Source organism: Ramlibacter sp. Leaf400 (assembly GCF_001424545.1).
GTDB lineage: Bacteria > Pseudomonadota > Gammaproteobacteria > Burkholderiales > Burkholderiaceae_C > Ramlibacter.
In genome coordinates, this window is record NZ_LMQL01000003.1 from 1 (window position 1) to 55130 (window position 55130).

A 55130-nucleotide genomic window follows, 5' to 3' on the forward strand; every position below is an offset into this window, starting at 1 on the left:
TCCAGCGGCAGGGGGTCCCCGGCGGGGGGCGATTTCTGTGCCGAGCGTCGCGCAGTGGTGCGGGCCCTGCGAGCCCGCGGCAAGCGGGCGCAGCTCGTTGATGAACAACTGACTCGCGGAAACTGTCTGAACGGAGCGCTGCATCGCAGCGCGCAGTGAGTTTTTTCCGCGAGGGCCCGCACCACTCAAGCGATGCGCGCAGCAATGCGAAGCGTCAGCGAGCTCGGAGAGGCACAGCATGAGCCCCCCGCCGGGGACCCCCTGCCGCAGGCCACGAACAGTCGATCAGTCCTGATTAACTCAAAGCCTCAACAATCGTCACATTCGCCATCCCCCCGCCCTCACACATCGTCTGCAACCCCCACCGCCCCTTGCGCTGCTGCAGCACATTCAAAAGCGTCGTCATCAGCTTCGCCCCCGACGCCCCCAGCGGATGACCGAGCGCGATCGCCCCCCCATTCACGTTCAACCGCGCCGGATCCGCCCCCAGCACCTGCAACCACGCCAGCGGCACCGGCGCGAAAGCCTCGTTGACCTCGTACGCATCGATGTCCTCGATCTTCATCCCCGCCTTGCGCAGCGCCGCCTGCGTCGCCGGGATCGGCGCCTCCAGCATCACGACGGGGTCGTGCCCCATCACCGACAGGTGGTGGATGCGCGCCAGCGGCTTGAGGTTGAAGGTCTTCAGCGCCTTCTCGCTGACCACCATCACGCCCGCCGCCCCGTCGCACAGCTGGCTGGCGCTGGCCGCCGTGATCACGCCATCGGGCTGCAGCAGCTTCACGCCGGCGATGCCTTCCAGCGAGGCATCGAACCGGATGCCCTCGTCGACGGTGTGCAGCTGGTCGGACACGGCCTCGCCCTGCTTCCACGCCCGCACCGGCAGGATCTCGGCATCGAAGCGACCGCCCTCCGCCGCGGCCTTGGCGCGCCGATGGCTCTCCAGCGCGTAGGCATCGAGCTGCTCCTTCTTCTGCCCGTACTTGCGCGCGATCATCTCCGCGCCCATGAACTGGCTGAACTCCACGCCCGGGTAGCGCTGCTGGATCTTCGGGCTCATGTAGAAGCCCAGGCCGTTCTTGCGCGGCAGTTCGCTGGAGGTGAACATGGGCACGCGCGTCATGCTCTCCACGCCGGCGGCGATCACCACGTCCTGCGTGCCCGACATCACCGCCTGCGCCGCGAACTGCAGCGCCTGCTGCGACGAGCCGCACTGGCGGTCCATCGACGTGCCCGGCACCGACTCGGGCAGCTTCGAGGCCAGCACCGCGTTGCGCGCCACGTTGGTGGACTGCTCGCCCACCTGGCTCACGCAGCCCATCAGCACGTCTTCCACCGCCGCGGGATCGATGCCGGTGCGGTCCACCAGCGCATCGAGCACCTCGGCGGCAAGGTCCACGGGATGCCACCCGGACAGGCGGCCGTTGCGGCGGCCGCCGGCCGTGCGGGTGGCGGCGACGATGAAGGCTTCGGGCATGGCAGTCTCCTGGTTTCGAATCGCTGATTCTGCCGCGCCAGGACGGCGGCTATGCTCGCGCTGGAGACACCGCCACGATGACCACCCTGCACCACTGCGTCAGCGCCCGCTCGTTCCGCCCCCTGTGGACCCTGGAGGAGCTCGGCGTCCCATACGACCTTCGCATGCTGCCCTTCCCCCCGCGCGTGCACGCCAAGACCTACCTGCAAGACAACCCGCTGGGCACCATCCCGCTGCTGGTGGACGGCGACACGCGCATGACGGAATCGGCCGCCATCTGCCAGTACCTGTGCGCGCGCCATGCGCCCACGCCGCTGCAGGTCGAACCGACCGAGCCGGACTTCGGCGCCTGGCTGAACTACCTGCATTTCGGCGAGGCCACGCTGACCTTCCCCCAGACGCTGGTGCTGCGCTATTCGCGCTTCGAGCCCGAGGACCGGCGCCAGCCCCAGGTGGCACAGGACTACGCCCGGTGGTTCCTGGCGCGCCTGCGCGGCGTGGAGGCGCGGCTGGCCGGGCGCGAGCACCTGGCCGCGGGGCGCTTCACCATCGCCGACGTGTCGGTGGGCTATGCCCTGCTGCTGGCCAGCCTGCTCGACCTGTCGCCGCAGTTCCCGGACAACGTGCGCGCGTACTGGGCGCGGCTGCAGGAGCGCGAAGGCTTCCAGCGGGCGATGCGCGCGCAGGACGAAGCGGCGCGCGCACAAGGCGTCTCGACGTTGCCGCCGACCGCCGCCTCGGCCTAGGCGAATGTCGTTGTGGCGATTCCGCACGGCCGGGCCGGGGACGCGGCGGCGCCCGGCGACAATGGCCCCGGATGGAGCTGAACGAGTCGTTGCGTGAGTCGGTGCGCGAGAGCCTGAGGGCTTTCGACGTCCGTCGCTCGCCGCCTTCCGCCCACCACGCCGCCGCCGTGGTCGTCGCACTGGTCGAGGAAGGATTGGGCGCCGTCGTCGACGGACTCTCCGCGCCCGCCACCTGGAGCCGCGAGGCCGCCCTGCTGCTCACCCGCCGCGCCGCCCACATGAACCGCCACTCGGGCCAGTGGGCCCTGCCCGGCGGGCGCATCGACGAGGGCGAAACCCCGGAAGCCGCCGCGCTTCGCGAGTTGCACGAAGAAGTCGGCCTTCGGCTCGAACCGGCCGAGGTGCTGGGCCGGCTGGACGACTACGTCACGCATTCCGGCTTCGTCATCACGCCCGTGGTGGTGTGGGCCGGCACGGCCGCGGAACTGGCGCCCAACCCGGCCGAGGTCGCCAGCATCCACCGCATCCGCGTGCGCGAGTTCATGCGCGAAGACGCGCCGCTGCTCGAACCGTCCGAGGACCCCGGCCGCCAGATCCTGCGCATGCCGGTGGGCCGCCACTGGATCGCCGCGCCGACGGCGGCGGTGATCTACCAGTTCCGCGAGCTGTGCATCGCCGGCCGCGCCACGCGGGTGGCGCATTTCGACCAGCCGGTGTTCGCCAGGCGCTGAGTCCTCAGATCACCATGCCGGGCAGGCGCTTGGTGATCAGCGCGCGGGCCTCGGCCATGATGCGTTCGATCAGTTCCGCGCAGGTCGGCACGTCGCGGATCAGGCCGGCCACCATGCCGCAGGACCAGACGCCGGCATCCATCTCGCCCTGCTGCATGATCCTCGGGTAGACGCCCGCGACCTCGCCGAGGATGTCGTTGAAGGTGACGGCCGCGCCCAGGGCCTTCTCCTTTTCCAGCAGCCGCTCGGTGGCCGCGTTGTTCAGCACCCGCTCGGTGTTGCGCAGCGGGCGCATCACCAGGCGCGTGTCCAGTTCGCTCGCGGCGACCAGGGCGTCCTTGACGTTCTGGTGGATCGGCGCTTCCTTCGTGGCCATGAAGCGGGTGCCCATGTTCATGCCTTCGGCGCCCAGCGCGAGCGCCGCCACCAGCGAGCGGCCGTCGGCCATGCCGCCCGAGGCGACGAAAGGGATCTTCAGTTCCTCGGCCGCGCGCGGCAGCAGGATGAAGTTGGGGATGTCGTCCTCGCCGGGATGGCCGCCGCATTCGAAGCCGTCCACGCTCACCGCGTCGCAGCCGATCGATTCGGCCTTGAGCGCATGGCGCACCGAGGTGCACTTGTGGATCACCTTGATGCCGGCTTCCTGGAGCGCGGGCAGCCATTTCTGCGGGTTGTTGCCGGCGGTCTCGACGATCTTCACGCCGCCTTCGACGATGGCCTTCACGTACCCCGGGTAGTCCGGCGGCTTGACCGCGGGCAGGAAGGTGAGGTTCACGCCGAAGGGCTTGTCCGTCATCGCCCGGCAGCGGGCGATCTCGCGCGCCAGGTCCTCGGGCGTGCGCTGCGTGAGGCCGGTGATGATGCCCAGGCCGCCCGCGTTGGACACGGCCGCCGCCAGCTCGGCGAAGCCGACGAAATGCATGCCGCCCTGGATGATCGGGTAACGGATGCCGAACAGCTCGGTGATCCTCGTCTTCATCTGCGCTCCTTGGGTAGGGCACCGCCCGCGCGTGCCGCGGCCCAATGTAGCAAAGCGCCGCCGCGCAGGCTTGTCACCTGCGCGGCGGCGCTTTTTCGTTTTCAGGCGCGTTTCAGGCGCCTGTCACGGCCTCAGGGCGCGAACTCGAGGTCGACGACCTGGTTCGCGGTCGAGACGTCCGCATCCCGGGAGACGTCGACCCTGTCCGGCGCACTCGCCTTCAGGCGGTACTTGCCGGCCACGGCGCTGTCGGGCGCGAAGCTCAGCGTGCCGGTGGCCGCATACGGCGCCTTCACAGGCGCGTCGGCGGGCAGCTTCAGGGTGTAGGTGGCATTGGTCGCGTCCACCGGGGTGCTGGCCACCTCGATGGTCGGGCCGCCGGTCAGCGCCTGGCTCGCACGAACCTGCGCGTCCAGCACCAGCGTGGCCGTTCCGCTGCCCACCGACGCCGTGCCCGTCACGTCACGCACGGTGGAGACCGGCGGCAGGATGGCGGTCGAGGTGCCGTTGACCACCGTCGTCGTGGCCGTGACCGGCACGCTGGTGACCACCGCCGTGCTGCGGCCTTCGGAGGCGATCACCACGTCGTAGCTGCCGGCCGGCAGGAACGGGAGCACGAACTTGCCGGTGGCGTCGGGCACCGTGGAGCGCAGCACCACGCCGCCCTGCTGGGCCGACACGCGGGTGCCGTTGAGCGTCAGCGTGGTCGACACGTAGCCCTGGATGCCGGTGTTCACGCGCTCGGCCACGCGGATGACCGGCTTGAGGTTGTAGGCGCCCGTGCCGCCCGCCGTCACCACGGAGCTGCAGGCGTCGAAGTCGAGCACCAGGTCGGCCAGGCCGCCGGCCGCGACTTCGAACTTGGTCTTGAGCTTGAGCCCGCTCTGCTGCGCGCTGGGCGTGCGCAGCGGCACGAGTGCGGAGCCGGTGGGCTGTACCGCATTGGCCAGGGGCGTGGCGCCACCGTTCTCGGAGAGCACCAGGCGGACCTGGTTGTAGCTGCCGGCCGGAAGCGTGGTCTGGCCCAGTTCCTCCAGCACGCCGTTGGTGAGCTCCAGCAGGTCCAGGCGCTTGGGCTGCGCCAGGACGATCTCCTCCCAGCCGGCTTCGCCGTCGCCCGCGCTGTCGCTCTTGTGCACCCGCACCTTCTCGACGGTGACATACACGTGGTCGTAGCCGCAGCTGGGCGCATCGGTCAGGGCCATGCGCAGGCTGCCCTGCGCGACGGTGCTGTCACCACCCCCGCCGCCGCCACAGGCGGCCAGCAGGCCCGCCGTGATCGCCGCCATCGCGCCGGTCAGGCGCAGTCCCTTCTTCGTTTGCATGCCATCTCCTCTCGTTAAGGAGCGGCGATGCTCTACGGTAGACACGGATGGGCTTGCGTCCATCCGTAACAAAAGCATCCCGAAGCAGCGGCGGGACGGGTTGGGTAACGTTCGGTTTCGACTGCCTGTGATCTTTTCCCAACCCCAACCACCGGTCTCACGGCTGCACCCGCGCCTGCGGGGCGCCGGTTCCGTAGCCGGCGGGCAGGCGTGGCGAGCCACCGGGGACCACCTTCACCGCGCAGTACTTGAACTCCGGGATCTTGCCGAAGGGATCGAGCGCCGGATTGGTCATCAGGTTGGCCGCAGCCTCGTAGTACGCGAACGGGATGAACACCGCGCCACCCGGCGTGCCGTCGTCGCGGCGCACGTGCAGCGCGACTTCGCCGCGCCGCGATCGCACTGTGGCCACGTCGCCCGGCTGCAGGCCCAGGCGGCGCAGGTCCTCCCCGTTCATGGAGACGGTGGCCATGGGCTCCAGCGCATCGAGCACCGCCGCCCGCCGCGTCATGCTGCCGGTGTGCCAGTGCTCCAGCTGGCGGCCGGTGATCAGCACGAAGGGGAAGTCGGCATCGGGCCGCTCGTCGGCCGGGATGATGTCGGCCGGCACCAGCTTCACGCGGCCGTCGGGCGTGGGGAAGCGGTCGGCGAAGACGATGGGCTGGCCGGGGTCGTCCTCCGCCAGGCAAGGGTAGGTGACGCTGGATTCGCGCTCCAGCCGCTCCCAGGAGATCCCGGCAATGACCGCGTGCATGGCCTGCCGCATCTCCTCGTACACCGCGGCCACGCCGCACTCCTCGCCTTCATAGCGCCAGTCCAGGCCCATGCGCCGGGCGATCTCCTGGATGATCCACAGGTCCGGCCGGGCGTCGCCGGGCGGGTCGATGGCGCGACGGCCCAGTTGCACCATGCGGTCGGTGTTGCTCACCGTGCCGGTCTTTTCCGGCCAGGCCGAGGCGGGCAGCACCACGTCGGCCAGCCAGGCCGTCTCGGTCATGAAGATGTCCTGCACCACCAGGTGCGAGAGGCTGGCGAGCGCCTCGCGGGCGTGGTTCAGGTCCGGGTCGCTCATCGCGGGGTTCTCGCCCATGACGTACATGCCGCGTATCTTGTGCGGGTCGGCGTCGTCGGCCAGGACCTTGTCCATGATCTCCACCACCGTGTAGCCGGGGCGGGCGTCCAGCGGCGTGTCCCAGAACTTCTCGAACCAGGCGCGGGCCTGCGGGTCGTCCACGCGCTGGTAGTTGGGCAGCATCATCGGGATCAGCCCGGCGTCGCTGGCGCCCTGCACGTTGTTCTGGCCGCGCAGCGGATGCAGGCCGCTGCCGGGCTTGCCGATCTGGCCGGCGACGCCGGCCAGCGCGATCAGGCAGCGCGCGTTGTCGGTGCCGTGCACGTGCTGGCTCACGCCCATGCCCCACAGGATCATCGCGGCCTTGGCCCTGGCGTAGGCGCGCGCCACCTCGCGCAGCGTCTGCGCCGGAACGCCGCAGACCGGCGCCATCGCCTCCGGGCTGTAGCCGCGCACGTTCTCGCGCAGCGCCTCGAAGTTGCTGGCGCGCTCGCGCACGAAGGCCTCGTCGGCCAGCCCTTCCTCGAGGATGGTGTGGATCAGCGCGTTGAGCACGGCCACGTCGGTGTCGGGCTTGAACTGCAGCACGCGCCAGGCATGGCGGCCCAGGTCGGTGACGCGCGGGTCGGCCAGCACGATCTTCGTGCCGCGCTGGGCCGCGTTCTTCATCCAGGTGGCGGCGACCGGGTGGTTGCCGGTGGGGTTGGAGCCGATCACCAGGATCAGCTCGGCCTGCGCCACGTCGTTGACCTGGTTGCTGACCGCGCCGGAGCCCACGCCTTCCAGCAGCGCCGCCACGCTGGAGGCATGGCACAGGCGCGTGCAGTGGTCGACGTTGTTGCTTCGGAAGCCCGTGCGAACCAGCTTCTGGAACAGGTAGGCCTCCTCGTTGCTGCCCTTGGCCGAGCCGAAGCCGGCCAGCGCCTTGGGGCCGTGGGCGTCACGCAGGCGGGCCAGGCCGCCGGCGGCGAGGTCCAGCGCTTCTTCCCAGCTGGCCTCGCGGAACACCGCCTGCCAGTTCGCCGGGTCGGGCGCCTGCGACGGGTCCTTGGGGACGCCGGGCTTGCGCACCAGCGGTTTGGTCAGGCGCTGCTCGTGGTGCACGTAGTCGTGGCCGAAGCGGCCCTTGACGCACAGGCGGCCGTGGTTGGCCGGGCCGTCGCGGCCGTCGACGCTGACAATCTTCTCGTCGCGAACGTTGTAGGTGACCAGGCACCCCACGCCGCAGAACGGGCAGACCGAATCCACCTTGCGGTCCACCGCCTGGGAGCCGATCATGGTCTTGGGCATCAGCGCGCCGGTGGGACAGGCCTGCACGCATTCGCCGCAGGCCACGCAGGTGCTCTCGCCCATGGGATCGTCGAGGTCGAACACGATCTTGCTGTCCAGGCCCCGGCGGGCGTAGCCGATGACGTCGTTGACCTGTTCCTCGCGGCAGGCGCGCACGCAGCGCGTGCACTGGATGCAGGCGTCAAGGTTGACCGCCATCGCGGGATGGGAGAGGTCCGGCAGCGGGAGATCGCGACGCAGGGCGGTGAGTTCGGGGCGGGGGGTGATGCCCAGGCGCGCCGCCCACAGGGAGAGTTCGCCGTGCTGGCCGGCGTCGGGAGCACCCCCGTCCCCGTCGTTCCACTTGTACCCCCGCTCCGGCAGGTCCGCCAGCAGCATCTCGACCACCATGCGCTGGCTCTTTCGCGCGCGTTCGCTCACGGCCTTCACGTCCATCCCCGGCGTGACCGCGCGGCAGCAACTGGGCGCCAGCACGCGCTCGCCCGCCACCTCGACCACGCACGCACGGCAGTTGCCGTCCGGCCGCAGTCCTTCCTTGAAGCACAGGTGCGGGATGTCCACGCCGACGCGGCGCGCCGCCTGCAGGATGGTCTCGCCCTTCAGGGCCTGCACCTTCACGCCGTCGAGCGTGAAGTCCACCAGGGGCATGTCAGGAGATTTCATGCGGGAAGTACTGCTGCACGCAGCGGATCGGGTTGGGGGCGGCCTGGCCCAGGCCGCAGATGGAAGCGTCGGCCATCACCTGCGCCAGGTCTTCCAGCGTCGAGGCGTCCCAGGCGGGCGCCTGCATCAGCGTGGCCGCCTTGGCGGTGCCGACGCGGCAGGGCGTGCACTGGCCGCAGCTCTCGTGTTCGAAGAAGCGCATCACGTTGAGCGCCGCGTCGCGGGCGCGGTCGCGGTGGCCCAGCACGATCACGGCGGCCGAGCCGATGAAGCAGCCGTGCGGCTGCAGCGTGTCGAAGTCCAGCGGCAGGTCGGCCAGCGACGCCGGCAGGATGCCGCCCGACGCACCGCCCGGCAGGTAGGCATGAAGCTCGTGGCCCTCCTGCATGCCGCCGCAGTATTCGTCGACCAGCTCGCGCAGCGTGATCCCGGCCGGCGCCAGCTTGACGCCCGGCTCCTTCACCCGCCCGCTGACGCTGAACGATCGCAGTCCGCTGCGTCCGTTGCGGCCGAAGGAAGCGAACCACCGGGGCCCGCGCTCGACGATGTCGCGCACCCAGTACAGGGTCTCGAAGTTGTGTTCCAGCGTGGGCCGGCCGAACAGGCCGACCTGGGCGATGTAGGGCGGCCGCATGCGCGGTTCGCCGCGCTTTCCCTCGATGCTCTCGATCATCGCGGACTCCTCGCCGCAGATGTAGGCGCCGGCCCCGCGCCGCAGTTCGATGCGCGGCAGCGGGCACGGCGGGTCGGCCGCCAGCCGCACGAGTTCTTGCTCCAGCAGCGCGCGGGCGTCGTGGTACTCGTCGCGAAGGTAGATGTAGACCGCCTCGGTGCCCACCACCTGGGCGGCCACCAGCAGGCCTTCCAGGAAGCGGTGCGGATCGCGCTCGAGGTAGGTGCGGTCCTTGAACGTGCCGGGTTCGCCCTCGTCGATGTTGACCGCGAAGAGCCGCGGCGCCGGCTGCTCGCGCACGATGCGCCACTTGCGTCCGGCCGGAAAGCCCGCGCCGCCCAGGCCGCGCAGGCCCGAATCCTCCATCGCCCGCAGCACCGCCTCGGCGTCGAGCCGGCCGGCGGCCAGGGCCGCGGGCAGCGCGTAGCCGCCGGCCGCGCGGTAGGCCGCGTAGTCGGTGCAGGCGGGGATCGCCTCGGCCTGATCGCGCGGCGGCGACACGCTGCGCCCGGCGAGATCGGCGGGCTCGAACGGAACCACCGCCGTCGGCGCCGGAGCCGACGCGCCACCCCCGCCGCGCACGCGCTGCACCACCTTCTCCACGGTGGCCAGCGGCACGGCGGCCTGGTGCACGGCCACGGCCGGCGCCTGCTCGCAGCGCCCGATGCAAGGCGCGGCGATCACGCGCACCTCGGTCCCCAACAGCGCCGGCAGGCGCTCCAGCAGGTCGCGCGCACCGGCCAGCTCGCAAGGCAGCCCGTCGCACACGCGCACGGTCAGCGCCGGCACGGCCGCGTCCCGCGCCACCACTTCGAAGTGGTGATAGAAGGTCGCGACCTCGAACACCTCGGCCATCGGCACGTTCAGTTCGCGCGACAGCGCCACCAGGTGGTGTTCGCGCAGGGCGCCGAAGCGGTCGTTCAGGCGGTGCAGGTGCTCGATCAGCAGGTCGCGGCGGTGGCCCTCGGCCGGCTTGGGGCCGATGCACTCACGCACTTCGCGCAGCGCCTCGTCCTCGGGCTGGCGGCCCTTGAGCTTGCCGTGGCGGCGCAGGCGCTGCCGCAACTGATCCGCGGTGGCCAGCGGCACCGCCGCGAGGTCCGGTCGGGTCGGTGTGGGATTCATCGCCGACGATTGTCGCCGCAGACGTGCTCACCGCTGCCCGTCCGGGCGATACTCGCCCGCGCATGAAGTCCAAAGCGCGTCCGCTCCGCTCCGACTGGGCGTCCCTCGCGTTCGACGCCGGTCGCCGCTCCCAGGTCGACGACACCAACCTGCTGGTGCGCCGCGCCGCCGACCTGGGCCGGCTAGGCGCGTGGTCGTGGGACGTGGGCGCGGGCCGCGGGCACTGCACGCGCGAAGCCTGCGCCATCCTCGGCCTGCGACCGGGGTACGAGCCGCGGCCGCTGCGCGCCCTGGCCTGCTTCGTGCCCGAGCAGCGCCGGCTGCTGCAGGACGCCGTCCTCGCCTGCCTCCGCCACGGCACGCCTTTCGACCTGGAAGCGCAGGTGCTGCACGCGTCGGGCGAGCGCACCTGGGTGCGCCTCATCGGCGAGCCGCAGTGGAACGCTGGCGGCACGGTCGTGCGCATGGAAGGAGCGCTGCAGGACATCACGCCGGCAAAGCGCGTGCAGGAGGAGCTGGCCGAGAGCCGGCGCGAACTCGCCTCGCTCATGGACAACCTGCCGGGCATGGCCTACCGCTGCCTCAACGCGCCGCGCTGGCCCCTGCAGTTCGCGAGCGACCGGGCCCTGGAACTGACCGGGTACAGCGCCGCCGACCTGGTGGCCGGCCGCCCCGAGTTCGGCGACCTGCTCCACCCCGATGACGCGCAGCGCGTCTGGTCCAAGGTGCAGGAGGCGGTGCGGCAGCACACGCGCTTCAACATCACCTACCGCATCCGCTGCCGCGACGGCGGCGAGAAGTGGGTGTGGGAGCAGGGCGCCGGCGTGTTCGACGAGAACGGCACGCTGCGCTTCGTCGAGGGCCTGGTGCTGGACGTGAGCTTCGCCAAGCGCGTCGAGGCGCAGCTCAATGCCCTCAACCAGACGCTGGAGGACCGGGTGCGCGAGCGCACCGCCCAGCTGGAGGCGGCCAACGCGGAGCTGGAGGCCTTCGCGTATTCGATCGCGCACGACCTGCGCGCGCCGATGACGGCGATGGCCGGCTTCGCGCGCGTGCTGCAGGAATCGATGCCGGACCTGGAGGGGCGCAGCGCGCACTACCTGCAGCGCATCCTTGGCAACGTCGCGCGCATGAGCGAGATGACCGACGCGCTGCTCTCGCTGGCGCGGCTGTCGGGCGTCGGCATCCACACCGAGGCGGTCGACATCGGCGCACTGGCCGCGCGGGCGGTGGCCCAGCTGCAGGAGCAGGAGCCGCACCGCTCGGTCGTCCTCACCCTCCAGCCGGACCTGCTCGCGCTGGGCGACGAGCGCCTGCTGGCGCAGGTGCTGGCCAACCTGGTCGGCAATGCCTGGAAGTTCTCGCGCACGCGCGAGGTGGTCACCCTCGAGGTCGGCAGCACGGGCGTGCAGGACGGCCGGCGCGCCTTCTTCGTGCGCGACCAGGGCGTGGGCTTCGACATGGCGCATGCAGGCAACCTGTTCGGCGCGTTCCGGCGCCTGCACGGCGCCGGCGAGTTCGAAGGCACGGGCATCGGCCTGGCGCTGGTGCGCAAGATCGTCGACCGGCACGGCGGCCGGGTATGGGCGCAATCGCGGCCGGAGGGTGGCGCGACCTTCCACTTCACCCTGCCGGCCGGCGGGGTCGATGCCCCGCCCGGCGACCCGGGTTAGCGACATCCGGGCGCCGCTCGCCCGCGTATCCGGTGAACCTCCAAACCCTTTGTGAAAGGAACCGCGATGTCCACCTTCCTCCGCCTTCCCTCTGCCGTCGCCATCGCCCTGCTCGCCGCAGCCCCGCTGGGCGCAAGCGCCCAGCAAGGCCGCATCACCGAGGGCAGCACCGGCGTCATCGGCGTCACCGACTCGGCCGGCACGCCGCGGCAGCACGCGGCCCGCATGCGTTCCACCACCCCGGCCACCAGCGGCACGCCCATCACCGCGGGCGAAGCCTCGACGGTGGTGCGGGGCCAGCCGAACCGCGATCCGTTCGCGCCGGGCAACAGCACGGCCGCGCCGGACACGCGCACGATGGGCGCCTCGGGCATGCCGGCCGAGCGGCGCGCGGGCATGCGCAGCGGCGCGCCCGCCTGGCCGCATCCGATGTGGGGCACGCCCGACTGACGCGGCCCGGCAGACCACCCGCTTGAAGGCGGCGCGCGACGCGTCGCCATCGGCGGGTGCCTACACCGGCGATGCCGCGGCGCGCTTAGGGTGCGCCCATGGAAACACTCGAAGTCCTCGAGCGTGTTCAGGGCATCGCCGATTCGGTGCACAAGGCCCAGCCCTCGCGGGCGCTCTGGAAGCTGGTGGCCCGCGAACCGTCGGGCCGCGACTCCCGCGAGCTCCCGCTGGCGAGCTACCGTGCCGGGCGCACGCTGGCCCTGGAGCTGAGCGAACTCGGCCTGATGGTGTCCGTCGTGGACCCGGACCAGCGCGTGCGGCTTAGCATCTGGCCACCACGACTGGAATGAAGCCATGGCCCTGCCCCACGCCCAACTGTTCGAAACGATCAACGTCGCGCCGCTCGGCGAGGCGCTCTCGCAGACGGTGAGCACCAGCCTGATCAAGACCGACCGGCTGCAGCTGCTGCACATGGTGCTGCGCGCCCACCAGGACCAGCCCGAGCACCACGTGAGCGAGGAATGCACCATCCACTGCCTGGAAGGCGACGTGGAGGTGGTCACGCCCGGCGGCAGCCGCCACCTGCGCGGGGGCCAGCTCGTGGTGCTGCCCGCGGGCCAGAAGCATTCGCTGCGGGCGCGCACCGACTGCGCGGTGCTGGTCACGCTGCTGCTGCGAAACGGTGATGCGGGCCAGGGCGGCGGTGCGGGCTCCCGCACCCTCGACGGCGAGCTGCCGAAGCGCTGAGGATCAGCGGCTGAAGTTGGTGGCCAGCACGCGCAGGCGCACGTAGCAGCCGCAGGCCTGGCGCTCCAGGCCGGCGCGGTCGAGCACGCGGATGTGGCCGCGCGAATAGCGCACGTAGCCCTTCTCCTGGATGCGCATGGCCGCCTGGCTGACGGTCTCGCGGCGCACGCCGAGCAGGCGCGCGATGAGGTCGTGCGTCATCACCAGTTCGGCCGCGGGGCTGCGGTCGAGCACCAGCAGCATCAGCGTGCACAGCTGGCGCTCGGGCGGATGGTGGCGGTTGCACATCGCGATCTGCCAGGCCTGGCTGAGCAGCACGCTGGCGTAGACCAGCAGCACCTCGCGCAGGGTGGCGTCGGCCCGGAAGGCGTCGACCAGCAGGCGTGCGCTGAGCCGGTAGGCGTGGCCGCCGGCCAGCACCAGCGCGCCGGCACCGTGCGTGCCGTTCAGGCAGGCGCCGATGCCCAGCATGCCCTCGCGGCCGATCATGCCGACCTGGATGGTGGTGCCGTCCACGTCGGTGTGGACCAGGCTCAGGACGCTGTCGATGGGGAAGTAGACGGTTCGCACCGGCTGGCCCGAGGTGGCGAGCAGGCCGCCGGCGGGCAGAAGGACTTTCTCGAAGGCATCGCCCAGGCGGCCCATCAGGTCCCGGGGGAGCTGGGCGAGCAGGCCGTTGTCCGCGCCATCTAAGCTGGACGGTATTGCCGTTTGTTCTTGCATGTCGGCCTCCCGGGGATGGGTTGCAAGGGTAGCCATTTGGATGCAGGAATCAAGCGGATTCCTTACAACACCATACAAATCCCGATTTAACAACGTGCCCCCGCGCACCGACGAGTCGGGGCAGTCAGTCTCATCCTACGTGCCCGTACTCCCGGAGAGACACATGCATTCGGACGAACAATCGACCGAAACGCTGCCCGACCCCGCCGGAGCCCAGCAGCAGCTGGGCCAGGCGTCCCGCGCCGCCCGAGAGAGCCAGCGCAAGGATCTGTTCATCGCGACCGTCGCGCATGAGCTGCGCAACATGATGGCGCCGCTGGACGCCGCGCTGGAGATCCTCGAGCAGAGCGGCAACGACCCCGAGCTGGTGGCCCGCGCCCTGCCCGTGGCGCGGCGGCAGGTGCGCCACCTGTGCCACCTGGTGGACGACCTGCTGGACGTGGGCCGCATCGTCAACGACCAGCTGGCGCTGGAGCGCACGGTCCTGGTGCTGCAGCAGATGGTCGAGGAGACCGCCACCGCCTGCGGGCCGATGTTCGCGGCGCGCCACCAGCAGCTCACGCTGCGCCTGCAACCGGCGCCGGCCAGCGTGCGCGGCGACGCGGTGCGCTGGGCCCAGATCGTCATGAACCTCCTGCACAACGCCTCCAAGTTCACGCCCGCCGGCGGCTTCGTCGAAGTGGGCCTCAAGGTCGACCCGGACGGCCGCATGGCCGAGTTGCGCGTGGCCGACAACGGCTGCGGCATCGCGCCTTCGGAGCTGGAGAACATCTTCGGGATCTTCCGCGGCACGCGCTCCCGGCCGGGCCTGGGCGTGGGGCTGGCGGTGGTGCGCCGGCTGGTGGAGCTGCACGGCGGCACCATCCACGCCGAAAGCGCCGGGCCCAACCTGGGCGCGGCCTTCATCGTGCGGGTGCCGCTTCTGCCCGACGCGCCGCCGGCCTGCCCGGCGGCGATCCGCATCACTCGGCCTTGAAGCCCGAGGCCTTGATCGGGGCCTCCCAGCGCTTCAGGTGCGCGGCCTGCGTGGCCATCAGCTCGGCCGAGGGCGCGTGGCTGGGCACCAGGCCGAAGGAGTAGATCTTTTCCTGCACCTCGGGCGCCTTGAGCGCCTCGGCCACGGCGCGGTCGATCCGCTGCACCACCTCGGCCGGCATGGCGGGGGGGCCGAACAGGCCGAAGTACGCATCCGCCGTCATGTTGATGCCGGATTCCTTGAGCGTGGGCACGTCGGGCAGCGCGCGGGTGCGCTGCTCGCCGGTGACGGCCAGGATGCGCACCTTGCCCGCCTTGTGGTGCTCCAGCGTCTCGGACGCCGTGTCCAGCATCAGCGGCACCTGGCCGCCGATCAGGTCCTGCGCCGCCGGCGCGCCGCCCTTGTACGGCACGTGCGTCATCGGCACGCCGGTGGCCTGCGCCAGCAGCTGGCCGGCAAAGTGCGGCACGGTGCCCGCGCCGGAGGTCGCGTAGTTGGCGCGCCCCGGGTTGGCCTTCATCCACGCGAGCACGGTGCGCAGGTCGCCGGGGGGCGCGGCCGGCCCGGCGGTGACGGCGAAGTCGAACACGGTCAGGCGCGAGACCGGCGTGAAGTCCTTCAGCGGGTCGTAGCCCAGGTTGGAGTACAGCCAGGGCGCGATGACCATGGCGCCGCTGGGCGAGAGCACCAGCGTCTGCCCGTCCGGGGCGGCGCGCCGGACTTCGCCCAGCACCACCCGCCCGGCGGCGCCGGGGCGGTTCTCGACGATCACGTTCTGGTTGAGCGATGCGCGCAGCTTCTCGGCCAGCAGCCGGGCGATGGTGTCGGCCGAGCCGCCCGGCGGGAAGCCCACCAGGATCTTCATCGTGCGGTCCTGCGCGAGGGCGGCCGGCAGGGCCAGCGAAGCGGCCGCGAGGGCGGCGAATTGGCGGCGTTTCATCATCGTCTCCTGGAGTCTTCTGGGATCTGGATTCAGTCGTTGGCGGGGTGCAGCGCGGCGGCCAGCGCCCGCAGCAACCGCGCATTCTGCTCGGGCAGGCCGACGCTCACGCGCAGCCAGCGAGGCAGGCCGTAGGGTTCGAGCGTGGCGACGTGGATGCCCTGGCGCGCCAGCGACGCGTGCACGCCGGCGGCGTCGCCCGCTTCCACCATCACGAAGTTGCCGGCCGACGGCAGGCTGCGCAGGCCGAGCGCGGCGAAGCCCTGCGTGAGCTGCTCGCGGCCTTCGAAATTGAGCGCGAAGCTGCGGGCCTGGTACTCGTCGTCCCCCAGCGCGGCCGCGGCGGCCGCCAGCGCCGGCGTGGTGATGTTGAAGCGCGGGCGCAGTGCATTGAGCCGCGCCACCAGTGCCGGCTGGCCCACGCCGTAGCCGACGCGCAGCCCCGCCAGCCCGTACGCCTTGGAGAAGGTGCGAGCCACCAGCAGGTTGGGAAAGCGCCGCACCCAGCCCATGCTGTCGTAGCGCTGCGCCGGCGTGAGGTACTCGGTGTAGGCCTCGTCCAGCAGCACCACCGCGTGGGCCGGCACCTGTTCGAGGAACGCCAGCAGCTCGCCGCCGCCCAGGAAGCTGCCGGTCGGGTTGTTGGGATTGGCCACGAACACCAGCCGCGTATCGGCATCGATCGCGGCCCGCATCGCGCCCAGGTCGTGGCCGAAATCGCGCGCCGCAACGACCTCGTGCCGCGCATGCGCCAGCTTCGCGGCCTGCGCGTAGACGATGAAGCCGTATTGCGAAGAGACCACCTTCTCGCCCGGCGCCACGAACGCGTGCGCCGCCAACGTGAGGATCTCGCTGGAGCCGCTGCCCAGCACGATGGCCTCGGCGTGCACGCCCAGCCGGGCCGAGAGCGCGGCGCGCAGGCGAACGCCGGCGGGGTCGGGGTAGCGGTCGGATCCCGCGAGGGCTTGCGCGGCTGCTTCGCGCGCGGCGGGCGGCATGCCCGACGGGTTCTCGTTGGCGGCCAGTTGCAGGGTTGGTGTGTCGCTCATCGGATGGCGGCGACTGTATCGCCGCCCCCCTGCCGCGGCATCGGGTCGGACCCTGCTGGACGGCCGCGGGCTTTCGTGGGACAGGGCGCGCCCGCTTGCGGTGGCGCCCCACCCTTCCTACAGTCGGCGCTCCGCTGCCGCGGCAGCGTCCTCTCGAAGGAAACCCACCATGCTCGATGCCGCCCGACTCCAGCAGCTGATCGAACCGCTGTTCCCCGGCCTCATGGGCATCCGCCTGCTCGAGGTGTCGCAGGACCGCGTGGTCGCGCAGATGCTGGTGCGGCCGGACCTGTGCACCTCGGGCGGCATCCTGCACGGCGGCGCCACCATGGCCTTCGCCGACACGCTGGGCGCGGTGGGCACCGTGGTCAACCTGCCCGAAGGCAAGATGACCACGACCACCGACTCCAGCACCAAGTTCACCGCGGGCGCGAAGGTGGGCACCACCGTGCGCGGCGAGTGCGTGGCCCTGCACCGGGGCCGCACCACCATGGTCTGGCAGACCACCCTCACCAACGACGCGGGCCGCCTGTGCGCGGTGGTCACGCAGACGCAGCTGGTGATGGACGCGCGCTCCTGAACCGCGCCGGCGCGCCCGGCTTCCCCGCGTCTCACGCCTCTCACGCCGTCCTACAGCAGAGCCACGGCACGTCCTACAGCTGAGGCAGCGGCCGCCCAGCACGATGGAATCTCATCCATCGCAAGGCAGGCATGATCTTCAGCAGTACCCCCGCCGCAGGGACGAATGCGGCGCGCAGGACCACGGGCCGGCTTTGCCTGGCGGTCCTGGCCGCCGCCCTGGCGGCTTGCGGTGGAGGTGGCAGCGATGCGGCCGGCACCGGCGCCTTCCCGACAGGAGCTTCCGTGAACGCGCAAGGACCCTCGCCCGTCGCCTCCGGTTCCTTCACCGCCGAGCCGGCGGCCGCCGTGCACCCGGCCAGCGCCGGTCGCCAGCGGCTGCTGGCCGTGGGCGCCACCGCGCCCGCCGGCCACGCGATCGCCTGGCTGTCGGAGGACGGCGTCGGCAACGCCACCGTCCAGTTGCGCCGCTTCGAAGCGCGGGGCCAGGCCCTGGGCTCGGACATCGTGGTCGGCGTGGACACGCTGGACGGCACGCCGGCCGCGGCGGTGCTGGCCGACGGCGGCATGGCCGTGGCCTCGGCCATCGCCCGGCCGCTGTCGGTGGACCAGCCCTGGATCACGCGCTCGGCCATCCGCGTGCAGCGCCTGGACGGCACCGGCCGCGAGGCCGCCGACCTGGACATCGGCGTCGTGCAGCAGAACCGCATCGGCGCGACCACCATGCGCTACGTGGCCGACCCGGCCGTGATCCGCTGGGACCACGGCGGCTTCCTGGTCGGCTGGGCGCTGGTGGAGGAAGACGCGAACGGGCGCCTGCCGCAGTTCTGGGTTCAGCGCTTCAACGGCGACGGTCAGCCGGTGGGCGCGCCTTCGATGGCGGCGCAGGGCGAATCCGATAGCGGCTTCCGTTTGACCGCCTCGCCCAACGGCGGCTGGCTGCTCACCACCACCCACCGGATCATGGGCCGCACCTTCCTGCGCCACCACCCCTTCGAAGGCGCCAGCGCGCCCACGCTGCCGGCCGGCGCGATCGGCCTGGCCGAGGACAGCCTGGTCGTGCCCCTGCAGGCGGGCGGCTCGGTACTCCTCTCGCCGGCCAAGGTGTACGGCTCCTGGCAGCTCTACGGTCCCGATGGCCGCGCCCAGGGCGGCGGCGGCGCGCTGCCCAGCGTGCCGGTGGCCGCGACGGCGCTGAGCGACGGGGGGTTCGTCGTGTTCACCGGGAGCGCGGCGCAGCTGGAGGGGCAGCGGTTCGATGCGGGCGGGCAGCCGATGGGCACGCCGTTCGCGGTCGCGGCCGGGGCGAATCTGCAGGGGGCGTCGCTCAACGATGGGAGCCTGCTGCTGGGGTGGACGGTGGACCGTGGGGCGGGGGATACGGATGTGATGGCGCAGCGGCTGCGCTGATCGCGGTCATTCGCGCGCAGAGTCCCCGTCACTCACGCGCAACCCCCTTACTCGAGCAACCCCGTCATTCCCGCGAAGGCGGGAATCCAGCGCAGCGCGCCCCCGCCGCCCGGTAAAGGCGGAAGCCCTGGATTCCCGCCTCCGCGGGAATGACGGCCCTTCTGGAATCCCGCCTCCGCGGGGATGACGACAGGGGCGCGGGAGTGACGACTCGGGCCCCTGCCTAGAATCCCCGCTTCCGCCCGCCGCCCCCACGGCCGCGGCCGGCCCCTCCCCCATGTCCCTCTACCACCTGATCGGCCAGTTCCTGCGCCGCCACTGGGTCGCCTATTCGGTGTCGGGCGTGATGCTGGTCGGCATCGCGCTGCTGCTGGTGTGGATCCCCCGGCAGGTCGGCCACGTCGTGGATGCGCTCGTGGCCGACCGCCTGACGCAGGCGCAGCTGCGCGAGGAGCTGATGTGGCTGGTCGGCGCCGGCGTGCTGGTCTACCTGCTGCGCGTGGGCTGGCGGCTGCAGCTCTACGCGGCGGCCTACCGGCTCGGGGTCGAGCTGCGCCAGCGGCTCTATGCCCGCCTGTCGCACCAGGGCCCGGCCTTCTACCAGGACCGCCGCACCGGCAACCTGATGGCGCTGGCCACCAACGACGTCGATGCGGTCGAGATGGCCGCGGGCGAAGCCATGCTGGCTGGCTTCGACGGCTCGCTCACGCTGGTGCTGGTGGTCGGGATGATGGCCCTGGGCGTCGACGCCCGCCTGGCCGCCATCGCGCTGCTGCCCTTCCCGCTGATGGCGCTGGCCTTCTGGTGGATCTCGCGCCACGTGCACGAAGCCTCGCGCCAGGCGCTGGATCGCTTCGGCTCGCTCAACGACCACGTGCAGGAAACGCTGTCCGGTGTGCGCACCGTGCGCGCGCTGGGCCTGCAGGCCCGCAGCGAGGCCCAGTTCGCCACGCTGGCCGCGGGCGCCGCGCAGGCCAGCTACGAGGCGCAGCGCTGGGAAGCCGCCTACGAGCCGGCGGTGGGCCTCACGCTGGGCGCGGCCACGGTGCTCACGCTGGGCGCCGGCGGCTGGCTGGTGTGGCAGCAGGAGCTCACCCTGGGGCAGCTCACCAGCTTCAGCCTGTACCTCGGCCAGCTGATCTGGCCGATGTTCGCGGCCGGCTGGGTGCTGGCGCTGCTGGAACGCGGCCGGGCCGCCTGGAACCGGTTGCAGCCGGTGCTGGACGCGCCGCTGACGGTCGACGACCACGGCACGATCGAACGGGTCGAACCCGGCCCGCTGGCGCTGCAGGACGTGGGCTTTCGCTATCCCGGCAGCACCCGCGACGCGCTGGACCACGTGTCGCTGCAGCTGGCGCCCGGCCGCACGCTGGGCCTGGTGGGCGCGACCGGCGCCGGCAAGACCACGCTGCTGCGGCTGCTGCTGCGCCACCATGCGCCCGACGCCGGATCGCTGCGCTGGAACGGCCAGGACCTGCAGGCCTACACGCTGGACGCGCTGCGCGCCGCCATCGCCTGGGTGCCGCAGGAGGCCTTCCTGTTCTCGGCGACCGTGGCGGAGAACATCGCGCTCGCGCGGCCGCAGGCCACGCCCGAGGAGATCGAGCACGTGGCCCGCCTGGCCGCCGTCCACGACGACATCCTGCGGCTGCCCAACGGCTACGCCACGCCGGTGGGCGAGCGCGGCGTCACCCTCTCGGGCGGGCAGCGCCAGCGCGTGGCCATCGCCCGCGCGCTGCTGGCCGACGCGCCGCTGCTGCTGCTGGACGATGCGCTGTCGGCCGTGGACACCGAGACCGAGGCGCGCATCCTGGCCCACCTGCGCGAGACCCGCGTGGGCCGCACCGTGGTGATCGCCAGCCACCGGCTGAGCGCGGTCGCCGACGCCGACCAGACCGTGGTGCTGCGCGACGGCCACCTGATCGAGCAGGGATCGCACGCCGGCCTGCTGGCCCATGGAGGCTGGTACGCGCGCCAGTGGCGCTACCAGCAACTGCAGGCGAGCCTGGATGCCAGCTGACGCCGCCGTCTCCGCCGCCGATCCCACCATGCCGCGCCCGCGCCGGGCGCTGCTGGGCGACGCCGCGTCGCTGCTGCTGCGCGCGGCTGCCCCCGAGCGGCGCCACATGCTCCAGGCCATCGGCTGGCTGCTGCTGGCGGCCGGACTGGAAGCGCTGGGCCCGCTGGCCGGCAAGTACCTGATCGACCAGTACCTGGTGCCGCGCCAGGGGCGCTGGGTCGAGATCGGCGCGCTGCTGCTCGGCGCGCTCGTGGCCGGCTGGGTCGCCAGCCTGCTGCGCTACGGCCAGATGGTGCGGCTGGCCGGCGTGGCGATGCGCGCGGTGCGGCGCGTGCGCGAGCAGGTGTACGGCCACGTGCTGCGCCTGCCGATGACGTTCTTCGACCGCGCCATCACCGGCCAGCTGGTCAGCCGCGTCACCAACGACACCGAGGCGGTCAAGACGCTCTACGTGCAGGTGCTGTTCGTGGTGCTGGACAGCCTGATCGTGCTGGCGGGCGCCACCGTCGCCATGCTGTGGCTGGACTGGCGGCTGATGCTGATCGTCGCCACCACCGCGCCGGCCGTCGCCGTGATCGTCACGCTGTACCAGCGCCTGTCCGGCCCGGCCGTGGCGCGCACGCGCGAGCTGCGCAGCGAACTCAACGCCCAGATGGCCGAGTCCATCGCCGGCATGCCGGTGCTGCAGGCCAGCAATGCCACCGAGCGGTTCCGCCAGCGCTTCGCCACGCTGAACGAGGCCCACTACGGCTCGCGCCAGGTGGAACTCAAGGCCAACGCCTGGCTGCTGCGGCCGGTGCTGGACCTGCTGAACGTGGCGATCCTGGCGGTGCTGATCTGGGTGTTCGGCCTGCGCGGCCAGGGCGGCGCGCTCGGCGCGGTGGAAGTCGGGATCCTCTACGCCTTCGTCAACTACATGTCGCGCGTGGTCGAGCCGCTGATCCAGATCACCATGCAGTTCGCGCAGCTGCAGCAGGCGCTGGTGGGGGCGGCGCGCGTGCATGCGCTGCTGAAGGAAGCCGAGGCGCCGCGGCCCGCGGGCCCCGGCCGCGTCACCGAAGGCGACATCCGCATCGAGGACCTGGACTTCGCCTACCAGCCCGGCCATCCGGTGCTGCAGGGGCTGCACCTGAACATGGCGCCCGGCAGCTTCCACGGCATCGTCGGCCACACCGGCAGCGGCAAGACCACGCTGCTGTCGCTGCTGCTGCGGTTCTACCCGGCGCCGGCGGGCGCGATCCGCATCGACGGCACGCCGGTCGAGGCCATCGCCGAAGACCACTTCCGCGACAGCATCGGGCTGGTGCCGCAAGACCCCTTCCTGCTGGCGGCCAGCGCGCGCGAGAACATCGCCATGGGCCGCGACCTGGACGACGAGGCCATCGTCGAGGCCGCGCGCGCGGCCCGCGTGCACGACTTCATCGCCGCGCTGGAGCGGGGCTACGACACGCCGCTGGGCGAAGGCGGCGCGCGCCTGTCGGTGGGCCAGAAGCAGCTGCTGGCGATCGCGCGGGCGCTGGCCGGGCGGCCGCGCATCCTGTTCCTGGACGAAGCCACGTCCCACATCGACTCGGAGACCGAGCAGGCGGTGCAGCGCGCGCTGGCCGGCCTGCGCGGGCGGGTGACGATCGTGGCCATCGCGCACCGCCTGTCCACCGTGCGGGACGCCGACCGCATCGTGGTGCTCAACCACGGCCGCATCGCCGAACGCGGCACGCACGACGAGCTGATGAACCTGCAGGACGGCCTGTACCAGCGGCTCTACCTGCTTCAGCAGTTCCAGGACGACGGGGAATCCCCCCAGGGGGACCTTCAGGACGCGTGATACAAGCCCCGGCAGGGCACCCGCCCGCGAAGCCCCCATGACCCCGCCCGCGTCGCCCGAAACCAAACTGCTGCGCAACCTGGTCCGCCTGCACGGCCGCGACCCGCGCGGCTTCGAGGCCGAGCGGCTGCCCAACGGCCGGGTCCGCGTGATGGCCCCGTGCGGCGCGGCCTTCTACCCCTACGAGGGCTGGACCAGCAGCTTCGTGCGCCACCTGCACCAGGGCTTCTTCGATTCGCGGCACCCGACCACGCTCTCGGATCCCGGTCGCTGCGGGAGCGGCGAAGGCGGCACCGGTTGAAAACCACGACCGCGACCGCGACACGCACATCGCATTCGCATCGACAGCCCAATCGATGGGCCTAGAATTCCCGCCCACAGCAGCAACGCAGGCCCACCCATGACCCCCGCCGACGAACGCATCCGCCGGGCGCTGGACGCCTGGCGCCAGTCCCGCACCGACTTCGACCCGCACGCCAGGGTGCTGGAGGATGCCCTCGTGCGCTATTTCCAGAAGCAGGCGCCGCTGCCCTACCCCGAGATGGAAGCCGCCGAGAAGAGCCGCATCGCCGTGGCGCAGAGCTTCCATGCGCTGTGCGACGCCATCCGCGAGCGCGGCGGGCCGTAGCCGCCGTCCCCCGGCCGCCCCGGCCCTTGGCGGCCGGGGGCTACGCCAGGCCGCCGTCCACCCCTACCCGCACCCGCCGGGTCCTTGCGCACACTGGCCCGATGTTCCTGTTCTCCTCCAACAAGCTAGGCTGGCTCGGCTCGATCGCCGTCTCGATCGTTCTCACCCTCTTGCTGCTTCTGCTGCTGGGCGTCTTCTGACAGGGGTCCCGCCGGTACCGACGCACCGGTCAGGAGCCCACGCCTCCCGCCTCCACCGTACGGCCCTTGAATTTCGGATCCCGGACGCACTGCTCTGGCGTGCCGACCCGCCCGCCGCTGTGGATCAGCCGCTCGCACATGCGCCGCTTGAAGTGGGTGTTGGCCGCGCAGGCATCCGAAAATCCCGTCCGGCCTTCCCGCTCGATGCAGCCGGACACGGCGATCTCGTCATCCGTCCCCATCAGCAGCATGCAATAGTCCGCCCTCCACTGGATCGGCTCGCCCGGCGCAACGCACGAGCCTTGGGCGGCGAGCAACGGCGCAGCGCTGAATGCCCAAGCGGCAAGCCCAGCAGCGATCCTGTTCATAGGGCGCGATCCTCCTTCGCAGCTCATGGTGCCACGAAGGCGGCCCGCTGGAAGTGATCGGCGGCCGCCCGTCAGCCTGCAATGGCGAGCTGGTAGTCGCGGCACCAGGTGATGAACTCCTTCATCTCGCCGCCCTTGTCGAACACGGCGTCGGCGCCCTCGCGGCGGGCGTTATCGCGCACCGGGTCGCGGGTGTAGTTGGTCAGCATCACGGCGCGCTGGTGCGCGCTGCGGTCGCGGCAGCGGCGCAGCACGTCGAAGCCGTGGCCATCGGCCAGGAAGAGATCGATGACGGCCAGGTCCCAGCCATCGGCATTGCGCCCCAGCCAGTCCACCGCGGCCGCGGACGTGGCCGCCACGTGCACCACCCGCGCTCCGGGCACCAGCGTGAGCCATTGCGCCAGGATCTCGCGCGAAAGCGCGTTGTCCTCCACCAGAAAGATCCTCATGCGATGCCCGTTCCCATGCACCGGGATTGTGCGGCGCATGAGCGTGCTCCGATGTAGGAACGGTTCGATGCTTGCAGGCCCGCGCGGGCTCGCGCGGGCCCCGCGGGATCCCCGGTCCCGCTTAATCGGCGCATAACTATCGATCCTTATACTGACCCGTTTTGCCCACCTGAACCGGCGTCCATGGCCCTGCAGCAGCTGCTCCGAACCTCCCTCCTCGCCCTCGGTCTCGTGCTCGCCGCCTGCGGCAAGTCGGAACAGAAGCCGGCCGGTCCACCGGGCGGCGGCATGCCCGCGCCCGAGGTGGGCGTGGTGACGGTGCAGCTCCAGGACGTGGGCCTGGTCACTGAACTCCCCGGCCGACTCGAGGCCTCGCGCGTGGCGCAGGTGCGCGCCCGCGCCGCCGGCATCGTGCAGGAGCGCCTGTTCCGCGAGGGCAGCGACGTGAAGGCCGGCCAGGCGCTGTACCGCATCGACTCCGCGCCCTACCAGGCCGCCGCCGCCAGCGCGCAGGCCACGCTGGCCCGGGCCCAGGCCAACCTCGGCCAGGCCAAGGCGCTGGCCGAGCGCTACCGCCCGCTGGTGGAAGCCAACGCGATCAGCAAGCAGGAGTACGCCAACGCCGTCGCCTCGCAGAAGGCCGCCGAAGCCGAGGTCGCCGCCGGCGAAGCCGCGGTGCGCACGGCGCAGATCACCCTCAACTACGCGTCGGTCACCGCGCCGATCTCGGGCCGCATCGGCCGGTCGCTGGTCACCGAAGGCGCGCTGGTCGGCCAGGGCGAGCCCACGCCGCTGGCCACCATCCAGGTGATCCATCCGCTGTACGTCAACATCACGCAGTCGGCCAGCGAGGTGCTCAACCTGCGCCGCGCCATGGAACAGGGCCGCCTCAAGCGCTCCGGCGACGGCACGCAGGTCAAGGTGCTGCTGGAGGACGGCAGCGCCTACGGCCAGGCCGGCCGCCTGCTGTTCTCCGACCTGCAGGTCGACCCCACCAGCGGCCAGGTGGCGCTGCGCGCCGAGGTGCCCAACCCGGCCGGCATGCTGCTGCCCGGCATGTACGTACGCGTGCTGATCGAGCAGGCCAAGGCCAGCAACGCCATCCTGCTGCCGCAGCAGGCCGTCACGCGCACCCAGCAGGGCGACAGCGTGCTGGTGGTCGGCGCCGACGGCAAGACGGCGCCCCGGCAGATCAAGGTCGGCGGCAGCCAGGACGGCCACTGGGTGGTGGTCGACGGCCTGAAGTCCGGCGAACAGGTCGTGGTCGACGGCTTCCAGAAGCTGCAGATGATGCCGCCGGGCACACCGGTCAAGCCGGTGCCCTGGAACAACGGCAAGCCCGCCGCGGCGGCCGCGCCGGCCGCCTCCGCCGCCTCGGCGCCGCGCAGCTAAGGAAGGGCGCCGCCGCATGGCCAAGTTCTTCATCGACCGCCCCATCTTCGCCTGGGTCATCGCCCTGTTCGTGATCGTGCTCGGCGCGGTCGCCATCCGCCAGCTGCCGATCTCCCAGTACCCGCCCGTGGCCCCGCCGGCCATCGTGGTGTCGGCCACCTACCCCGGCGCCTCGGCCCGCACGCTGGAGGAAAGCGTCATCTCCGTGATCGAGCAGGAGATGAACGGCTCGCCCGGCCTGATCTACATGGAATCGGTGTCGCAGGCCAACGGCCTGGGGCAGATCACCCTCACCTTCGAGCCGGGCAGCGACGCCGACCTGGCCCAGGTGGACGTGCAGAACCGCCTGTCGCGCGCCGCGCCGCGCCTGCCCGCGGCGGTGACGCAGCAGGGCGTGCGCGTGGAAAAGTCGCGCTCCAACTTCCTGCTGTTCGCCATCCTGTCGTCCGACGACCCCAACTGGACGCCGGTGGACCTGGGCGACTACGCCTCGCGCAACGTGCTGCCCGAGATCCAGCGCATCCCCGGCGTCGGCCAGGCGCAGCTGTTCGGCACCGAGGCGGCGATGCGGGTGTGGATCGACCCCGACAAGCTGGTCGGCTTCAACCTCTCGGCCGCGGAGGTCAACGCGGCCATCCGCGCCCAGAACGCCCAGGTGTCCTCCGGCACCATCGGCGACCTGCCCAACGTGGCGGGCCAGGGCGTGGCCGCCACCGTGATCGTGGGCGGGCAGCTGGGCTCGGTCGAGCAGTTCCAGAACATCGTGCTGCGCGCCAACACCGACGGCTCCACCGTGCGGCTGCGCGACGTGGCCCGGGTCGAGCTGAACGCGCAGAACTTCTCCACCTCGGCCCGGCTGAACGGCAAGCCCTCCACCGGCATCGGCGTGCAGCTCTCGCCCACCGGCAACGCGCTGGCCACGGCCGACGCGGTGCGCAAGCGCATGGGCGAGCTGGCGCCCTACTTCCCGGCCGGCATGAAGTGGGACATCCCGTACGACAGCTCGCGCTTCGTGCGCATCTCCATCTCGCAGGTGGTGGAGACGCTGCTGGAGGCGGTGGCGCTGGTGTTCCTGGTGATGTTCCTGTTCCTGCAGAACTGGCGCTACACCATCATCCCGACGCTGGTGGTGCCGGTGGCGCTGCTGGGCACCTTCGCCACGCTGCTGGCGCTGGGCTTCTCGATCAACGTGCTCACCATGTTCGGCATGGTGCTGGTGATCGGCATCGTGGTGGACGACGCCATCGTGGTGGTGGAGAACGTCGAGCGCATCATGAGCGAGGAAGGCCTGCCGCCGCGCGAGGCCACGCGCAAGGCGATGGGCCAGATCCAGGGCGCCATCATCGGCGTGACGGTGGTGCTGATCTCGGTGTTCGTGCCGCTGGCCTTCTTCGCCGGCTCCACCGGCAACATCTACCGCCAGTTCTCGGCGGTGATGGTGGCCTCGATCGCCTTCTCGGCCTTCATGGCGCTATCGCTCACGCCGGCGCTGTGCGCCACGCTGCTCAAGCCGGTGCAGGCCGGCCACCATGTGGAAAAGCGCGGCTTCTTCGGCTGGTTCAACCGATCGTTCCGGCGCACCGCCTCGGGCTACGAGAGCGTGGTGGCGCGCATGCTGCGCCGCGCGCCCTGGTACCTGATCCTGTACGCGGCCATCGGCGGCGTGGCGGCGCTGCTCTACACCCGGCTGCCGACCTCGTTCCTGCCGCAGGAGGACCAGGGCTACATCATCGTCAACGTGCAGCTGCCGCCGGGCGCGACCCAGGAGCGCACGCGCAGCGTGATGGAGCAGGTGGAAGGCTTCATCCTCAAGCAGCCCGAGGTGCAGAGCATGGTGGGCGTGCTGGGCTTCTCGTTCTCCGGCCAGGGCCAGAACGCGGCGCTCGCCTTCGTCACGCTCAAGCCCTGGGACGAGCGCTCGGGCGAGCAGCACTCGGCGCAGGCGGTGGCCGGCCGCGCCTTCGGCGCGCTGTCGTCGATCCGCGATGCCTTCATCTTCCCGCTCAGCCCGCCGCCCATCCCCGAGCTGGGCACGGCCTCGGGCTTCAGCTTCCGGCTGCAGGACCGCGGCGGCAACGGCCGCGAAGCCCTCATCGCCGCGCGCAACCAGTTGCTGGGCATGGCTTCCCAGAGCAAGGTGCTGACCCAGATCCGCCCCGACGGCCTGGAGGATGCGCCACAGCTGCAGCTGGACATCGACCGCGACAGGGCGCAGGCGCTGGGCGTGAGCTTCGACGCGATCAACAGCGTGCTGTCCACCTCGCTGGGCTCCAGCTACATCAACGACTTCCCCAACCGCGGCCGCCTGCAGCGGGTGGTGGTGCAGGCCGACGCGCCGGCGCGCATGCAGCCGGAGGACCTGCTGCGGCTGAACGCCGCCAGCAGCCAGGGCCGCCCGGTGCCGCTGTCGGCCTTCGCCACCACGCGCTGGGTGACGGGCGCGATGCAGACCGTGCGCTACAACGGCTATCCGTCCATGCGCATCTCGGGCGCCGCCGCGCCCGGCTTCAGCAGCGGCGCGGCGATGGACGAGATGGAGAAGCTGGCCGCCAGGCTGCCGCCAGGCTTCGCCTTCGAATGGACCGGCCAGTCGCGCGAGGAGAAGCTCGCCGGCGCGCAGGCCCTGGTGCTGTACGGCTTCGCCATCCTGGCGGTGTTCCTCTGCCTGGCCGCGCTGTACGAGAGCTGGTCGATCCCGCTGGCGGTGATCCTGGTGGTGCCGCTGGGCGTGGTGGGCGTGCTGATGGCCACGCTGCTGCGCGGCTACGCCAACGACGTGTACTTCCAGGTTGGCCTGATCACCATCATCGGCCTGTCGGCCAAGAACGCCATCCTGATCATCGAGTTCGCCAAGGACCTGCAGGCGCAGGGCCGAAGCGTGGTCGAGTCGGCGCTGGCCGCGGCGCACCTGCGGTTCCGCCCCATCGTCATGACCTCGATGGCGTTCGGCCTGGGCGTGCTGCCGCTGGCCCTGGCCACCGGCGCCGGTTCGGCCAGCCAGCGCGCCATCGGCACCGGCGTGCTGGGCGGCATCGTCACCGGCACCGCGCTGGCCGTGCTGCTGGTCCCCGTCTTCTTCGCGGTGGTGCGGGGCACGTTCCACGGCAGCGAGCGGCAGCGCAAGCTCCACGCCCACGAGTTCGGGCCGGAGATGCCGCGGGGCGCGACGGCGGGGGACCAGGTATGACCGTGATCCGTCGTTTCGTCCTCGCGCCCGTGACCGCCGCCGTGCTCGCGGGCTGCTCCTTCATGCCGGCCTACGAGCGCCCCGCCGCGCCCGTGTCGGCCGCCTTCCCCTACCCCGGCGCCACCGAGGGCACGCCGGCGCCCGCGCTGGACTGGCAGCGCTTCTTCACCGACGAGCGCCTGCGCGGCCTGATCGCCACGGCGCTGTCCGCCAACCGCGACCTGCGCGTGGCCGTGCTCAACATCGAGCAGGCCCGCGCGCAGTACGACATCCGCCGCGCCGACCGCTACCCGACCGTGGGCGTGGGCGTCAACGCCAGCCGCGCGCCCAACCCGTCCAACGGCGACCAGGTCACCAGCTTCCAGGCCGGCCTGGCGTTCACCGCGTGGGAGATCGACTTCTTCGGCCGCATCGCCAGCCTGTCGCAGGCGGCGCTGGCCCAGTACCTAGCCACCGAGGAAGGCCGCAAGGCCGCGCACATCGCCCTGGTGGGCTCGGTGGCCAACGCCTGGCTGGCACTGGTGGCCGACGAGGAGCTGCTCGCCCTCACGCGCCAGACGCTGACCACGCGCGACGAATCGCTGCGCCTGGTGAAGCTGCGCTTCGACAACGGCGTGTCCTCCGAGCTGGACCTGCGCCTGGCGGAATCGCTCACCGAAACGGCCCGCGCCGCGCTGGCCCAGGCACAGCGGCAGCGCGCCGTCGACCTCAACGCGCTGATGCTGCTGGTGGGCCAGCCGCTGCCGGCCGATTTCGAGACCGGGACCACCATGGCGGCGGTGACGCTGCCCGACGTGCCGCCCGGCGTGCCGTCCGACGTGCTGGTCACGCGCCCCGACGTGCGCCAGGCCGAGCAGTTGCTGGTGGCGGCCAACGCCAACATCGGCGCGGCGCGCGCGGCTTTCTTCCCGCGCATCACGCTGACGGCCCAGGCCGGGCGTGCCAGCAACCAGCTGTCGGGTCTGTTCGACGGCAGCGGGTCCTGGGCCTACACGCTGGCGCCTTCGCTGCTGCTGCCGATCTTCGACGCCGGCCGCAACCAGGCCGGGCTGGCATCGGCCAACGTCTCGCGCGACATCGCCGTCGCCCAGTACGAACGCGCCATCCAGACCGCCTTCCGCGAGGTGTCGGACGCGCTGGCCGGCCGCGCCACGCTCGCCGACCAGCTGCAGGCCCAGTCCAACGTGGCCCGGGCCGAGACCGTGCGGGTGCGGCTCTCGCAGATGCGCTTCGACGCCGGCGTGTCCAGCACGCTGGACCTGCTGGACGCGCAGCGCTCGCTGTTCACCGCGCAGCAGGCCGAGATCCAGACGCGGCTGGCGCGGCTGCAGAACCAGGTGCTGCTGTACCGGGCGCTGGGGGGTGGGTGGACGGAGGCTGCGGGCCCGCAGCCTTGAGGCTGCCGGCCATTGCCGTCAAGCCTGCGGCCCGGTGCCGTCATGCCTGCGGCCCGGTGCCGTCATGCCTGCGGCCCGGTGCCGTCATCCCCGCGGAGGCGGGGATCCAGTGCTTCCCTTCGAAGGCGCGGATGGGAGCACTGGATTCCCGCCTCCGCGGGAATGACGGGATCAGGCTGGCCGAGGCGCAGGTCCGGCCGCATCGAGCACAAAAGGGGGACACGCATGAACGAACACCCATCAGCCAACGCACTGCCACCACTGGGCCTCTGGCAGTGGATCCGCGAAGGCCTGCGCACCAGCTTCCTGGTGAGGGCGCGCGTGGCCGGCCACCGGCCCACGCCGCGGCAGCTGCTCCTGGTGGTCGCCGGCGTGGTCCTGCTGGAGCTGGCGCTGGGCCGGCTCGAAGTGCCCGGCCCGGCCCACTTCGACCTGCGCGGCTGGCTGATCCCCTGGTGGAGCAGCGGGCTGTCGGCGCTGCTGGTGTGGGCCGCGCTGTGGGGCCGACGAACGGACGAGGCCCGGCGCCCCTCGGGGTTGGCCACCTGGTTCGTGCTGTCCTTCGTGGCGTCGGTGCCGCTGCTGCTGGCCGGCGGCGCGCTGAACATCGCGCATGCGCGCGAGGCGATGCCGGCGTTTCTCTCCACCTCGCCGGTCGCCGTCTGGACGCTCTATGTCGCCCTGATCGCCTGGGGCGTGCTGGTCCAGCTCTGGCTGGGCGTGCAGTTCGGCCTGCGCCGGCTGCGGCTGGCCGGGCTCACGCTCGCCCTGGTGGCGCTGTCGCTGCTGGGCACCTGGCATTTCCAGGACAGCGCTTGGGAGGCGGTCGCCGAGCCGGACGACCGCCCGCGCCTGTCGCTCACGCAGGAAACCTTCGAGCGCCAGCAGGCGCTGTGGCAGCAAGCGGTGCAGGGCCTGGCGCCGCAGCGCGAAGGCGTGGTCGACGTCTACGGGCTGGTGTTCGCGCCATACGCCTACGAGGACGTGTTCCTGCGCGAGAGCGACATGGTGGCCGGCGTGCTGGCCGAGCGCTTCGAGGCCAGGGACCGGGTGCTGCGCCTCGTGAACCATGCCCGCACGGCCGACTCGCTGCCCTGGGCCACGCCGCTGAACCTGGAACGCGCCGTCGCCGCCCTCGCCCAGCGAATGGACCGCGAAGAGGACGTGCTGGTGGTCTACCTGACCTCGCACGGCGCCAGCAACTTCCGCCTGGCGGCGGAACACGGGCCGCTGCAGGTGCCCTGGCTCACGCCGCAGGACCTGCGCAAGGCGCTGGACGCCGCCGGCGTGCGCCACCGCGTGATCGCCGTGTCGGCCTGCTACTCGGGCGGCTGGGTGCAGCCGCTGGCGGGCGACGACACGCTGGTGATGACCGCGGCCGACCCCGACCACACCTCGTACGGCTGCGGACGCAAGTCCGAGCTCACCTTCTTCGGCCGCGCCCTGTTCCATGAGCAGCTGCGCGCCACCCGCTCCTTCGAACGGGCCTTCGCCGCCGCCGTGCCGGTGATCCGGCAACGCGAGGTGGAGGCGGGCAAGCCGGACGGCTTCTCCAACCCGCAGATCCAGGTGGGGGCCGGCATCCGGCCGGTGCTGGACGGGTTGGCCCGGCGGCTGGACGCCGCCGCGCCCTAGCGCCGGCGCTGCTGCTGCGGCGCCGGGAAACCCGAGCCGTCGCGCGGCGGCAGGTGGCGGAACATGATGCGGCCCTTGCTCAGGTCGTAAGGCGAAAGTTCCAGCGTCACGTAGTCGCCGGCGATGATGCGGATGTGGTTCTTGCGCATCTTGCCGCCGCTGTAGGCCACCAGGTTGTGGCCGTTCTCCAGCACGACGCGGTAGCGGGAATCGGGCAGGACCTCCTCCACCCTTCCGCGCATTTCGATGAGTTCTTCCTTGGCCATGCAGCTTCCTTCTGCCGTCTGTCGCGTTCACTTCGCGCGCAGGATTTTAGGGTGCGGCACGGCCCTTGCAGAGCCGGGATTGCCCTCGTGCCGTCCTCCGCCGCTACCGATGAGTAGGCGCGGTCCTACAGGCGCCGGACAGACTCATCCCTAGAATCTTCAGCTCCCCTCAACCTCCCCCTTCCCCCCGCTGATGACACAACAAGACAAAGCCATGCTGGGCCTGCTCACCCAGCATGAAGAGCAGATCGTTTCCGAATGGCTGCAGCAAGCGGGCGCGGCGTCGCCCCGGATGACCGAGGCCGGCCGCCGCACCATGCAGGGCGAGGCGGTGGAGATCGCCCGCTACGTGCGCGAAGGCCTGCAGGCCGGGGGCGACGTGGAGGACTTCCGGGCCCAGGCCTGGAGCGGCCTGCGCGGCGCGCTGGAGTCGCTTTCGCGCTCGCGCGCGGCGCAGGGCCAGAGCGCCGGCGACACCAGCGTGTTCGTGCTGGCGTTCAAGCGGCCCATGTTCTCCGCGCTGCAGCGCAGCGGGCTCGACGCGCAGGCGCAGCTGGCCGCGGTGTGGTCGCTGTCGGTGCTGGTGGACCAGATGGCCCAGTGGACGGTGTCCACCTACCAGCAGTCCCGCGAGGACATCATCCAGCGCCAGCAGCAGGACCTGCTGGAGCTGTCCACCCCGGTGATCAAGCTCTGGGAAGGCGTGCTCGCCGTGCCCATGATCGGCACGCTGGACTCCAGCCGCACCCAGGTGGTGATGGAAACCCTGCTGCAGAAGATCGTGGAGACCGGCGCCACGCTGGCGATCATCGACATCACCGGCGTGCCCACCGTCGACACGCTGGTGGCGCAGCACCTGCTCAAGACCGTCAGCGCCATCCGCCTGATGGGCGCCGAATGCATCATCAGCGGCATCCGCCCGCAGATCGCGCAGACCATCGTGCACCTGGGCATCGACCTGCAGGGCATCGCCTCGAAGGCGTCGCTGGCGGACGCCCTGTCGCTCGCGCTGCAGCAGCGCGGCTACAAGGTCACCCGGTCGGCCTGAGGGAATCGATGTACCGCATCCCGATCCTGCAGATGGGCCAGACGCTGCTCGTCACCATCCAGGTCGACATGGAGGACCAGATGGCGCTGGCGCTCCAGGACGACCTGGCCACCAAGATCTCCGTCAGCGGCGCCAAGGGCGTGCTGATCGACATCAGCGCCCTGGAGATCGTGGACTCCTTCGTCGGCCGCATGCTGGCCGGCATCTCCGGCATCTCGCGCATCCTGGATGCGACCACGGTGGTGGTCGGCATGCAGCCGGCGGTGGCGATCACGCTGGTCGAGCTCGGCCTCTCGCTCGAGGGCGTGCGCACCGCGCTGAACGTCGAGCGCGGCATGGAGCTGCTGGCCCATTCCCGCGGGGGGAGCGCCCTTGCCCATTGAAGAGCCGCAAGGCAGCGTGCCGGTGCGGTCCGAGCAGGACATCGTCGCCAGCCGCCAGAAGGTCCGCATGCTCACGCAGCAGCTCAAGTTCTCCCTGGTCGACCAGACCAAGATGATCACGGCGGCCAGCGAGCTGTCGCGCAACACCGTGGTGCATGGCGGCGGCGGCCAGATGCGCTGGGAGCTGCTGGAGGACGGGCTGCGCCGCGGCCTGCGCCTGCACTTCGAGGACACCGGTCCCGGCATCCCCGACATGCACCTGGCCCTGACCGACGGCTGGACCTCCGGCGGCGGCATGGGGCTGGGCCTGCCCGGCAGCAAGCGCCTGGTGCACGAATTCGAGCTGAAGTCCACGCCCGGCCAGGGCACCTCGGTGAGCATCACGCGATGGAAGTGATCGAGGGCAGCTTCCACACCGAGTTCCCGCTGGGCGACGCCAGCCGGGTCGGCGAAGCACGCCGGCACGCGGCGCGCCTGGCGCTGGAGTGCGGGCTGGAGGAGCTGGCGGCCGGGCGGCTGGCGATCATCGTCACCGAACTGGCCAACAACCTGTACCGGCACGCCTCGCGCGGACGCCTGCTGCTCACGGGCCGGCCCGCCGAGCGCGAAGTCGAGGTGCTGGCCATCGACCACGGCCCCGGCATCGCCGACGTCGACCGCAGCCTGGGCGACGGCTATTCGACCGGCGGCACGCCGGGCACCGGCCTGGGCGCCGTGCGCCGGCTGGCCTCGTCCTTCGACGTCCATTCGTCCGTGCCCGAGGGCAGCGTCGTGCTGGCCCGCGTGCGCAGCGCCGAAGCGCGCAAGCCGTCCAGCGCTTTCTGCACCGGCGCGGTGTCGCTGCCCAAGCCCGGTGAAGTGGTCTGCGGCGACGCCTGGGCCTTCGCGCTGGAAGGCCCGCGGGCGGCCGTGCTGGTGGCCGACGGCCTGGGCCACGGGCCCGATGCGGCCGCGGCGTCCGCCGCCGCGGTCGAGGCCTTCCGCGCCGAACCTTTCGCTCCGCCGCGCCGCCAGCTGGAGCGCATCCACGCCCAGCTGCGCTCCACCCGCGGCGCCGCCGTCACCGTGGTGCACGCCGACGCCGAAGCGGGCACCGTGCGCATCGTGGGCGCGGGCAACGTGATGGGCCGCATCGTCACCGGCACCGAGGACCGCACCCTGCTCACGCAGCACGGCACCGCCGGCGTGAGCATGCGCACGCCCGAGGAGGCCGTGGTGCCCTGGCCGGCCCATGCCCTGCTGTTCCTGTGCAGCGACGGCATCGAGACCCGCTGGAAGCCCGAGACGCTGCGTCCCGTGCTCGGGCGCGACCCGGCCGTGGCGGCCGCCCTGCTGGTGCGCGAGCACTGCCGCGGCCGCGACGACGCCACCGTGGCCGTGCTGCGCAGGAAGGATTGAACATGGCCGACACGCCGTCCGACCCCGCCAGCCTCGCCAAGGCGCTCGAGGACAGCCGGCGCGAGTCGCACGAACTGCGCTCCGAGCTGGAAGAGACCAACCGCGGCGTGCTGGCCCTGTACGCCGAGCTGGACGCGCAGGCCGAGCAGCTGCGCGAGGCCACCGCGCTCAAGAGCCGGTTCCTGGCCTACATGAGCCACGAGTTCCGCACGCCGATCAACGCCATCCGCAGCATCGCCCGCCTGATGGCCGACGGCGTCGACGGCCCGCTCACCGAGGAACAGCACAAGCAGGTCGGCTTCATCCAGACCGCCGCCACCGAGTTCGCCGAGATGGTGGACGACCTGCTCGACCTGGCCAAGGTGGAGGCCGGGCGCGTGGAGATCTCGCCCGCGTGGTTCGAGATGGTGGACCTGTTCTCCGCGCTGCGCGGCATGTTCAAGCCGGTGCTCACCAACCCGGAGGTGAACCTCGTCTTCGAGGAGCCGCACGGGGTGCCCAAGCTCTACACCGACGACCGCAAGCTGTCGCAGATCCTGCGCAACTTCATCTCCAACGCGCTCAAGTTCACGCCCCGCGGCGAGGTGCGCGTAAGCGCCACCTGCGTGGGCGACCGCGTGACCTTCTCGGTGGCCGACACCGGCATCGGCATCGCGCCGGAGTTCCACCAGACCATCTTCGAGGACTTCGCCCAGGTCAAGTCGCCGCTGCAGAAGCGCCTGCGCGGCACCGGGCTGGGCCTGGCGCTGTCCAAGCGCCTGGCCGGCGTGCTGGGCGGCATGGTCGACATGCAAAGCGAGCCCGGCGTGGGCTCGACCTTCTCGCTGACCATCCCGGTGCGCCTGGAGCAGCCCCAGGACAATGGATAGCGCTTCCACCATCCAGAGCACGATCGACCGCGGCGCCCACACGGTGCTGGTGGTGGACGACAACCCCGCCACGCGCTACTCCACCGGCCGGGTGATCCGCGCGGCGGGCTTCAAGGTGGCGGAGGCCGAGACGGGCGGCGAGGCGCTGGCCATGGCCGACAAGGGGGTGTCGGCCGTGGTGCTGGACGTGCACCTGCCCGACATGGACGGCTTCGACGTGTGCCGGGAACTGCGCTCGCGCCCGGCCACGGAGCTGCTGCCCATCGTCCACCTGTCGGCCGCCTACGTGAAGGACGAGGACCACGTCACCGGCCTGAACGCCGGCGCCGACGGCTACATGGTCCACCCGGTCGAGCCGGCCGTGCTCATCGCCACGCTGCAGGCGCTGATCCGCGCGCGCGCCGCCGAGGAGGCGCAGCGGCGCAGCGAGCGGCGCTTCCGCGCCATCTACCACCAGGCGCACGGCGGCATCGCGCTGATCGACGCGCAGGGCCGCTTCGTCGACGTCAATCCGGCGATGCTCAGCATGCTGGGGCGCGGGCGCGAGGACGTCATCGGCCACGGCGTGGCCAGCCTGGCGCCGCAGGAATTCCGCGAGCGCGTCGAGCGCGAGTTCAGCGGCCTGGCCGGCGAGGCCTGGCGCGGCGAATTCCCGCTGGTGAACACCGACGGCGCGCAGGTCCACATGCAATGGAGCCTGTCGGCGTCGGTCGGCCGCGACGTGCGGGTGGCCACCGCCATCGACGTGTCGGAGCGCCACGAACTGGAGCGCCGCCGCCACGAGGTGCTGGAGCGCGAACAGGCGGCCCGTGCGCAGGCCGAGCGCCACAGCCGCACCAAGGACGACTTCATCGCCGTGCTGTCGCACGAGCTGCGCACGCCGCTCAACGCCATCATCGGCTGGGTCCACATCCTCAAGCGCCGCGGCGCGACGACCGAGGCGCTCAAGGGCCTGGACGCGATCGAGCGCAACGTGAAGACGCAGGCGCGCATCATCTCGGACATCCTGGACGTCTCGCGCATCAACTCCGGCAAGCTGCAGCTGGACCGGCAGTGGATCGACCCGGCGGAGCTGGTGACGACTTCGCTCGCCTCGCTGTCCTCCACGCTGGAGGAGCGCTCCGTCACCGTCGAGACCGACGTCGCGGGCGCGCACGAGCGGGCCTTCATCGATGCGGCGCGCTACCAGCAGATCCTCTGGAACCTGATGACCAACGCGGTCAAGTTCTCGGCCCAGGGCGGCTGCGTCCAGGTGCGGCTCGCGCGGCTTGGCGACAACCTGCGCCTGGAGGTGCGCGACTACGGCGTGGGCATCAAGCCGGAGTTCCTGCCCCACCTGTTCGACCGCTTCAGCCAGAGCGACTCGCCCGGCAACCGCCGCCAGGGCGGGCTGGGGCTGGGACTGTCCATCGTCAAGCACCTGGTCGACCTGCACGGCGGCCAGGTCGGCGCCGTGAGCGCGGGGCCGGGCCATGGCACGCTGATGTGGGTGGACCTGCCGGTCGGCGGCGCGGTCGACACCGGCGAGTCGATCCCGGGCGATCTCCTCGGTGGCGAGGAGGAGCCCGAGGCCTCCGCCCACGCGCTCGACGGCGTGGAGGTCTTGCTGGTCGAGGACGACCGCGAGGCGCGCGAGATGATGGCCATCGTGCTGGGCGACCGCGGTGCCACCGTGCGCGTGGCGGCCGACTTCGACGGCGCGCTGGAACAGCTGCTGCAGGCGCCGCCGCACGTCATCGTCAGCGACATCGGCCTGCCGGGCCGCGATGGCTACGAGCTGGCGCGCGCCGTGCGCGCCCAGGAGGCCGGCGCGGCGCGCCTGCCGATGATCGCCCTGACCGCCTTCGCGCGGCCCGAGGACCAGCGCAAGTCGCTGGAAGCGGGCTTCGACCGCCACCTGGCCAAGCCGCTCAAGCCGCACCTGCTGCTGGGGGCCATCGTGGAGATGCTGCCCGGCGCGGGGACGGCAGGTCGTCCGCCCGGCCCGCAGAGGTGATCCGCGGCGTCCTACAGGGCGCGCCGCAGAGCCTGCCTAGGATGGCCGGCAACAGCATCCAACGGGAAATCCCACCCATGTCCGGCAGCAGCAATCCGACCGCAGCGAAGGTCGAACACATCGACGTCACGTACGACTGGGAGTTGTGCGTGTGGGCGCGCCACTTCAACACCAGCGAGAAGAGCGTCAAGGAAGCGGTGGCCGCCGTCGGCAACCGGGCCGACCGGGTGCGCGACCATCTGGCGACGAGGCGCGACCGGGCCAGCGAACGGCCGAGCTCGCGCTGACGACACTGCGCGTCGCGGCAGCAGCGCCGCTGATGCGTTCATCGCGTACAGCAGGGTTCGTAACACTCAGCCATATCTGCAAGATTTGCCGGGGCGGCCGCAACACCTGAGCCGCCCGGGCCGGTCGATGATGGCCTGGCGGCATCGGGCCGCGGAGAAGGCGGCAACATGAACCAGCGGCCGGATGAGCGCGACCGGGTTCCGCCCGGCATCGAGGATGCGAGTGCCGTGGCATGGCGCGAGTACGAAGCCGCGTGCGCGGCGCTGGACCGGCAGATCGCCCTGTGGCGCGAGAGCGCCGCCGCCACCGCACGGGAGGTGCTGCGCAAGGCGGCCAGCCGCCAGCCCGGCGATGCCTCGCTGCGGGCGGTGGCCGTGTCGGCGCTGCGCCCGCGGCCGGTGTCCGGCGCGCGGCACCGGGTCATCACCGTGGACCACGTGGTGCAGCTGGCGCGCTTCCGGGGCCGTGTCTGCCCCCAGCCCGGGCCCTGGCGCTGCGTGCACCTGCTGCTGCCCAAGGCGCGCGAGGACGGCCGCATCGTGCAGGCGCCGGCGCCAATCGCCGCGCACGCCTGGAACCAGACGCCCGACCTGCGCAAGCAGCTCACGCTGCGCGCCCAGATCGAATGGGCCGAGCGCCACGGCGCGCTGGAGCGCCTGCACGACTGCCTGGCGGCGCTGCGCGAGCAGGACTGGCACCACCTGTCGCTGCTGGCCTGGCCGGCGCTGGAGCGGCCGCAGGACTAGGCCTTGCGGCCGGGCGACGGGGCGCGCTTCGCGGCGTCGCCGCCCTCACCTGCTGGAACGGCCGAAGCGCTGCGCACCGTCCATGTGAACACCGCCGCCGCCAGCACGCCGAGCGCGGCCAGCGCCAGCAGCAAACCATTCGATCCCGCACCCGCGAGCACCAGGGCCGCGGCGATCGGCCCGACGGCCTTGGCCAGCTGCACCGGCGTGGCCAGCGCGCCATTGATCGCGCCGTAGGCCTGGCCGCCATACAGCTCGCGCGGGATCGCGCCCCGCACGATGGTCATCACGCCGTTGCTCGCTCCGTACAGGAGCGCGAACACGGCCAGCACGGCGAAAGCGCTTCCCGGCGCCAGCAGCAGCACCAGGGCCGCGGGCAGCAGCCAGCAGGCCAGCACGCCCACCCGCGCCGCGGTCTGGTGGCGCAGCCACGTGTACTCCAGCACCCGGCCCAGCACCTGCATCGGCCCGACCATCGCACCGATCCAGGCCGCGTGGGTCGCCGACAGGCCCTTGCCCTGCAGCAGGCCCAGGAGATGAACCGACATCGCCGAGAACACCAGCGCATTGCCCGTGAACGCCGCGGCCAGCCCGTAGAACCGGGGATCGCGCAGCGCGCCGCGCAGCGGATGGACGGGCCGCTCGTGGCGCGGCGCGGCGGCGGGCGCGGCGGGCAGCAGGGCCAGGTGCACCGGCACGCACACCAGCAGGTTCACGGCCGCCAGCACCCACAGCGCGACCTGCCAGTCCCAGCGGTCCACCAGCGCCTGGGTGAGCGGCCAGAACACCGTGCTGGCGAAGCCGCCGAACAGCGTCAGCACCGTGATCGCCTTGCGCTGGCCCTCGCGGAAGACTTGCGCGAGCACCGCGAAGGCCGGGTCGTAGAGCGTGGCCGCCATCACCGCGCCCAGGGCCATCCACACCAGGTACAGCTGCGGCACGCTGTCCACCCAGGGCAGCACGGCCAGCAGGGCCGCGCCCGCGAGCGAGCCCGCCGTCATCACCCCGCGCCCGCCGAACCGGTCGACCAGCGCGCCCACCGGCGCCGAGGCCAGGCCCGTCACCAGCAGGGCGGCGGAGAACGCGCCGACCACCACCGCCTTGGGCGCGCGAACGGCGAGGCCCAGCGGCTCGATCAGGACCGCGAAGGCGTAATAGAACGAGCCCCACGCGATGATCTGCGTGAGGCCGAGGGCGAAGACCAGCCGCCAGGGCTGCGGCTCGGGGGTGGTGGCTTCCATGGCTTGGGCGATGGGAGAAGTATGGAGGAGCCAGGGCCACCACCCGTCATCCCCGCCTCCGCGGGAATGACGGATCGAGGCGGTGCCAGACCACCCGCGGCACGCCACCGCCGAGCCGCCCCGCCTGACACCCGCATGCGGCATCCCCGCACATCCGCCATCGCCGCCCCGTCCTAGGCTGAGGCATGCGCCCGGTCCTGCTCCGCCTGCTGCTGCCCGCCACGGCCGCGCTGGCCGCGGGCCTGGCCTGGCCGCAGCCGCAGCCGAACGCGCCCGCCGCCACCCTGCCCGGCGTGACGATCAGCTCCAAGGGCAATCCTGACCCGGTCGAGAAGTCCTACCGCCGCATGGTGCGCGGCATGGACCTGTTCGAGCGCCGCCGCGAGATGTCGCCGCAGGGCGAGCTGCGTTTCAAGCTGCTGCCGCGCAAACCCGGCGTGAGCCTGGACCGGCTGGAGCTGCTGGTGCTGGGCAAGACCGTGGAGACACCCATCCCGGTGGCGCCCGACCGCACCTTCGTCCTGGCACGCCAGTCGAAAGCCTGGGACGAGAACGCGATGGTGACGCCCGACCGCAAGGCGCTCACCATGACCTGGCGCGCCGAGGTGCGCACGCCCGGCCTGCCGCCCGGCACGCGCCGCCTGGGCGACCTGCGGCTGGAATGCATGGTGGGCATGGAGGCGGGCCTGTACTCCAACAGCCCCTCGTTCATCACGCGCATCTTCAGCGAGATCTCCAGCACGCCGGCGTACTGCGACAACCCGGAGAACCGCTACCTGTTCTTCGCCGACAAGCCGGTGTTCGGCGTGACGCTGGTCGCGGGCGGGCGCCGCGAGATGGTCCCGGCCAGCCGCCTGTACGCCGCGGCGATCGACACGCCGACGCTGGCGCAGGAACTGTCGTTCTGCGACTGCGAGATGCTGCTGGACCGCACCTACTTCCTGCCGCTGGGCGACCGCAGCTGGCCGGACGACACGCTGGTGCAGTTCGACTTCATGGAGGACGCCGATGCGCGCCGCTAGCCTGCTGCTCGCGGCGGCGCTGCTGGCCGGCTGCGCGGGACCGGCGATGCTCCCGTCCGGCGAACAGCGGCCGCCCTTCCGCGATCCCGCGCTCTCGGTGCCCGACGCCGCGCAGTGGCTGGCACCCGGCCGCACCACGCGGCAGGAGGTGCTGGAGCGCCTCGGGCCGGGCGAGGCCGTGCGCTTCGACACCGGCTACGAGGTCCGCGTCTGGCGGGCCAGGGCGCGCGACGACCGCACCGTGCCCGAACTGGTCGTGCTGTTCGATCCCGCCGGCGTGGTGCACAAGGTGCGCGCCCGGCCGTCTTACGGCGCGCCCCCGCGCTGAGCGTGCGGGTGCTACCCTCTGGCGCACATCCCAGCGAACCTCGACAAGAAAAGGAACCCGACGATGCGCATCCTCTTCGCCGCCGATGGCAGCAAGTTCACCAAGAAAGCCCTGGCCTTCCTCACCACCCACGAGTCCCTGGCCGGGCCCGATGGCGAGGTGATCGTGGTGAACGTGCAGCCGACGATGCCGCCCCGGGTGCGCTCCATGGTCGGGGCCGCGGCGGTGACCAGCTACTACGAGGAAGAGGCCGCCAAGGTGATCGAGCCGATCCGGCGCTTCCTGGAGCGCAAGGGCATCGCCGCGCGCTGCGAGTGGAAGAGCGGCGAGGTCTCGGCCCAGATCATCGCCAGCGCCAACCGCTCGCGCGCGCACATGATCGTCATGGGCACCCACGGGTACGGCGCGATCGGGCGCGCGGTGATGGGCAGCGTGGCCTCCCGCGTGCTGGCGGAGGCCGAGATTCCCGTGCTGCTGGTGAGGTAGGCCCGCGGGCCGCCCGGCTCAGGCCTGGTGCAGCTGCGCCGCGGCCGCCGGCGAATCGGCCGGCGCTTCCAGCTGCCCCAGCACCTCCTCGAGCTGCACCACGTCCACCGGCTTGGTCAGGTGCAGGTCGAAGCCGGCATGCGCCGCCCGCCGCCGGTCGGCGGCGGCGCCCCAGCCGGTCAGCGCCACCAGCTTGCAGGTGGCGACCTGCGGGTCGTCCGCCGCGCGCAACCGGCGCGCGACGTCGTAGCCGCTCATCCCCGGCAGGCCGATGTCCAGCAGCACGCAGTGCGGCCGGAACTCGCCGGCCAGGGGCAGCGCGTCCTCGCCGGACAGCGCGGACCGCACCTCGTGGCCCAGCGTCTTGAGCAGGCCCGACAGGGTGTCGACCGCATCCGGGTTGTCGTCGACGACCAGCACGCGCAGGGGCGCGCGGCGGGCGCCGGCGGCCACCCGGTCCCGCGGCGCCACGGCCGCGCCGGCGACGATGCCCTGCGCCAGCAGGGGCAACGTCAGGGTGAACGTGCTGCCGTGCCCGGCGCCGCGGCTGGCGGCGGAGACGGCGCCGTCGTGGCGCTCGGCCAGCTGGCGCACCAGCGCCAGACCGATGCCCAGCCCGCCCTGCGACTGGGTGCGGCTGCGGTCCTCCTGCACGAACATCTCGAAGATGCGCGGCAGGATGTCGGGCGCGATGCCCGCGCCGGTGTCGGTCACCGTCAGCTGCGCGGCCGCGCCCTGCGTGCGCAGCTCCAGCGCGATGCGCCCGCCGGCCGGCGTGTACTTGGAGGCGTTGCCCAGCAGGTTGCCGACGACCTGGCTCAGGCGCACGGGGTCGCCCCGCACCCACACCGGCTCGGGCGGCAGCGCGAACGCCAGCTCCTGGCCCGCGGCTTCGACCGCGGGACGGCAGCTCTCCACGGCGGCCTCGGCGGCGGCCCGCAGGTCCATGCGCTCCAGCCGCAGCTGCACCTTGCCGGTGGTGATGCGGGCCAGGTCCATCAGGTCGTCGACCAGCCGCACCATGTGGGCGAGCTGCCGCTCCATGATCTGCATGGTGCGGTCCGCCATGGCCTGCGCCGGCCGCCGGTTCAGCAGGCTCAGGCCCGTGCGCAGCGGTGCCAGCGGATTGCGCAATTCGTGCGCCAGCACGGCCAGGAACTCGTCCTTGCGCCGGTCCTGCTCGCGCAGCCGCTCGTACAGCTGCGCCGTCTCGATGCTGGCCGCGGCCACCGCCGCCAGCTGCGCCAGCACCGCCTCGTCGGCTTCGGTGAACCCGCCTTCGTACTTGTCCGACAGCCGCACCGTGCCCAGGGTCTCGCCGCCGGAGCCCATCAGGGGCAGCGCCAGGCCGGCCGGCAGGTGGGGCACCGTGCCCGCGTCGCGCCGGTCCGCGTACTTGTCGGACAGCGAGGCGGTCGTGACCGCCGGGGCGCCCTCGCCGGCGGCGGCGATCGAGGCCACCGCGGCGTGCGTGCCGATCACCTGGCGCGCCTCCTCGGTCAGCAGCGTCGCCACCGAGTCCACGGACAGCATGGCGTTCATCCGCCGCGAAGCGGAGGCGACCCGCGTCATCACCGAAGCCCGCAGCTGCTCGCGCTCCAGGTGCTCGCCCAGGCGCTCCTCGTAGAGCTTGAAGTCGGTCACGTCGCGCGTGGTGCCGGCCACCGCTTCCACGGTGCCGTCCGCGCCGATGACGGGCACGAAGATGTAGTCGTAGATGCGCCGCCCGAACGCGCCTTCGAACGGCACCTGCCCCCGCACGGATTCGCGCGTGGCCTTCACGTGCTCGATCTCGCGGTCGTGCATCTCCGCGTGCCAGGGCTCGTAGCCCAGCTCCAGGCAGGTCTTGCCGATGGCGTCGTCCCAGGTGCGCCCCCACATGCGCAGCAGCACCTCGTTGGCGTAGACGAAGCGGTGGTCCAGGTCGAACACGTAGGCCAGGTCGGGCGTGTTCGCCAGGATGGTCTCGTAGATGCGCTTGCGCCGATCGGACTCCTCGCGCACGCGGGCCAGGTCGGCGGTGCGGTCCTGGGCGTCCAGCTGCGCGCCGATCATCTCGGCGAACAGCCGGAACATGCCGATCGTGGCCTCGTTCTTCAGGCGCGCGGGCGCGGGGTCGATGGCGCAGAGCGTGCCGAAGAAGCTGCCGTCGCGCCGCCGGATCGGCATCGAGATGTAGCTGCGGAAGCCGTATTTCGCCGGCGTGTGGTGGTCGCGGTAGAGCGGGTCCTCGCGCACGTCGTCGATCACCACGGCGTCGCCGCACTGGCGGATCTCGTGGCACAGGGTGGTCAGCAACTCGAGCTCGCCGCCGGGGACCAGGCCGAAGCCGATGTTGTCGCGCGCGGCGCAGCAGATCCACTGCCGGTCGGTGACGCGGGCCACGGCCGCGAACCCCATGCCGGTGCTGAGGGTGACGACCTGCAGGATGTGGGGGACCGCCTCGATGGACCCGATGGCCGCGACGTCGGGGTGGACGGGGTCGCTGGGCATGGTGGAGGCGAGTTTATCGGCGGCGCAACCGGGCACGAACTCATCCGTGGTCCGCCGACCGGAATCCGTCAGCTTCGGTAGAAAGCCTCCACCTTGCCCTTGAGCTTGATCATCAGGGGCTGGCCGCGCCGGTCCACGGTCTTGCCGGCCGGCACCCGGATCCAGCCTTCGCTGATGCAGTACTCCTCGACGTCGGCGCGTTCCTTGCCGTTGAAGCGGATGCCCACGTCGTGCTCGAACACGGCCGCGAGGTGGTGCGGGCTGCGCGGGTCGATCGAGAGGCGGTCGGGCAGGTCGGGGCGGGATTTGGCTTCTTCCATGGGGCGCTATTCTGCGATGGCCCGCCCACTCCCCCGATTCGCCCATGGACGCCCCCACCCCGCCCCCCGAAGGTTGCATCACCACCGAAAGCCGCGGCGAACTGCTGCTCATCGGCATCAACCGCCCCGCCAAGCGCAACGGCTTCACCCCGGCCATGTTCCGCCAGCTGGCCGAGGCCTACACCCTGCTGGACGACGATCCGCGGCTGCGGGTGGGCGTGCTGCACGCTTTAGGCGCGCATTTCACCGCCGGGCTGGACCTGCCCTCGATCGCCGAGCTCATGCGCAAGGGCGACAAGGCCTATCCGTTCGGGCTGGTCGAACCCACGGACCTGGGCACGCCCGGCTACCGCCGGCGGACCAAGCCGATGGTGGCGGCGGTCAAGGGCATCACCTTCACGCTGGGCATCGAGCTGATGCTGGCGGCCGACATCGTGGTGGCCGCCGACGACTGCCGCTTCTCGCAGCTGGAGGTGCAGCGCGGCATCATGGCCACCGGCGGCGCCACGCTGCGCATGGCGCAGCGCGCCGGCCTGGGCAACGCGATGCTTCACCTGCTGACCGCCGACGAGTTCGGCAGCGCCGAGGCGCTGCGCCTGAACTTCGTGCAGAAGGTGGTGCCCGCCGGGCAGGAACTGGACGAGGCCGTGCGCCTCGCGCAGGCGATCGCGCGGCAGGCGCCGATGGCCGTGGTGGCGACGCGGCTGAACACGCTCAAGGCGGTGGAACAGGGGCCGCAGGCGGCCATGCAGGAGTTCATCGCCACCCAGCAGCGCCTGTCCAACAGCGAGGACGCGGCCGAAGGCGTGCGATCCTTCGTCGAGAAAAGGCCGGCCCGCTTCCAGGGACGTTGAGCCCCCAGCCACACACACAGGAGACAGCATGAAGAACGACAGACCCGCCGCCCTCGTCACCGGCTCGGCCACCGGCGTGGGCGCGGCCACCGCCCTGCTGCTCGCGCAACGCGGCTGGAACGTGGTGGTGAACTACTCGCGCAGCGAGCAGGAGGCGAAGGAAACCGCGGCGGCCTGCAGCGCCGCCGGCGCGGACGTGCTCGTGCAGCAGGCCGACGTGTCGCAGGACGCCGACTGCCGCCGGCTGGTCGACGAGACGGTCGCCCGCTGGGGCCGCCTGGATGCACTCGTGAACAACGCCGGCACCTCGGTGTTCGGCGACGAGGCCAAGTGGGACGCGCTGGACGCGCAGGTGTTCCAGCGCATCCTGGGCGTCAACGCGGTGGGCACCTTCCAGATGGTGCGGGCGGCCGTGCCGCACCTGAGGGCCGCGCGCGGGTCCATCGTCAACGTGTCCTCGGTGGCGGGCGCGCTGGGCATAGGCTCGTCCATCCCCTACATCGCCTCCAAGGGCGCCATCAACTCGATGACGCTGCACCTGGCGCGCTCGCTGGCGCCCGAGATCCGCGTCAATGCGGTCTGCCCGGGCTACATCACCTCGCGCTGGTTCGCCCGCGGCATCGGCGAGGCCGGCGCCGAGAAGGCGCTGCAGGCCTACGAGAACACCGTGCCGCTGGGCCGCGCCAGCACGCCGGAGGACGTGGCCGAAGCCATCGTCTGGCTGGCGGCCGGCGCCCGCACCGTGACGGGCGAGCTGGTGCTGCTGGACAGCGGCACGCACCTGGGCGGCGACTGGCGGCGGCGCTGAACTCGCGCCCCGCCAGCGGCTCCCGTCAGTGTCCGGGTGCGCCCGCCGTGGTTTCCTGCATCGCCGCGTGTTCCGCCAGCAGCTGGCGCACCTCGTGGTCGGTGGTCTGCGGGAAGTCGCGGTACCAGAGGCTCACCGCGCGGAAGGGCTCGGGCGTGGCGGGACACACCACGCGGTCGGCCAGGGCCGCCAGGGTCTCGCAGCTGTCGCGCGCGCCCACCGGCACGGCCACGCAGACGTGGCGCGGCTGGTGCCGCCGCAGCGCCTGCACCGCCGCTTCCATGGTGGCGCCGGTTGCCAGGCCGTCGTCCACCACGACCACCGTGCGGCCGCGCAGCACCGGCGGCTGGCGCCGTCCGCGGTAGAGCGTCTCGCGCCGCTGCAGCTCGGCCTGTTCCTCGGCGGCGATGCGTTCGATCGCCTCGATGGAAGGTTCCATGCCCGGCATCAGCTTCATCACCCGCACCCCGCCCGAGGCGATGGCGCCCATCGCGTATTCCGGATGGCCCGGGTAGCCGAGCTTGCGGACGATGAAGACGTCCAGCGGCGCGCCCAGGGCCAGCGCCACCTCGTGCGCCACGGGCACGCCGCCGCGCGGCAGGCCCAACACCAGCAGGTCGGGCGCGCCGCGCAGGTCCGAAAGGTGCGTGGCCAGCACGCGGCCGGCCTGCAGCCGGTCCGGGTACGGCAAGCGGGACTCGTTCATGCGTGCTGCTCCGCCCAAGCCAGGTGCCGGCTGAACCAGGCCGCCGCATGGTCGGCCGCGATCTCCAGCGTGCCCGGCTCCTCGAACAGGTGGCCGGCGTGCGGCACCAGGGCCAGGCTGCGGTGGCAGCGCATTCGCTCCAGCGCGGCCGAGTTCAGCTCCATCACCTCGGGGTCGGCCTCGCCCACGATCAGCAGCGTGGGCGCGGTCACCGCTTCCAGCGCGGCCGCGCCGGCCAGGTCGGGCCGGCCGCCGCGCGACACCACCGCGCCGATGCGGTCGCCCAGCCGGGCCGCCGCCACCAGCGCCGCCGCGCTGCCGGTGCTGGCGCCGAAGTAGCCCAGCACGGGCGCGGGCGCCTCCAGCGAATGGAGCGCCCAGTCGGTGGCCTCCTGCAGTCGCCGGGTGAGCAGGGCGATGTCGAAGCGGTGCTGGCGCGTGTGCAGGTCGATGTCCTGCTCGCTGGCGGTGAGCAGGTCGAACAGCAGCGTGCCGACGCCGCTCTCGTGCAGCCGGGCCGCCACGCGGCGGTTGCGTGCGCTGTGGCGGCCGCTGCCGCTGCCATGGGCGAACAGCACCAGCGCGCTGCTGCCCGGCGGCCGCACCAGGTCGCCCAGCAGGTGGTCGTCGCCAGTGGGGATGCGCACCTCGCGCGGGGGAAGGGATGGGGTGGGCACGAGCTCTCTCCTCTCGCCGTCTTGCGGCGCGGCGGCTCACGGGCCCGCATCGCGGCCGACAGCGAGCGCAGTCTGGGCAATGCACGGCGACCCTGCCGTCGGTGGTGCGCCGCACCGGGCGTAGGAGGCCTCGCGCTCAGGTTGGGGCGCGGCCCCTCGGGGCGGCGCTACACCGACTCGGCGTCGGTCACACGCCCGCGAGAGGCGGTTTCGGCCAATGCATCTTCCGCGCCCACCAGCTCGCCCAGCACCTTCCAGCGGACTTGCGCCTGCGGATCGTCCGGGAACTTGCGGGCGAAGAAGGCGGGGCTCACGCGCAGCTCGTCCAGGTCCTCGTCGCGCAGCTTGTGCGGATGCGCCTGGTCGAAGCGGCTGATGTAGTGGTTGAGCGGCCCGCGCGACCCCGCCAGCCGCATCAGCAGCGTGGGGACCAGGAACTCCTCGGCGATGCGCAGACGGCTGAACCAGGTGCGCAGCTCCGGCTGCCGGAACGCCTCGACCATGCCGCGCACCACGTGCGGACGGGCCCCGAACCACACCGAGCCGTAGTACGGCCGCAAGCCCGGCCCGAAAGGGTGCGGCCCCAGTGCCCGGTGCGCCGCCGCGCGCACGGTCCAGCGCGCCAGCCGGGCCTTCCAGCCCACGCCACCACCGCTGTGGATCCACACGCCCGATTCGTCGCGCCGTCCGCGCCGGCGGGCGAAGTACTCGGCGGTCAGCCGCCGCAGCACGCGGTGGCGGAAGGTGTCCGCCGGCGTGAAGGCGCGGTAGCCCACGCTCATCAGGCAGTCCTGGTCGTCCATCAGGTCGATGGCGCCGAAGTGCGCATCCACCGGCTGCGCCACGTGCGCCTCGAAGTGCGACAGCGGCTTGATCGGCAGGCAGGTCGGGCTGAGCAGCTGCAGGTAGTCGAAGTCGTGGTGCCGCACCGCATGGTCCAGCGCGTGGAAGATGCCTTCCACGAAGCCGAAGGTGCCCCAGCCGGTGCGCACCGGCTCCGGCACGAAGGCCACGTTCTGCGCCTCCACGCGGAAGTCGGGCGACTGCGAGAAGTCGTGGTGCAGCAGCACGGTGTGCGGCGCCAGCGACAGGGCCAGCTGCTCCACCGTGCCGGGAGCAGCCACCGCGGACATCACGACGAAGAGGATCCGCGGTCGCATGCTCCGGTTCAGCAGGTCCAGAACAGCTTGGGGTCGAGCTGCCCCGTGCTGGTCAGGTATTTCAACTGTTTCAGGCGGGTGAACGGGCGGGCGTTGAACAGCTCCGCGTCCATGCCGATGCGGTCGAACACCTTGCGCAGCTGCGCGGCGCCCTTGCGCGCGTCCCAGCTGCAGCGGAAACCCGGCAGCTGGTTGTGGATCTTGGCGAAGCTCACCCGGTAGCTGCGGTTGTCGCCGCCGGCCGGGCCGAACGAGACCTCGCAACCCGGATAGGCGGCCGCCACGATCTGCGCGATCTCGCGCACCTGGTAGTTGTCCTCGTCGTGGCCGACGTTGAACACCTCGTTGTGCACGGCGTCGCGCGGCGCCTCCAGCGTGCAGGCGATCGCCTCGCAGATGTCCAGCACGTGGACCAGCGGCCGCCACGGCGTGCCGTCGCTGGTCATGACGATCTTGCCGGTGGTGGCCGCGATGCCGCACAGGTTGTTGAGCACGATGTCGAAGCGCATGCGCGGCGAGGCGCCATAGGCGGTGGCGTTGCGCAGGTAGGTCGGCGAGAAGTTCGCGTTGGCCAGCTGGGTGACGTCGCGCTCCACCAGCGTCTTGCACACCGCGTAGGCGGTCTGCGGGTTGGTGGGCGAGCGCTCGGTCATCGGCTCGGCGCCCTCGGCCACGCCGTAGACGCTGCACGAGGACGTGTAGACGAAGCGCTTGACGCCCGCGTCCCGCGCCAGCGTGGCCAGGCGGACCGAGGCCGCGTGGTTGATCTGGTGGGTGAGCTCGGGATCGTTCGCGCCGAGCGGGTCGTTCGACAGTTCGGCCAGGTGGACCACGGCGTCCACGCCCTGCAGGTCCTCGGCCTCGATGCGGCGGATGTCGCGGTTGACGGTGCGCGGAAAGCCCGGCACCAGTTCGCGGTCGCTGAACAGCCAGCCATCGCGGTAGTAACCGGTGTCGAAGCCGACCAGTTCATGGCCGCGCGCCTGCAGGTAAGGGGCCAGCAGGCACCCGATGTAACCCTCCACGCCCGTGACGAGCAATTTCATGCGATCTCCCTGTGCGGTTGCTGTAGGTCTTGGTGTTGATCGGCCCTGGAGGTGGCCTTCGCGCCGCCGAAATGTTCGAGCTGCTCGCGCCAGAGGCGGTCGCACAGGCGTCCGGGCGGCAGTTCGACGTCGGCGAAGGTGAGCACGGCGTCCTTGGCCACGTCGCGCCGCAGCCGGCAGCCCTCGGCCAGGCCGATGGGCAGCAGGTCCTCGGCGCGCGCGGTGGCCGAGTTCTCGGCCAGCCCGTACGTCATGTAGCAGCCCAGGCCATCGAGGGTGTCGCCGGCGCGCAGGCCCTTCTTCGCCGCGGCCACCACCTCGACCAGCGGCCCGGCCAGCGGCGCCAGCGCGGCGTCGCCGAACAGGACGGCCCGCGCCACGGTGTTGGGCACCTCGAAGTGGCACAGGTGGTAGGGCGTGTAGAAGCAGTACAGCGGGCCGGCGCCCAGCTTGTAGAGGTTGAGGTAGTGGCGCTGCTGCGGGTGGTCGTGCGTGCCCAGCACGTAGACACCGGGCCCGGGCATGGCGCCCACCACGTAGTCGACGATGCCGGGGCCCTCCAGCAGCGCCTCCAGCGGGTACAGGTCGGCGACCTGCTGGATCGGCGTGCCGGCCGGCACGGTGGGCCCGAACATCCCGCGCTTGCCGACGCCCATGCCGGTGCCGTTGGCCACGATGGCGTTCTCGAACGAGATCTTGGTGCCGTCGGCGAACGAGGTCACCATCGCCGGGTTCTGGCCCCACTGCTTCGCGAACCCTTCCTGCGTGGTCGGGTTGCGGTAGGGGTCGTGCAGGCCCTTGATGTTGCCGCACAGCACGGGCTTGACGCCGATGCCGCGCACGAAGCGGAACAGGTTCATCATCACGCCGGGCTGGTCGCCGTCGGCGCTGGTCAGCACCACGCCGGCGCGGTCGGCGTAGGTCTTGAGGATGGGGCCGACGGTGCCGTCGACCTCGGCGTTCATCAGCACCACGTGCTTGCGGTGCTCGATGGCCTCCAGCGCAACGCGGGCCGCCTGTTCGATGGTGCCGGTGACCTCCACGATGGCGTCGATGCCGTCGGCGCGGCACAGCAGCAGCGGGTCGTCGGTGACGGCGGGCACGCCGGCCTCGATGGCCTGCTCCAGCTGGGCCACGGTCTCGACCGTGCGCATCTCCGTCATCCCGGCCTCGCGGTACGCCCGGCGGGCGGTCTCCAGGGTGCGGTTGGCGATGGCGGCCACCTGCATGCCGGGCACCGACAGTGCGATCTGCAGCGCGACGCCGCGCGCCATGAAGCCGGCGCCCACGAGGCCGATGCGCACCGGGCGCCCTTCGGCGGCGCGGCGCTGCAAGGCGGTGTCGACGAGGATCATTGGGGCTCCTTGGTGTGCGCGGGCCAGTTGCGGTCCTTGTCGGACATGTCGAGCACGGGCACGGGCCAGTCGATGCCGAAGGCGGGGTCGTCCCAGCGGGCGCCGCCCTCCGCCGCCGGCGTGTAGAACTCGGAGACCTGGTAGGTCACGGCGGCGTCGTCGGTGAGCGTGACGAACCCGTGGGCAAAGCCCTTGGGCACCAGCAGCATGCGGCCGTTGTCGGCCGACAGCTCGACGCCGATCCAGCGGCAGTAGGTGGGCGACTGCGGCCGCAGGTCGACGATGGCGTCCCAGATGGCGCCGCGCACGCAGCGCACCAGCTTGTCCTCGCCGTGCGGCGCGTGCTGGTAGTGCATGCCGCGCAGCGTGCCCTTCTTGCGGGTGAGGGACATGTTGGTCTGCACCATGTGGGTGGGCAGGCCGTGGGCCTCGAACTCGCGGGCGCAGTAGGTGCGGGCGAACCAGCCGCGGGCGTCCTGGCGGGGCTCGGGCTCGACGACGAAGGCGCCGGCCAGCTCGGTCGGGGTGAAGATCATCGGCGCGCTCCTACCAGGCTTTCCAGGGGGCCTTGCCCGACGCCCACAGGGCTTCGAGCGTCTGCTTGTCGCGCAGCGTGTCCATCGGTTGCCAGAAGCCCTCGTGGCGGAAAGCGGACAGCTGGCCGTCGGCGGCCAGCTTCTCCATCGGCTCGCGCTCCCACACGGTCTGGTCGCTGTCGATCAGGTCGATCACCTTGCGGTCCAGCACGAAGAAGCCGCCGTTGATCCAGGCGCCGTCGCCGCCGGGCTTTTCCTTGAAGCTGGGCACCAGGTGGTCGTCGTGGTGCAGCGTGAAGGCGCCGAAGCGCCCCGGCGGCTGCACGGCCGTCACCGTGGCGAGCTTGCCCTGGGCCTGGTGGAAAGCGATGGAGGCCGCGATGTCCACGTTGCCCACGCCGTCGCCGTAGGTGCAGCAGAACGGGCCTTCGTTCAGGTAGCGCGCCGCCTGGCGCAGGCGCCCGCCGGTCATGGTCTCCAGGCCGGTGTCCACCAGCGTCACGCGCCAGGGCTCGGTGGCCGTGCGAAGCAGCGTGGTGGTGTTCTCGCGCATGTCGAACCGCACATCGGCGCCGTCCAGCGCGTAGTCGCGGAAGAACTGCTTGATGACGTGGCCCTTGTAGCCGCAGCAGATCACGAAGTCGTTCAGGCCGTGGGCCAGGTAGATCTTCATGATGTGCCACAGGATCGGCCGCCCGCCGATCTCCACCATCGGCTTGGGCCGCACCGCGCTTTCTTCGCTGATGCGCGTGCCGTAGCCACCCGCCAGGATCACGACTTGCATAGGGCCCTCCCAGGCTCTGTTCGCATAACCTTCTCCCATCGCCGCGCTGTCGGCGAATTCGTTGCATTACGAGGCCCGGACGGCTGAGGCGTTGTCAGACAACTCCCATGCCGGATGTCATCTGACCAATGTCAGCAGTCGCAACGGCTCAGCTTGCGCATCGCCCGGACCCGAGGCACGACAATGGCGCCAAGCCCCATGCAATCGCGCCACTTCGCCCAGCTCCTCCTGCTGTCCGCCGTCTGGGGCGGCTCCTTCCCATTGATCCGCATCGCCGCCCCGGCTTTCGGGCCGCTTCCGATGGCCTGCCTGCGCTGCGCGCTGGCGGCCGGCGTGCTCACACTACTGATGCGCGTGCTGCGGCAGCAATGGCCCGAAAGAGTGCACTGGTCCAGCCTCACCCTGCTGGGCCTGCTGACCGTCGTCGCGCCCTTCGTGCTGTTCAACTGGGCCGGACTGGTGCTGCCGGCCGGCTATTCGGCCGTGCTCAACGCGACCGCGCCGCTCTTCGGCGTGGTGGCGGGCGCGGCCTTCGGCGAGGAGCGGCTGACGATGCGCAAGCTCGCCGGCTGCGCGGCCGGGCTGCTGGGCGTGGCGCTGCTGGTGCGGCTGGGCCCGGTGCGGCCCGATGGCCAGGTGCTGCTGGCCGTGGCGGCGTGCGTGGCGGCGTCGGCCAGCTACGGCTTCGGAGCCATCCTCATGAAGCGCGCCACGCTCGCCCACCAGCCGCTGCCCGCGTCGGCGGCGGTGCACGTGGCGGCCGCCGCGGTGCTGCTGCTGCCGGCCGCGTCGGCGGCGCCGCAGGTGCAGCTGGTGCCGCAGGCGATCGTGGCGCTGGCCGTGCTGGGCACCTTCACCTCGGGCTTCATGTACTGGATCAGCATGCGGCTGATGCGCGAGATCCCGGCCAGCGCGGCCACGTCGTCCGCCTTCCTGATCCCGATGTTCGGCGTGGCCTGGGGCGGCCTGTTCCTGGCCGAGCCCTTCACCGCCGGCATGGTGCCCGGCGTGCTGCTGGTGCTGGTGGCCTGCGCGCTGGTGACGGGATTCAACCCGCTGGCCTGGCGGCGCGGCCGCTGAAGCGGACCCCCGGAACTTTCCCTCCCGAAGAGCCGCCCGGCCCGCGTGAGCCCTTCCACGCTTCCTAGAATCGCCGGATGTCCAACGATCGGCACACGCCGCCCCAGGAACTCGAGCGCATGGACGCCGCCGTGCGCACTTCGGGCGTCGGCGTCTGGCTCAACCCGCTGCCGCTGGGCGACCTGGTCTGGAACGACAACACCAAGGCCCACTTCCACCTGCCGCCCAATGCGCGGCCGACCATCGAGCTGTTCTACGAACGGCTGCACGAGGAGGACCGCGAGCGCGTGCGCGAGGGCGTGGAGCGCAGCGTCCAGAACGGCCAGCTGTTCGACGAGGTCTACCGCACGGTGGCGCCCGACGGCGGCCACAAGTGGATCCATGCGGTCGGCCGCGCCAGCGTGGACGCCGACGGCCGGCCGCTTCGCTTCGACGGGATCACGCTGGACATCACCGAGCAGGTGACCGCCCAGCAGCGCCTGCGCGAGTTCGCCGACACCGCGCCGGCCATGCTGTGGGTGACCGAGCCCGACGGCGTGTGCAGCTTCCTCTCGCGCGGCTGGACCCTGTTCACCGGGCAGCCGGAAACCGCGGGCCTGGGCTTCGGCTGGCTGGAGATGGTGCACCCGCGCGAGCGACCCGCGGCCGCCGCGGCCTTCCGCGACGCCAACTCGCGCCAGGTCGATTTCGCGGTCGAGCACCGGCTGCGCCGGCCCGACGGCAGCTGGCGCTGGGTGATCGACGCCGGCCGCCCGCGCTACGCGCCGGACGGCGAATTCCTCGGCTTCGTCGGCTCGGTCACCGACATCCACGACCGCCGCCTGGCCGAGGACGCCCTGCGCCGCTCGGGCAACCGCTACCGCCGGCTGCTCGACTCGATCGACCAGGGCTTCTGCGTGGCCGAGATCCTGCTGGACGAGCAGGGCCGTCCCCGCGACTACCGCTTCATCGAAACCAACGAGGTGTTCGAGCGCCAGACCGGCCTGCACAACCCCCTGGGCCGCACCGCGCGCGAGCTGGTGCCCCAGCTGGAGGACTTCTGGGTCCAGGTCTACGGCGAGGTCGCGCTCACCGGCCAGTCGCACCGCTTCAGCCAGGGCTCGCATGCGATGGGCCGCTGGTTCGACGTGTTCGCCACGCCCATCGGCGAGCCGCACGAGCATCACGTGGCCATCCTGTTCCAGGACGTGAGCCACCGCGTCGAGAGCGAGCAGCGCATGCGCGAGAGCCGCGAGCGCTACCGCGCCTTCGTGGCCAACAGCACCGAGGGCATCTGGCGCATGGAGTTCGATCCGCCGGTGGAGACCTCGGCGACCGTCCAGGAGCAGGTGCAGGCGGTGCTGCGCAGCGGCCGCTTCGCCGAATGCAACGAAGTCTTCGCCCGCATGTACGGGCTGGACTCGCCGGCCGACGTGATCGGCCACGGGCTGGAGCTGGCGATGGACCCGGCCGACCCGAGGGTGCAGGCCTACCTGCACGCGCTGGTGGAATCGGGCTACCGCGCCAACGAC

General features: G+C 71.8%; 53 protein-coding genes (1 of these 53 running past the window's edge). 32 read left to right on the forward strand and 21 right to left on the reverse strand.

The annotated features are described in order from the left end of the window. Positions 1-295 precede the first annotated feature (295 nt). Positions 296-1477, reverse strand: coding sequence for an acetyl-CoA C-acetyltransferase (locus tag ASG30_RS02835; RefSeq protein ID WP_055892350.1), 1182 nt, complete (start codon positions 1475-1477; stop codon positions 296-298). Positions 1478-1554: 77 nt separating this feature from the next. Between ASG30_RS02835 and ASG30_RS02840 the strand changes: the two genes are divergently transcribed. Next, on the forward strand, positions 1555-2223 hold the full coding sequence (locus ASG30_RS02840) for a glutathione S-transferase family protein (RefSeq protein WP_055892353.1): 669 nt from the start codon (positions 1555-1557) through the stop codon (positions 2221-2223). Positions 2224-2294: 71 nt separating this feature from the next. After that, positions 2295-2954, forward strand: coding sequence for an NUDIX hydrolase (locus ASG30_RS02845; RefSeq protein WP_055892356.1), 660 nt, complete (start codon positions 2295-2297; stop codon positions 2952-2954). A gap of 4 nt (positions 2955-2958) precedes the next feature. On the opposite strand, the gene ASG30_RS02850 is transcribed toward ASG30_RS02845, so the two are convergent. From ASG30_RS02850 to ASG30_RS02865, 4 genes are all read right to left on the reverse strand, one after another. Further along, positions 2959-3933, reverse strand: a complete 975-nt coding sequence (locus tag ASG30_RS02850; RefSeq protein WP_055892360.1) for an NAD(P)H-dependent flavin oxidoreductase — start codon at positions 3931-3933, stop codon at positions 2959-2961. Positions 3934-4064: 131 nt separating this feature from the next. Continuing rightward, positions 4065-5258 carry a DUF4382 domain-containing protein gene (locus ASG30_RS02855; protein WP_055892363.1) on the reverse strand — a complete coding sequence of 398 codons (1194 nt, stop codon included), beginning with the start codon at positions 5256-5258 and terminating at the stop codon, positions 4065-4067. Between the two features lie 157 nt (positions 5259-5415). After that, entirely contained in the window at positions 5416-8283 is a 2868-nt protein-coding gene (gene fdhF, locus ASG30_RS02860; protein ID WP_442965657.1) for a formate dehydrogenase subunit alpha, read from the reverse strand. Continuing rightward, positions 8270-10081 (reverse strand): NADH-ubiquinone oxidoreductase-F iron-sulfur binding region domain-containing protein, encoded by a 1812-nt coding sequence (locus tag ASG30_RS02865; protein WP_055892368.1) that lies wholly within the window; start codon positions 10079-10081, stop codon positions 8270-8272. The genes fdhF and ASG30_RS02865 overlap by 14 nt, the downstream gene beginning before the upstream one ends. 62 nt (positions 10082-10143) lie before the next feature. On the opposite strand from ASG30_RS02865, the gene ASG30_RS02870 reads away from it, so the two are divergent. The 4 genes from ASG30_RS02870 (at position 10144) to ASG30_RS02885 (ending at position 12951) form a co-directional block, all read left to right on the forward strand. Continuing rightward, a complete protein-coding gene (locus ASG30_RS02870; protein ID WP_055892371.1) occupies positions 10144-11754 on the forward strand; it encodes a sensor histidine kinase in 1611 nt (536 codons plus the stop codon). 66 nt (positions 11755-11820) lie between these two features. Next, positions 11821-12204: a hypothetical protein gene (locus ASG30_RS02875; protein ID WP_055892374.1), complete on the forward strand. Its 384-nt coding sequence runs from the start codon at positions 11821-11823 to the stop codon at positions 12202-12204. A 98-nt stretch (positions 12205-12302) separates the two neighbouring features. After that, entirely contained in the window at positions 12303-12554 is a 252-nt protein-coding gene (locus ASG30_RS02880; RefSeq protein ID WP_055892376.1) for a hypothetical protein, read from the forward strand. A 4-nt stretch (positions 12555-12558) separates the two neighbouring features. Then, positions 12559-12951: a hypothetical protein gene (locus ASG30_RS02885; RefSeq protein WP_055892379.1), complete on the forward strand. Its 393-nt coding sequence runs from the start codon at positions 12559-12561 to the stop codon at positions 12949-12951. 3 nt (positions 12952-12954) lie between these two features. On the opposite strand, the gene ASG30_RS02890 is transcribed toward ASG30_RS02885, so the two are convergent. After that, entirely contained in the window at positions 12955-13674 is a 720-nt protein-coding gene (locus ASG30_RS02890) for a Crp/Fnr family transcriptional regulator (RefSeq protein ID WP_055892382.1), read from the reverse strand. Positions 13675-13837: 163 nt separating this feature from the next. Between ASG30_RS02890 and ASG30_RS02895 the strand changes: the two genes are divergently transcribed. Next, the gene (locus ASG30_RS02895) at positions 13838-14650 is read left to right on the forward strand and encodes a sensor histidine kinase (protein ID WP_055892386.1); all 813 of its coding nucleotides are present in this window, start codon (positions 13838-13840) and stop codon (positions 14648-14650) included. On the opposite strand, the gene ASG30_RS02900 is transcribed toward ASG30_RS02895, so the two are convergent. Then, on the reverse strand, positions 14637-15590 hold the full coding sequence (locus ASG30_RS02900; RefSeq protein ID WP_055892389.1) for a Bug family tripartite tricarboxylate transporter substrate binding protein: 954 nt from the start codon (positions 15588-15590) through the stop codon (positions 14637-14639). The genes ASG30_RS02895 and ASG30_RS02900 overlap by 14 nt on opposite strands. Before the next feature lie 32 nt (positions 15591-15622). Further along, on the reverse strand, positions 15623-16639 hold the full coding sequence (gene hisC / locus ASG30_RS02905) for a histidinol-phosphate transaminase (RefSeq protein ID WP_055892392.1): 1017 nt from the start codon (positions 16637-16639) through the stop codon (positions 15623-15625). A gap of 169 nt (positions 16640-16808) precedes the next feature. Between hisC and ASG30_RS02910 the strand changes: the two genes are divergently transcribed. The 6 genes from ASG30_RS02910 (at position 16809) to ASG30_RS02935 (ending at position 23101) form a co-directional block, all read left to right on the forward strand. Continuing rightward, positions 16809-17219, forward strand: a complete 411-nt coding sequence (locus tag ASG30_RS02910) for a PaaI family thioesterase (protein ID WP_055892394.1) — start codon at positions 16809-16811, stop codon at positions 17217-17219. A 284-nt stretch (positions 17220-17503) separates the two neighbouring features. Next, positions 17504-18628, forward strand: a complete 1125-nt coding sequence (locus ASG30_RS02915) for a hypothetical protein (protein ID WP_055892397.1) — start codon at positions 17504-17506, stop codon at positions 18626-18628. A gap of 277 nt (positions 18629-18905) precedes the next feature. Further along, entirely contained in the window at positions 18906-20648 is a 1743-nt protein-coding gene (locus ASG30_RS02920; protein WP_055892400.1) for an ABC transporter ATP-binding protein, read from the forward strand. Next, positions 20638-22473, forward strand: coding sequence for an ABC transporter ATP-binding protein (locus tag ASG30_RS02925; protein WP_082521856.1), 1836 nt, complete (start codon positions 20638-20640; stop codon positions 22471-22473). The genes ASG30_RS02920 and ASG30_RS02925 overlap by 11 nt, the downstream gene beginning before the upstream one ends. Positions 22474-22510: 37 nt before the next feature. Beyond that, positions 22511-22774, forward strand: a complete 264-nt coding sequence (locus tag ASG30_RS02930; protein WP_055892403.1) for a hypothetical protein — start codon at positions 22511-22513, stop codon at positions 22772-22774. Positions 22775-22873: 99 nt separating this feature from the next. Beyond that, positions 22874-23101, forward strand: a complete 228-nt coding sequence (locus ASG30_RS02935; RefSeq protein ID WP_055892405.1) for a hypothetical protein — start codon at positions 22874-22876, stop codon at positions 23099-23101. 229 nt (positions 23102-23330) lie between these two features. Here the strand turns inward: ASG30_RS02935 and ASG30_RS02940 are convergent, their stop codons facing one another. Together ASG30_RS02940 and ASG30_RS02945 are read right to left on the reverse strand one after the other, a co-directional pair. After that, entirely contained in the window at positions 23331-23669 is a 339-nt protein-coding gene (locus ASG30_RS02940) for a hypothetical protein (protein ID WP_055892408.1), read from the reverse strand. 71 nt (positions 23670-23740) lie between these two features. Further along, on the reverse strand, positions 23741-24118 hold the full coding sequence (locus tag ASG30_RS02945; RefSeq protein ID WP_055892411.1) for a response regulator: 378 nt from the start codon (positions 24116-24118) through the stop codon (positions 23741-23743). A 183-nt stretch (positions 24119-24301) separates the two neighbouring features. On the opposite strand from ASG30_RS02945, the gene ASG30_RS02950 reads away from it, so the two are divergent. The 4 genes from ASG30_RS02950 to ASG30_RS02965 all read left to right on the forward strand — a co-directional run bounded on the left by ASG30_RS02950 (position 24302) and on the right by ASG30_RS02965 (position 31729). Then, entirely contained in the window at positions 24302-25510 is a 1209-nt protein-coding gene (locus ASG30_RS02950; protein ID WP_055892414.1) for an efflux RND transporter periplasmic adaptor subunit, read from the forward strand. A 16-nt stretch (positions 25511-25526) separates the two neighbouring features. Beyond that, complete coding sequence (locus tag ASG30_RS02955; RefSeq protein ID WP_055892417.1) at positions 25527-28697, forward strand: efflux RND transporter permease subunit; 3171 nt, start codon at positions 25527-25529, stop codon at positions 28695-28697. Then, positions 28694-30094 (forward strand): efflux transporter outer membrane subunit, encoded by a 1401-nt coding sequence (locus ASG30_RS02960; RefSeq protein WP_055892419.1) that lies wholly within the window; start codon positions 28694-28696, stop codon positions 30092-30094. The genes ASG30_RS02955 and ASG30_RS02960 overlap by 4 nt, the downstream gene beginning before the upstream one ends. A 225-nt stretch (positions 30095-30319) precedes the next feature. After that, complete coding sequence (locus ASG30_RS02965) at positions 30320-31729, forward strand: C13 family peptidase (RefSeq protein ID WP_055892424.1); 1410 nt, start codon at positions 30320-30322, stop codon at positions 31727-31729. On the opposite strand, the gene infA is transcribed toward ASG30_RS02965, so the two are convergent. Beyond that, on the reverse strand, positions 31726-31995 hold the full coding sequence (infA, locus tag ASG30_RS02970; protein WP_055892427.1) for a translation initiation factor IF-1: 270 nt from the start codon (positions 31993-31995) through the stop codon (positions 31726-31728). The genes ASG30_RS02965 and infA overlap by 4 nt on opposite strands. A 193-nt stretch (positions 31996-32188) precedes the next feature. Between infA and ASG30_RS02975 the strand changes: the two genes are divergently transcribed. The 8 genes from ASG30_RS02975 to ASG30_RS03010 all read left to right on the forward strand — a co-directional run bounded on the left by ASG30_RS02975 (position 32189) and on the right by ASG30_RS03010 (position 38723). Further along, positions 32189-33043, forward strand: a complete 855-nt coding sequence (locus ASG30_RS02975) for an STAS domain-containing protein (RefSeq protein WP_055892429.1) — start codon at positions 32189-32191, stop codon at positions 33041-33043. Positions 33044-33051: 8 nt separating this feature from the next. Then, the gene (locus ASG30_RS02980) at positions 33052-33426 is read left to right on the forward strand and encodes an STAS domain-containing protein (RefSeq protein ID WP_055892432.1); all 375 of its coding nucleotides are present in this window, start codon (positions 33052-33054) and stop codon (positions 33424-33426) included. Further along, the gene (locus ASG30_RS02985) at positions 33422-33823 is read left to right on the forward strand and encodes an anti-sigma regulatory factor (protein WP_442965660.1); all 402 of its coding nucleotides are present in this window, start codon (positions 33422-33424) and stop codon (positions 33821-33823) included. The genes ASG30_RS02980 and ASG30_RS02985 overlap by 5 nt, the downstream gene beginning before the upstream one ends. Further along, positions 33814-34824 (forward strand): SpoIIE family protein phosphatase, encoded by a 1011-nt coding sequence (locus tag ASG30_RS02990; protein WP_055892437.1) that lies wholly within the window; start codon positions 33814-33816, stop codon positions 34822-34824. The genes ASG30_RS02985 and ASG30_RS02990 overlap by 10 nt, the downstream gene beginning before the upstream one ends. A 2-nt stretch (positions 34825-34826) precedes the next feature. Beyond that, positions 34827-35693, forward strand: coding sequence for a sensor histidine kinase (locus ASG30_RS02995; protein WP_055892440.1), 867 nt, complete (start codon positions 34827-34829; stop codon positions 35691-35693). Continuing rightward, positions 35686-37689 (forward strand): hybrid sensor histidine kinase/response regulator, encoded by a 2004-nt coding sequence (locus tag ASG30_RS03000; RefSeq protein ID WP_055892442.1) that lies wholly within the window; start codon positions 35686-35688, stop codon positions 37687-37689. Before ASG30_RS02995 ends, ASG30_RS03000 begins: the two co-directional genes overlap by 8 nt. 41 nt (positions 37690-37730) lie before the next feature. After that, on the forward strand, positions 37731-37976 hold the full coding sequence (locus ASG30_RS03005) for a DUF3606 domain-containing protein (protein WP_082521858.1): 246 nt from the start codon (positions 37731-37733) through the stop codon (positions 37974-37976). A 168-nt stretch (positions 37977-38144) separates the two neighbouring features. After that, a complete protein-coding gene (locus ASG30_RS03010) occupies positions 38145-38723 on the forward strand; it encodes a hypothetical protein (RefSeq protein ID WP_055892447.1) in 579 nt (192 codons plus the stop codon). Here ASG30_RS03010 and ASG30_RS03015 read toward each other — a convergent pair. After that, entirely contained in the window at positions 38720-39964 is a 1245-nt protein-coding gene (locus ASG30_RS03015) for an MFS transporter (RefSeq protein WP_055892450.1), read from the reverse strand. The genes ASG30_RS03010 and ASG30_RS03015 overlap by 4 nt on opposite strands. Before the next feature lie 185 nt (positions 39965-40149). Between ASG30_RS03015 and ASG30_RS03020 the strand changes: the two genes are divergently transcribed. The 3 genes from ASG30_RS03020 (at position 40150) to ASG30_RS03030 (ending at position 41800) form a co-directional block, all read left to right on the forward strand. After that, complete coding sequence (locus tag ASG30_RS03020) at positions 40150-40986, forward strand: hypothetical protein (RefSeq protein WP_055892452.1); 837 nt, start codon at positions 40150-40152, stop codon at positions 40984-40986. Further along, positions 40973-41314, forward strand: a complete 342-nt coding sequence (locus ASG30_RS03025) for a hypothetical protein (RefSeq protein ID WP_055892455.1) — start codon at positions 40973-40975, stop codon at positions 41312-41314. Before ASG30_RS03020 ends, ASG30_RS03025 begins: the two co-directional genes overlap by 14 nt. Positions 41315-41377: 63 nt before the next feature. Continuing rightward, positions 41378-41800 (forward strand): universal stress protein, encoded by a 423-nt coding sequence (locus tag ASG30_RS03030; protein WP_055892458.1) that lies wholly within the window; start codon positions 41378-41380, stop codon positions 41798-41800. Between the two features lie 18 nt (positions 41801-41818). Here ASG30_RS03030 and ASG30_RS03035 read toward each other — a convergent pair whose 3' ends face one another. Then, positions 41819-44293 (reverse strand): ATP-binding protein, encoded by a 2475-nt coding sequence (locus tag ASG30_RS03035; RefSeq protein ID WP_055892461.1) that lies wholly within the window; start codon positions 44291-44293, stop codon positions 41819-41821. A gap of 68 nt (positions 44294-44361) precedes the next feature. After that, on the reverse strand, positions 44362-44613 hold the full coding sequence (locus ASG30_RS03040) for a DUF3297 family protein (RefSeq protein ID WP_055892464.1): 252 nt from the start codon (positions 44611-44613) through the stop codon (positions 44362-44364). Positions 44614-44657: 44 nt separating this feature from the next. Between ASG30_RS03040 and ASG30_RS03045 the strand changes: the two genes are divergently transcribed. Then, entirely contained in the window at positions 44658-45467 is an 810-nt protein-coding gene (locus ASG30_RS03045) for a crotonase/enoyl-CoA hydratase family protein (RefSeq protein WP_055892467.1), read from the forward strand. A gap of 28 nt (positions 45468-45495) precedes the next feature. Continuing rightward, positions 45496-46275, forward strand: coding sequence for an SDR family NAD(P)-dependent oxidoreductase (locus tag ASG30_RS03050; RefSeq protein ID WP_055892469.1), 780 nt, complete (start codon positions 45496-45498; stop codon positions 46273-46275). Positions 46276-46300: 25 nt separating this feature from the next. Here the strand turns inward: ASG30_RS03050 and ASG30_RS03055 are convergent, their stop codons facing one another. From ASG30_RS03055 to rfbF, 7 genes are all read right to left on the reverse strand, one after another. Beyond that, positions 46301-46981, reverse strand: a complete 681-nt coding sequence (locus tag ASG30_RS03055; RefSeq protein ID WP_055892471.1) for a phosphoribosyltransferase — start codon at positions 46979-46981, stop codon at positions 46301-46303. Further along, on the reverse strand, positions 46978-47658 hold the full coding sequence (locus ASG30_RS03060; protein ID WP_055892474.1) for a dienelactone hydrolase family protein: 681 nt from the start codon (positions 47656-47658) through the stop codon (positions 46978-46980). The genes ASG30_RS03055 and ASG30_RS03060 overlap by 4 nt, the downstream gene beginning before the upstream one ends. 167 nt (positions 47659-47825) lie before the next feature. Beyond that, positions 47826-48818 (reverse strand): hypothetical protein, encoded by a 993-nt coding sequence (locus tag ASG30_RS03065; protein ID WP_055892477.1) that lies wholly within the window; start codon positions 48816-48818, stop codon positions 47826-47828. Between the two features lie 8 nt (positions 48819-48826). After that, a complete protein-coding gene (locus ASG30_RS03070; RefSeq protein ID WP_055892481.1) occupies positions 48827-49864 on the reverse strand; it encodes an NAD-dependent epimerase/dehydratase family protein in 1038 nt (345 codons plus the stop codon). Beyond that, positions 49861-51219 carry an NAD(P)H-dependent oxidoreductase gene (locus ASG30_RS03075; RefSeq protein ID WP_055892484.1) on the reverse strand — a complete coding sequence of 453 codons (1359 nt, stop codon included), beginning with the start codon at positions 51217-51219 and terminating at the stop codon, positions 49861-49863. The genes ASG30_RS03070 and ASG30_RS03075 overlap by 4 nt, the downstream gene beginning before the upstream one ends. After that, on the reverse strand, positions 51216-51755 hold the full coding sequence (gene rfbC / locus ASG30_RS03080; RefSeq protein WP_055892486.1) for a dTDP-4-dehydrorhamnose 3,5-epimerase: 540 nt from the start codon (positions 51753-51755) through the stop codon (positions 51216-51218). The genes ASG30_RS03075 and rfbC overlap by 4 nt, the downstream gene beginning before the upstream one ends. Positions 51756-51765: 10 nt before the next feature. Then, a complete protein-coding gene (gene rfbF / locus ASG30_RS03085; protein ID WP_055892489.1) occupies positions 51766-52539 on the reverse strand; it encodes a glucose-1-phosphate cytidylyltransferase in 774 nt (257 codons plus the stop codon). A gap of 198 nt (positions 52540-52737) precedes the next feature. Between rfbF and ASG30_RS03090 the strand changes: the two genes are divergently transcribed. After that, positions 52738-53619 carry a DMT family transporter gene (locus ASG30_RS03090; RefSeq protein ID WP_055892492.1) on the forward strand — a complete coding sequence of 294 codons (882 nt, stop codon included), beginning with the start codon at positions 52738-52740 and terminating at the stop codon, positions 53617-53619. Positions 53620-53696: 77 nt separating this feature from the next. Beyond that, positions 53697-55130: the 5' portion of a PAS domain-containing hybrid sensor histidine kinase/response regulator gene (locus ASG30_RS03095; RefSeq protein ID WP_055892495.1), read on the forward strand. The gene runs 1263 nt beyond the window's last position; 1434 of the gene's 2697 nt are visible here — the first part of the coding sequence; it begins with the start codon at positions 53697-53699; its stop codon lies off the right edge, out of view.

Coding starts and splice junctions, on each gene's coding strand:
- ASG30_RS02850 (WP_055892360.1), bottom strand. CDS start 3,933: ATGAAGACGAGGATCACCGAGCTGTTCGGCATCCGTTACCCGATCATC.
- ASG30_RS02950 (WP_055892414.1), top strand. CDS start 24,302: ATGGCCCTGCAGCAGCTGCTCCGAACCTCCCTCCTCGCCCTCGGTCTC.
- ASG30_RS03075 (WP_055892484.1), bottom strand. CDS start 51,219: ATGATCCTCGTCGACACCGCCTTGCAGCGCCGCGCCGCCGAAGGGCGC.
- hisC (WP_055892392.1), bottom strand. CDS start 16,639: ATGAGCGACACACCAACCCTGCAACTGGCCGCCAACGAGAACCCGTCG.
- ASG30_RS02890 (WP_055892382.1), bottom strand. CDS start 13,674: ATGCAAGAACAAACGGCAATACCGTCCAGCTTAGATGGCGCGGACAAC.
- ASG30_RS02910 (WP_055892394.1), top strand. CDS start 16,809: ATGCTCGATGCCGCCCGACTCCAGCAGCTGATCGAACCGCTGTTCCCC.
- ASG30_RS02895 (WP_055892386.1), top strand. CDS start 13,838: ATGCATTCGGACGAACAATCGACCGAAACGCTGCCCGACCCCGCCGGA.
- ASG30_RS02880 (WP_055892376.1), top strand. CDS start 12,303: ATGGAAACACTCGAAGTCCTCGAGCGTGTTCAGGGCATCGCCGATTCG.
- ASG30_RS02925 (WP_082521856.1), top strand. CDS start 20,638: ATGCCAGCTGACGCCGCCGTCTCCGCCGCCGATCCCACCATGCCGCGC.
- ASG30_RS02975 (WP_055892429.1), top strand. CDS start 32,189: ATGACACAACAAGACAAAGCCATGCTGGGCCTGCTCACCCAGCATGAA.
- ASG30_RS02845 (WP_055892356.1), top strand. CDS start 2,295: ATGGAGCTGAACGAGTCGTTGCGTGAGTCGGTGCGCGAGAGCCTGAGG.
- ASG30_RS03005 (WP_082521858.1), top strand. CDS start 37,731: ATGGCCGGCAACAGCATCCAACGGGAAATCCCACCCATGTCCGGCAGC.
- ASG30_RS03040 (WP_055892464.1), bottom strand. CDS start 44,613: ATGGAAGAAGCCAAATCCCGCCCCGACCTGCCCGACCGCCTCTCGATC.
- ASG30_RS02965 (WP_055892424.1), top strand. CDS start 30,320: ATGAACGAACACCCATCAGCCAACGCACTGCCACCACTGGGCCTCTGG.
- ASG30_RS02885 (WP_055892379.1), top strand. CDS start 12,559: ATGGCCCTGCCCCACGCCCAACTGTTCGAAACGATCAACGTCGCGCCG.
- ASG30_RS02865 (WP_055892368.1), bottom strand. CDS start 10,081: ATGAATCCCACACCGACCCGACCGGACCTCGCGGCGGTGCCGCTGGCC.
- ASG30_RS02855 (WP_055892363.1), bottom strand. CDS start 5,258: ATGCAAACGAAGAAGGGACTGCGCCTGACCGGCGCGATGGCGGCGATC.
- ASG30_RS02935 (WP_055892405.1), top strand. CDS start 22,874: ATGACCCCCGCCGACGAACGCATCCGCCGGGCGCTGGACGCCTGGCGC.
- ASG30_RS03070 (WP_055892481.1), bottom strand. CDS start 49,864: ATGAAATTGCTCGTCACGGGCGTGGAGGGTTACATCGGGTGCCTGCTG.
- rfbF (WP_055892489.1), bottom strand. CDS start 52,539: ATGCAAGTCGTGATCCTGGCGGGTGGCTACGGCACGCGCATCAGCGAA.
- ASG30_RS03015 (WP_055892450.1), bottom strand. CDS start 39,964: ATGGAAGCCACCACCCCCGAGCCGCAGCCCTGGCGGCTGGTCTTCGCC.
- ASG30_RS02995 (WP_055892440.1), top strand. CDS start 34,827: ATGGCCGACACGCCGTCCGACCCCGCCAGCCTCGCCAAGGCGCTCGAG.
- ASG30_RS02900 (WP_055892389.1), bottom strand. CDS start 15,590: ATGAAACGCCGCCAATTCGCCGCCCTCGCGGCCGCTTCGCTGGCCCTG.
- ASG30_RS03035 (WP_055892461.1), bottom strand. CDS start 44,293: ATGCCCAGCGACCCCGTCCACCCCGACGTCGCGGCCATCGGGTCCATC.
- ASG30_RS02940 (WP_055892408.1), bottom strand. CDS start 23,669: ATGAACAGGATCGCTGCTGGGCTTGCCGCTTGGGCATTCAGCGCTGCG.
- ASG30_RS03025 (WP_055892455.1), top strand. CDS start 40,973: ATGCGCGCCGCTAGCCTGCTGCTCGCGGCGGCGCTGCTGGCCGGCTGC.
- ASG30_RS03030 (WP_055892458.1), top strand. CDS start 41,378: ATGCGCATCCTCTTCGCCGCCGATGGCAGCAAGTTCACCAAGAAAGCC.
- ASG30_RS02920 (WP_055892400.1), top strand. CDS start 18,906: ATGTCCCTCTACCACCTGATCGGCCAGTTCCTGCGCCGCCACTGGGTC.
- ASG30_RS02990 (WP_055892437.1), top strand. CDS start 33,814: ATGGAAGTGATCGAGGGCAGCTTCCACACCGAGTTCCCGCTGGGCGAC.
- ASG30_RS03050 (WP_055892469.1), top strand. CDS start 45,496: ATGAAGAACGACAGACCCGCCGCCCTCGTCACCGGCTCGGCCACCGGC.
- ASG30_RS03055 (WP_055892471.1), bottom strand. CDS start 46,981: ATGAACGAGTCCCGCTTGCCGTACCCGGACCGGCTGCAGGCCGGCCGC.
- ASG30_RS02875 (WP_055892374.1), top strand. CDS start 11,821: ATGTCCACCTTCCTCCGCCTTCCCTCTGCCGTCGCCATCGCCCTGCTC.
- fdhF (WP_442965657.1), bottom strand. CDS start 8,283: ATGAAATCTCCTGACATGCCCCTGGTGGACTTCACGCTCGACGGCGTG.
- ASG30_RS02930 (WP_055892403.1), top strand. CDS start 22,511: ATGACCCCGCCCGCGTCGCCCGAAACCAAACTGCTGCGCAACCTGGTC.
- ASG30_RS02870 (WP_055892371.1), top strand. CDS start 10,144: ATGAAGTCCAAAGCGCGTCCGCTCCGCTCCGACTGGGCGTCCCTCGCG.
- ASG30_RS03045 (WP_055892467.1), top strand. CDS start 44,658: ATGGACGCCCCCACCCCGCCCCCCGAAGGTTGCATCACCACCGAAAGC.
- ASG30_RS02945 (WP_055892411.1), bottom strand. CDS start 24,118: ATGAGGATCTTTCTGGTGGAGGACAACGCGCTTTCGCGCGAGATCCTG.
- ASG30_RS03020 (WP_055892452.1), top strand. CDS start 40,150: ATGCGCCCGGTCCTGCTCCGCCTGCTGCTGCCCGCCACGGCCGCGCTG.
- ASG30_RS02980 (WP_055892432.1), top strand. CDS start 33,052: ATGTACCGCATCCCGATCCTGCAGATGGGCCAGACGCTGCTCGTCACC.
- infA (WP_055892427.1), bottom strand. CDS start 31,995: ATGGCCAAGGAAGAACTCATCGAAATGCGCGGAAGGGTGGAGGAGGTC.
- ASG30_RS02960 (WP_055892419.1), top strand. CDS start 28,694: ATGACCGTGATCCGTCGTTTCGTCCTCGCGCCCGTGACCGCCGCCGTG.
- ASG30_RS02840 (WP_055892353.1), top strand. CDS start 1,555: ATGACCACCCTGCACCACTGCGTCAGCGCCCGCTCGTTCCGCCCCCTG.
- ASG30_RS03090 (WP_055892492.1), top strand. CDS start 52,738: ATGCAATCGCGCCACTTCGCCCAGCTCCTCCTGCTGTCCGCCGTCTGG.
- ASG30_RS03000 (WP_055892442.1), top strand. CDS start 35,686: ATGGATAGCGCTTCCACCATCCAGAGCACGATCGACCGCGGCGCCCAC.
- rfbC (WP_055892486.1), bottom strand. CDS start 51,755: ATGATCTTCACCCCGACCGAGCTGGCCGGCGCCTTCGTCGTCGAGCCC.
- ASG30_RS03065 (WP_055892477.1), bottom strand. CDS start 48,818: ATGCGACCGCGGATCCTCTTCGTCGTGATGTCCGCGGTGGCTGCTCCC.
- ASG30_RS02835 (WP_055892350.1), bottom strand. CDS start 1,477: ATGCCCGAAGCCTTCATCGTCGCCGCCACCCGCACGGCCGGCGGCCGC.
- ASG30_RS02955 (WP_055892417.1), top strand. CDS start 25,527: ATGGCCAAGTTCTTCATCGACCGCCCCATCTTCGCCTGGGTCATCGCC.
- ASG30_RS03010 (WP_055892447.1), top strand. CDS start 38,145: ATGAACCAGCGGCCGGATGAGCGCGACCGGGTTCCGCCCGGCATCGAG.